Genomic DNA, 54,839 nt, shown 5'->3' with positions numbered 1-54,839 from the left:
TTCTTCTGCGCCGCCCAGGTTGTCACCGTTGCTGCGATTTCGCTTTATGGGCCGATGTCGCGCGCTATGATGAGCGATATCTGCGCTGAACCTTTCCGTCTCAAATACTTTTCTTGGCGCTATACCGCGTCAAACGTTGGCTGGGCCGTTGGCCCCCTTATCGGGGTGGCGGCGGGTGTCGCGTCGACCGCGCTTTTTCTCGCTGCAGCTGCGGTCTATTTCCTGCTCGCCTTTATTCTTCAGCTGATACATTTTCCGCCGTCAGGTCGGGCAAAGGAGCAGGCTTCCATCGGAGCAGTCACGTTCCTTGGGAATATCCAAACTGCAGTTCGCGACCGCCGCCTACGATGCTTTGTTGGAGGCAATCTTTTTCTGCTCGCAGTTTATGGGCAATGGACCGCAACACTGGCGCCGTACCTCGCAGACACTATCCCCGGGGGGACTGAGATTTTCGCCTATATGGTCTCGATAAATGGCGTCGTTGTTCTCTTTGGAAATCCATTGGCGAGACGGATCGTTGAGCGATTTGGTTCGTTCAAAACTCTCACAACAGGATGCATGCTTTTCTTCGTGAGCCAGGTTGGGTTTATGGTTTCCGGCAGCTTAACAGGGCTTTCTGCATCGATGGTAGTTTTCACGATCGGCGAAATTCTCACCGTGCCGTCAGAATACGCCTTGATCGATGCCGCTTCTAAAGCCCGAAATAGGGGGAGCTACTTCGGCGTTCAATCGTTTTCGATGGTCGGAAGCTTTATTGGCGCGGCCGTCGGAGGAGCGGTGCTCGGTGCTTCCGGCGGAGCCGCGATGTTTAGCATCTTCGCGATGTTTGCAGGAATCGGGCTAACGTTCTTCGCGGTCGGAATACGAACACCACCCCCGAACTCTCGACGGCTCTAATCCCTTCAGCTTCGATCCTGTGGAGATGATCAGCAGATGTTCTAAAAAAGACGGTTACATTCAATGCGCCGGAAAACCTGTCGCCCAAAGGCGTGCTCGGGTCCTTACCTGAAGATCGAATCCTGCAACGTCGATCAATATTGCCGTGCCTGGAACAGGCTCATCGATCTACCTTGGAAGATTATGTCCATCGGACCACGAGCGTGGGCGCACAGGTCATGATCAAAGCACATTCCGATATCCTGAGAGGCGAAGCCAACCCTTTGCCGGCACCAATGCAGCGTACTCGTCAAGTGAACGCGGCCACGCCCTGGATGATCCTGTGAATGCTAGTTTTGCCCTGCGTCACACACGGGAAACTCGGACAGAGAGAGCCAAAATAATCTGGCCTCCGACAGTGGGCGGGCGTGGCGCTGCAACGATCCTGCAACGATCCGCGATGGCGAGTGGCACCTTTGTCTCGAGCACAGCGGGTGTGAAATGCATCATGGTTGCCGCGGCCGATGGTGATTAACGGTTCGTCAGATGGAAGGACGCCGCTGCATCTCCGCACCGACGTGATGAGTGCGGGAGGGGCGTCCTACCTAGCCGCTGTTGACGATTGGTGAGCTTTGACACGCCACGCTGATGGCGTGCTTGCAGGACGTATAGCTACGTTAGCGCTCAGCACCACCTGGCCTTCGCCGGGTAGAAAGATTGTCTATGCTGGCCCGCACCTCAAGCCAAAGTCTTTACGGCTGGCCTCGTTAATAGACAATTTCACGCCTACCGTGTGGCAGTCTCTTCCGACAGCCAAAATGAGGCCACTATGTCCGCGAACTTTTCCACATCCCCTTCGGTCTTGTCCCACCGCTATCCCTCACCAAAGTGAAGACGGGATATCGTGATGAAAGCAAGGGCCGCGTCTTGACGCTAGTTCTCAGAAATTAGGAGAAAACCTTGATGAATGCTACTCCAAAGACCATGGCTGCGGTCCAACTGGTGGGGCACGGCGGGCTCGACAAACTGGTTTATCGTCGTGATGTGCTGGTTCCTACGGTCCTGCCCGGCGAGGTTCTGATCAAGGTCAGCGCCTGCGGCATGAACAACACTGACGTCTGGGTGCGTGAGGGTGCGTATGGAAAGGAAGATGATCCGGGGGCGGTGTCTACGTGGCGGAGGCACAGCAACACACTGACCTTCCCGCGGATCCAAGGTACGGACGCAGTCGGTCATGTCGTCGCGGTCGGCGCCGGCATCGATGAAGGTCGGATCGGGGAGCGCGTGATGATTGATTTCTCGATCTACAACCGCGACGACGACAGTCTTGCAGACATTGACTACATCGGCCATGGGCGTGACGGCGGCTATGCGGAGTACATGACCGTACCTGCCGAAAACGCGCATGTCGTTTTAACGAACATGAGCGATATCGAGCTTGCAACCTTTTGCTGCGCCTATCTTACCGGCGAGCGAATGCTCGAGCGCGCGCGACTGGCTTCTGGCGAATTGGTGCTGGTCACTGGCGCTTCAGGCGGCGTCGGCTCCGGGATTATTCAACTTGCCCGCGCCCGTGGCGCAATTCCAATCGCTGTAACCGCGCCTGGCAAGGAGCAGGCGATGTACGATATTGGTGCTGAGGCGGTCGTGACGCGTGGTAGAGGCGACTTGGTGGAGGCGGTCCACAGCGCCACGAAGGGGCGGGCGATCGACGTGGTCGCTGATCTTGTTGGTGGCGTAATGTTCAATGACCTGTTGAGAATCCTTCGCCCGGAAGGCCGCTACACAACAGCGGGCGCAATTGCCGGTCCCGTCGTCCAACTCGACCTCAGAACCATGTATCTCAAGCAGCTTGAGTTGCATGGATCAAGCCAGGGCAGCCGCCATGATTTCCGGCGATTGATCAAATACATCGAACAAAACAAAATTCGCCCGCTTGTTGGCGGGATCTATCCCTTGTCCGAGTTTCACAGGGCCCAAACCGATTTCATGAGCAAGAATTTCGTTGGAAAACTGGTCGTGGTGCCATAATGGCATCAAAGGATGGCAAATCTGCACTGCTCGCGGGTACTGTCCGCGGCCGTCCACCGTCTGACCAATTCCACCATCTCCTATCGTCCCGATAGAGCTCCAGAAGACTACGGTGGAGAATACGCGTTGTTGTCGATCCAGCGTCTAACTGCGGGCATGCAGGTATAAGGCTCCGCGCACCGCCGTCCAAATGACATTCCTGTCAGATCGAACGCAAAAAGCTAAGACCGTCACGAAGACGGCACAAACGGATCAGGGTTTTTGGACGAGGACTTCGGTCTGGCCGCATCGGATACAGCATCACACAACGGGGGTTCGATACGCCACGGTCCGAACGACGGAACGCGATTCCGACGGAGCCCTTGCCAATTCCGCGGCGACGTATCGCGGCATACTTTAATCAGTTAAATCCGCCTATCTGGCTCCCGCGACTGTCCGAAGCAACTCAAAAACTGCAGGCGACAGTTCAAACTGCCGAGCTGTTCCGCGACCCATTGAATTCTTTCCAAGCGTTTCAACAAGCACGCCGCGCTCAACGAGCAGGTCCATTGTCTCGACCACGCCATTGCGGGTCATGCCGGTAAATTTAATTATATTTGAAAGAGTTAGCGCTTCGCTGGCCAGGTGCATCATATACAGGATGTTCAGCAGGCCGATCTGCTTGATTCGGGACTGTGCTGTCTCGCCTTCTAGCGGTTTCTCCAAAATCTCGCGTACGGCGAATGCTGACAGCGCCTGATTTTGCCATCGGTCACTCAATTTGCTTGCCATCGATTTAACTATCCATTATTTGAACAGTATGAGCGTTGGACGAGATGATACTCCACTTCCCATCCAACGAAATAGCAATCGGAGGGTAGAGGGCATGAAGAGCCTTTTCTTTCGAACGATCATAGCAACGTTGGGATTGGGTTCACTCTATCCCAATTCCGGGCAAAGTGCGCGTGCTGATGAATGGGGTTGCCAAGTTATTCTGTGCCTATCCAATCCAGGTGGCCCAACACAATATGCCGAATGCCGCCCGCCTATCCAGAAGCTCTGGAGATGGCTCACCAAAGGACGGTCGTTCCCGACCTGCAGCGGCGTTGGATTTCAAAGCTCCCGCCCTCAGTACGAGCCCTATTACTGCCCCGACGGCTACCGCCTATCAGGAGGCTATGGCCCCAGGGGGCGAGACGGCACCTGCGTGTCAACTGTCATGCAGCCGGTGAGCGACAGCGTCTGCCGGCGGGAGCGAGATAACGCCGGCAGAAGCAATGGCTCGGTGATCTCACCGCGCTGGCGGCAATGGGACGGCCGCTACCGGTGCATGGGGTATACCGTGAGCCGGCCGTTGGTCCGTGAGAAGCCACGGTATATTGATTTGACGATAAACGGAGTCGGCAAGCAGAGGGTGTGGTTTTAGGCATGCCCATTGCATTTCTCGACCTTGCGCAAACCTGCGCACCCCTCGTCGCGCCTGAAATTCTGGCTGGAGTGGTTAGCCTCGAAAGCCGGTTCGCCCCCTTCCACATTAGGATCAACAGCGGTCATCCACTCAAAAGACAGCCGTCATCGAAGACCGAAGCAATCGAGGTCGCGACGTCTCTCATTGCCGAACGCCACGGCCTTCAACTCGGTCTCGGCGGGATCGGAGTGGCGGAATTGCAAAAGTTGAAGCTCTCGGTTTCCGACGCCTTCGACCCCTGCGTCAACCTCCAGGCCACGGCCGTGTTGCTGGACGGATACTACCGTCTCGCCATCAAGGCCGGTGCGGATTCAGCCAGGGCCGAGCAGGTGATGCTGCGGTCCTACTATGGCCGCGACGATCCTTCCGTCGGCGCGATGGTCAACTACGACGGCCACGTCCGGCAAGAAACCAAACGGCTCTTGCCGATCATGGCCAAGTTGACGATCGGGGACATGGGGGAGGGAAGGAAGGTCAGCAGTATATACGAATCTTCGGCTGTCGGCGCTGTCGCTGAGATGGTTGCCGGAAACGGTGAACCGGAAACGGCCTCGGCTGCAGCACCGCCGCGATGGGATGTCTTCAAAAGCCGCCGCCGGTCGTCCGCCCTGGTGTTTCAGAACAACCAAATGGAGCAGAGTGAATGAGTATCAGTTCCCGTATCCGCCCCGTTGCCGCACCGTCTACGATGGCAGTCGCCGTCGCTGTAATATTGGTCGAGCCGGCATTCGCGCAGGCTGCCGGTATCGAAACGATCCTGCAGAACGTGGTCGACCTGTTACAAGGCAATATCTTTCGTCTATTTGCCACCATCGCGGTGATCCTGATCGCCCTTGCCTGGATGTTTGGTTACATGGACCTGCGACGCGCAGGTTACTGGATCGTCGGCATCGGCGTGATCGCCGGCTCTTCGGAACTCGTCAGTACGATCATCGGGAGTTGATCGCATGGCGACCGGACGCCCCGCCCTTGAGGAAGACACGCTGTTTATCGCCTGCACGCGACCGGCAATGGTTGCGGGCGTGACGATGGAGGCCATGGGCATCAATGTCATGGCGACAACGGTCTTCTATCTCGCGGCGGGCTCGATCGCCTATGCACTCGTCGGCGTGGTCTTCCATTTCATCTTTCGGGCACTCGTAAAGCACGATCACAACATGTTCCGCATCCTGGTTGCCTGGATCGGGACCTGCGGCAGGAACCGTAACGGCTCCTATTGGGGCGGGGCGACTCTTTCGCCCTTGAGGCTTGTCCGCCGCTTCGACGAACGGGATCTTGGATATGTCTAGCGTCAGGACCCTCAGGTCTCGCGAACTCGGACCGGAAACCTTCATTCCCTATGTCCGACACGTCGATGAAACTACCGTCGCGCTGGACTCCCGCGCCCTCATGGTCACGGTCGCGCTCGAAGGGGTGTCTTTTGAGACCGCCGACGTCCTTGATCTCAATGCGCTGCATCGCGACATGAACACGCTCTACCGCAACATCGCCGATGAGCGGCTCGCTCTATGGACCCACCTCATTCGTCGCAGGGATAGCGATTATCCCGAGGGATCCTTTGCGACGCCATTCTCTGCTGCGCTCAACGAGAAATATCGCGAGCGCATGGTGCGGGAGGATCTTTTCCGCAACGACCTTTATCTGACCGTTCTCTGGTCTCCGGCGCGTGACCCGGCCGAAAGAGCGGCCAAGCTGCTATCCCGCCTGCGGCGCGCCCATCGCGCCACGGTCGAACTCGACGTGGACGCACTGAAGCAGTTACAGGACAAGGTCGTCGACGTCACCGCGGGATTGAAGCGCTTCAAGCCTCGTGTTCTTGCCCTTTATGAGCGCGACGGCCTGCTGTTTTCGGAGCCGAGCGAAGTCCTCCATCAGCTTGTTGGCGGCCGGCGGGAGCCTGTTCCCTTGACTGACGGCCGCATTTCCTCGGCGATCTACTCGGATCGGGTCATCATCGGTCGCGAAACCGTCGAAATCCGGCACGAGGCGGAAAGCCGCTATGCCGGCATGATGAGTTTCAAAGAATATCCAACCCGCACGAGGGCGGGAATGCTCGACGGCGTACTGACCAGCCCCTTCGAACTGATCCTGTCGCAATCCTTCTGCTTTGTCTCCAAGGCCGGCGCCCGCGTCATCATGGGCCGCAAGCAAAACCAGTTGGTCAGCAGCGGCGACAAGGCCGCCTCTCAGATCGATGAGCTCGACGACGCGATGGACGATCTGGAATCCAATCGCTTCGTGCTCGGCGAACATCACCTCACTCTCGCCGTCTTCTCACCCTCGGTGAAGGAACTGACCGACAATCTTGCCAAAGCCCGCGCCGCGCTGACCAACGGCGGCGCTGTTGTGGCACGCGAGGATCTTGGTCTCGAGGCGGCCTGGTGGGCACAGCTGCCGGGTAACTTTCGCTACCGTGCACGATCGGGCGCGATCACCTCTCGCAACTTCGCTGCGCTATCGCCATTCCATTCCTATCCGATCGGTCAGAAGGACGGTAACGAATGGGGGCCGGCGGTCGCCTTGCTCAAGACAGCATCGGGGTCGCCTTTTTACTTCAATCTCCATTATGGTGATCTGGGCAACACCTTCGTGTGCGGCCCATCCGGCGCCGGCAAGACGGTAATCGTCAACTTCCTGCTCTCGCAGCTGGAAAAACACAACCCGCATGTCGTCTTCTTCGACAAGGACCGCGGCGCGGACCTTTATGTCCGTGCCGCTGGCGGTACCTATCTCCCTCTTAGGAGCGGCACACCCACCGGCTGCGCGCCCCTCAAAGCCCTCGATCTGACTCCCGAGAATAAGATGTTCTTGACGCGCTGGGTCGGCAAGCTCGTAGGTTCCGGCACACACGAACTGACGGTATCGGAGCTGCGCGATATCGCCGACGCAGTGGATGGCCTTGCCGATCTGCCCCCGGGGCAGCGGACGATCGGCGCACTCCGGACGTTCCTAAACAACACCGATCCGGAAGGCATCGCCGCGCGACTGCGGCGATGGGAGAGGGGAGGGCCACTCGGCTGGGTCTTCGACAACGTCATCGAGGATGTCGGCCTCGGCGATCTTGGCGGCAGCGGAAAGTTCATCGGCTACGACATGACTGACTTTCTCGACAACGAGGAAATTCGCATCCCACTGATGGCCTATCTTTTCTATCGCGTCGAGCAACTGATCGACGGGCGCAGGATCATCATCGTCATCGATGAGTTCTGGAAAGCCCTCCAGGATGAAGGCTTCCGTGATCTTGCGCAAAACAAGCTGAAGACGATCCGCAAACAGAACGGCTTGATGCTGTTCGCCACGCAGAGCCCGCGCGACGCGCTCGTCTCATCAATTGGGCACACGATCATCGAGCAATGCCCGACGCAGATTTTCCTGCCGAACTCTCGTGGCAACCATGCCGACTATGTCGAGGGGTTCAAGCTGACCGAGCGCGAGTACGAATTGATCGCACGCGAACTTTCCGTCGAGAGCCGCAGGTTCGTGCTCAAGCAGGGGCACAACAGCGTTGTCGCAGAGCTGAACCTTAGCGGCTTTGACGACGAACTCGCCGTCCTTTCCGGTCGGACAGCCAATGTCGAACTTCTCGACGCGATCCGCGCTGAAGTCGGCAACGATCCTAAGGATTGGCTTCCCGTTTTCCAGGAAAGAAGGAGCGCAAGCTGATGGTTTTCTATCAACTTCATGTCGCGGCAGTCGCGGCGGCCATTGCCCTGTCTGCCGGCAGTGCGGCAGGGCAAGGGATTCCGGTCATCGACCAGACGGCAATCCTGAAGCACATCGAGACCATCGCCCAATTGAAATCCCAGCTCGATGCGTTGCGTCAGCAGATCGAACAGGCCCAACAGCTTTACGGCTCGCTCAACAAACTGACTGACATGGCGGACGTCGCGAACGTGCTCAACGATCCTGCAATCCGTCAGGCGCTTCCGTCCGACTTCGCCGCCATCGAGAGTTTGCTGAAGGGAGACAGTAGCGGCGTGTTTGAGGACACCGCCTCAAAGTTCCTGGAAAGCAACTCCGTCTATCGCACAGCCGCCGACGATTTCTATGCGAAGGAACTCGCACGCGCGCAAAACAAGAACGCTGGCCAGATGAGCCTTGGCAAGCAGATGTACGATGCCGCCACCAAGCGCATTCATGGCATCGATCAGCTGCGTGAGAAGATTTCGACAGCAGGCGACGCCAAAGAAATCGCCGATCTGCAGGCGCGGCTGCAAGCCGAACAGGCTTTCCTCCAGACCGATGTGCTGCGGATGGAAGCTTTACGGATGGTGCAACAGGCGCAAAGTCAGGTCGATGAACAACGGAAGGCGGAAGACTGGCGCCAGCGCATGGACGCGATGAAGGCGGCGCTGCAATGAGGCGAGTACCGTTCCTAGCCGCGCTGCTGATCCTTGGAGCCTGCTCCGAGAAGACAGAGCAGACCTATACCACCGACAAGCTCATTGCCGACAAGGCACTGCCATCCCGCATCATGATGGAATGCCGCAACAATCCGGCCGAGCTGCGAGAGACAACCAACTGCCAGAACGCCGAAGCGGCCGACGGCAAGCTCCGCCTGGAGAAAATGCGCGAGGCATTGGGAGGCTGAACCGATGTACCATGTGTTCGAGTTCATCGACGGGCAGTTTAAGCGCCCGTTGGAAATGTTCGTTTCCGAAGGATCTTCAAACATCGCCGAGTGGGTTACCGGCCCGCTGACGGCCGCCGTAACGCTCTACATAGTTATCTACGGATATCTAATATTGCGCGGCTCCATCCACGAGCCGGTCATGGAGTTCGCCTTCCGCGCGATCAAGCTGGCAGTCATCGTCATGCTGGTGACGAACGCTGGCGAATACCAGACTTATGTCACGAACATCTTCTTCCATGTTTTGCCACGCGAGATCGCGCAGGCGCTCAACACTGGCACGACGCCGAGCGCCAGCACGTTCGACAGCCTGCTGGATAAAGGGCAAGCATCGGCGTCCGGCATCTGGTCGCGCGCATCTTGGCCGATCGACATTGTTACAGGTGTCGCTGGCATTATGGTAATCGGCGTCAGCTTCCTCGTCGCGGGGATCGGCTATGTTGTCTCGCTCTACGCCCGGCTGGCGCTGGCCATGATACTGGCATTCGGCCCCGTCTTCATCGCGCTTGCCATGTTCCAGTCCACCCGCCGCTTCACAGAAGCGTGGATCGGACAGCTTGCGAACTTCGTCATCCTCCAAGTTCTTGTCGTGGCGGTCGGCGCGCTCTTGATTTCCTGCCTCGACTCCACCTTCACGGCGATTGATGGCTACACTGACATCCTGATGCGCCCGACCGCGCTCTGCGCCATCGGCATCGCCGCACTCTACGTCTTCTTTCAGCTCCCTAGCATCGCCTCGGCCCTCGCCGCCGGCGGGGCCTCGCTGGCCTACGGCTATACCTCAACGCGAGATGCACACGAGAGCATGCCCACACGAGGAGCCCGTTACACAGGTCGGCTGATCGGACAGGGCGCCCGAGTTGCCGCTCGCAAACTCGGCTGGAAAGGAAGGCACGGATGATTGCCTTTCTCAAGACGAACACAATGTCCGGCCGAAGGATCGGACCCGCCGTCCTTATTGCCATCCTCACCACGCTTGGTGGCTGCGCCTCGCTGACCTATCCGCTCCCGAAATGCGACGGCTATTCGCGACGGCCGTTGAACCGGTCGATGTGGGACTGGGAGGGTGATCTCAAGCGACAGCGCGAGGACTCCAGCGCTCGGTCCACGACGTCGGCCACTCCCTATGTCGAGGAAGGCAGATCAACCGCCGCGTTCGCGCAATTCAATATCGACGGCTCCTATCGCCGTTGCACGGGGTAATCGCATGGTCTCCACAAGCGGTCTTAAGAGCTATTTCGAGAAGGCTCGGCGTTTCGACCAGGACCGGATTTTGCAGATCGAGCGATCGAATCGAATCGCCTGGTCGACCGCGATCGTGTCCAGCATCGTCGCCGGCGTTGCCATCTTCGCGGTCGCGGGCCTGACTCCGCTGAAGACCGTCGAACCCTTCGTGATACGCGTCGACAATGCCACGGGGATCGTCGATGTCATCTCGGCGCTTACTTCGACAGCGGGCACATATGACGAGGCGGTAACGAAGTATTTTGCGGCAAAGTACGTTCGCGCCCGAGAAGGTTACGTCTGGAGCGAGGCGCAGGAGAATTTCCGCACGGTCGCGTTGTTATCGACCCAGGCTGAGCAAGCCCGGTTCTCTACTGCCTACCGCGGAAGCAACGCGGAATCACCGCAGAATATTTATGGTCGTGCCGCCACCGCCAGGATCAACATCGCCTCGATTTCCCTGATCAACCAGAATGTGGTGTCCGTGCGCTACATGCGCACAATCGTCCGTGGGGAGGAAACCCGCACCTCTCATTGGGTGGCGACGCTCACCTATTCCTATGCAAACGCACCAATGTCTTCGACGGACCGGCTGGTAAATCCCCTCGGCTTTGCGGTCAGTGAATACCGCGCTGACCCGGAGGCAATCAATTGATACGAAAGACAATTCTTCTCGCTTTTCTTTTCGGCGGAGCAGCCTCGTCAGCCCTTGCGCTCGACATCCCCCGTGGGGCGTCGCAGGACAGCCGTGTCCGGTTCGTAAACTATCAGCCCTACAACATCACCAGGATCGTCGGCACGCTGCGCTCCTCCGTGCAGGTCGAGTTCGCAGCCGACGAGGAGATTGCTCATGTCGCACTCGGCAACAGCGTCGCCTGGGAGGTGGCGCCGGCCGGCAATATCCTGTTCCTGAAACCGCGCGAGAACCAGCCGGTGACGAATATCTCAGTGGTGACGACGCGCCGGGATGGATCGACGCGTAGCTATCAGATGGAGCTGACGGTGCGCGACGGCTCGGTCGCGGTCGGCCAGAACACCTACTTCTATGTGAAATTCCGCTATCCTGCCGATGAGGCGGAACTCCGTCGGCGGCAGGCTGCGGCGCGCGCACTCGCCAACCAGGCGAAGCATGCTGATAATGTGCTTGCGCTTCACGAGGCGTATGGGCCACGCAACTGGCGCTATTCGGCGCAGGGAACGCAGGCACTGGAACCCCAGAGCATCTACGACAACGGTAAGATCACGACCTTCACCCTCGCGGGCAATCAGGAAATGCCGGCCGTCTATATGGAAAACTCGGACGGCTCCGAAAGCCTGGTGCCGCAATCCGTCGACGGCAATCTGGTGATGGTCCACGCGATCAGTCGCAAGTTTATCCTGCGCCGCGGCAAGGACGTGCTGTGCGTGTTCAACGAAGCCTATGATCGCGTCGGCATCAACCCGGATACGAACACAACGTCGCCCTCCGTGGAACGCATCGTCAAAGACGATGCTTCAGCGCAATAAGAGAGGGGAGGCCATGGCTCAAGAGGAGGAAATTCGAATCCCGGGCGAACGCGCCGAAACAATCACTGGCCGGCGCATCGACCAGAACCCCGTCTTAAAGCGTGGCGCGGTGGCGCTCGCCGTCGTGGCGTTCATCGGATTTGCTCTCTGGTCGGCGACTGGGAAAAAGGCGAGGGACGAGAACGCGCAGCCGGAGCGCGTCGTCATTCGCCAGAACATGCCGTTCGAAGCGGCCAAGGAGAAAATCGAGCCCAAGAAGACGGTCCCGGAGGTGAAGTTGCCAGTCCCGGTCGTGGAACCTGTCGTCGAGGAAAAAGACGAACTGCTCGATTCAGCCCGCCGGGCACCTGTAATGGCTTTCAGCCGTGGACAGAAGAATGCCACCCAGCGCCGAGAGGCCGACAGTTCCGAAACGGCCGCAAACAGCAATTTCCTGCCGCTCGATGGCAACATGATACGACAGACCCAGCAGGACAGCGATGAGCAGCGGTTCGATCGGCTGCTACTGCCGACCAAGCTCGAAGGATCACGGGCCGGCACGCTAGGCAATCGCGACTTCATCGTCGCAATGGGGACATCGATCCCCTGCGTGCTGGAAACGGCCTTGGCATCCGACCAGCCGGGATTCGCCAGTTGCGTGATCAATCGCGATATTCTTTCGGATAACGGCAGAGTCGTCCTGATGGAGAAGGGTACCCAGGTTGTTGGTGAATACCGAGGCGGGCTGCAGCGCGGGCAAAAGCGCCTCTTCGTTCTGTGGAGCCGTGCCAAAACCCCGAAAGGCGTGATTGTCACGCTCGCATCTCCTGCGACCGACGCGCTCGGCCGCGCCGGCGTCGACGGCTATGTCGACATTCACTGGTGGGAGAGGTTCGGCAGCGCTCTGCTCCTTTCCATTGTCGGTGACGCGACAAGCTATGCGAGCAGCCGATTACAGGACAGCGATGTCGATGCGCAGAACACCTCCAGCGCAGGCAAGCAGGCGGCGGCAATCGCGGTCGAGCAATCCATCAACATTCCGCCAACGCTCAACAAGAATCAGGGCGAGCTCGTCTCGATCTTCGTCGCCCGTGACCTGGATTTCTCGGGGATCTATCGCCTGCGCGTAACGGAGCCGAGGAATCGCATTCTCGACCGAGCGGTGCTGGGGGATTTCGCGCCGGACTCGAAGCTGGTAACGAAGTAGCGGCGACGATGACGGAAACACAGGATGCTGCGGTTGTTCGTGAGCTGCTGAAGCCGTTTTCGGCATTTCTGCAGGATTGCTCGCTCTATGAGGTGATCGTCAATCGGCCCGGGCAAGTAATAACGGAAGGACCCGGCGGGTGGCGGACTCATGACCTTCCGGAGCTTTCCTTCGATAAACTCATGCGCCTTGCCCGGGCCGTGGCCAGCTTCTCGCATCAATCCATTGATGAAAGGCGGCCGATCCTATCGGCAACGCTTCCTGGGGAAGAACGCATTCAGATCGTTATCCCTCCGGCAACGCTGAAAGGCACGGTAAGCATCACGATCCGCAAACCATCATCGGTCGATTTTACACTCGACGATCTGGAAGAGCGGCAGTTTTTTGCAGACACGCGGACCATTAAGACCGATGCAGCAAGCGACGACGACGAGTTACTCGCTCTCTACCGCGCCGGTCAGGTCAAAGACTTCCTGCGCCAGGCGGTGGTGTCCCGAAAGAACATCATAATTTCGGGAGCGACAGGATCGGCAAAAACGACACTTTCCAAGGCGCTTATCAAACATATTCCAGAAGATGAGCGGATCATCTCGATCGAGGACACACCGGAACTTGTCATCCCACAACCGAACCATGTACGGCTATTTTATTCGAAGGACCGGCAGGGGCTATCACAAGCGCGACCTAAGGAACTCCTTGAATCGAGCCTTCGCATGCGCCCGGACCGCATATTGCTACAGGAACTGCGCGATGGGACCGCGTTTTACTACATAAGGAACATCAACTCCGGTCATCCCGGTTCGATCACCACGGTCCATGCAGACTCGGTGTCTCTCGCGTTTGAGCAGTTGACCCTCCTAATAAAGGAATCGGATGCTGGTCGAGACATTGAGCGCTCAGAGATCCTGAACCTGCTGAGAACTTCGATCGATGTCGTTGTTCAATGCAAGCGGATAGGCGGAACGTTTCGAGCGTCTGAGGTATATTTTCGTACAGAGAAGAAATAAAACCCCGGTCTTTCGAAAGGCCTTACCTTGCACCGCCACACAGTCGTTCTTTGAACGTTTTTTGCGGATGGACCAATTTTCTGAACGTTTTTTTATCGTTCGTGCGTTCAGTTATAATGCATTGAGGAAAACATTATAACTCCCTCATTCTTCGTCAATCGATTAACCGAGAATTCGCGGCAAAAGGCGCCGTTATAATGTTCGGCGACAAAATTATAACGGAATGAGAACGAGGCTTTCCCAGCGGCCGATAGCTGGAAGGCGCTCGACTGTTCGATTCCTTTCAAGAGCTAGACGCACACGTCCAGCGGTCGGTCTGGGATTGTGCTCGAGCGGAGGTAGATAGGGGGATCGGCGTCTTCTTGGAAAGAACAAATCTCTCCAAGTGATATCGGATCAGAGGTATCCGTGGTGGCCACATGCCCACATATGTGCGAATATGGGTATCCTCAGTTCAGGAGCATGTTAGATGAGCCGATTGACGATCGACATAACGGATCAGCAACATCAAAGCCTAAAGGCGCTGGCTGCTTTGCAGGGCAAGACAATCAAGCAGTATGCACTTGAGCGCCTCTTTCCCGGTGACGAAGACGCAGAACGAGCCTGGGAGGAGTTGAAGACGTTGATAAACACGCGCGTCAATGAGGGGCTCGCCGGTAGACTGTCGACCAAAACCGTAGGTGAGATCCTCGACGAGGAGATTCCCGAGGGTCGTGCTTGACTGCCTACATTCTGACCGCGGAGGCGGAATCAGATCTACGTTCGGTAATCCGCTACACACGTGCGCAATGGGGTGCTGCCCAAGTACGCCGCTATGTCTCGGGTTTGGAGCGAGGTATCTCAATCCTTGCCGACGGCAAAGGTTCTTTCAGGGATATGAGTGCACTTTATCCGGCGTTACGAATGGCGCGATGCCAACATCACTACGTCTTTTGTCTGCCACGAGAGGATGCGCCCGCCCTCATCGTGGCGATTCTTCATGAACGAATGGATCTCATGAAGCGCTTGGTTGATCGTCTAAACGAATGATGTTGGACGGAGGGGAGATTACCTGAGCGGAAGACCGTCAAATCCTTGTTATTGCGTGGCCCAAAAAGGGGGCGCCAGTTCTGACCCTTTCAAGAGCCTGCCGCACGGCAACCAATAGTTTGACAAACTTTGCCATTGGCGGATATCGTTACCCAATCAAGGAGATTCAAATGGCGACGATGAACGTATCCCTGCCGGCCCCCATGAAAGATTGGGTTGAAGCCCAAACTAAGACCGGTCGGTATTCGAATGCGAGCGATTACGTCAGAGACTTGATCCGCAGAGATCAGGCGCGTACCGACAAGATTGCCGAGATGCAGCGGTTTGTCGATGACGGAATTAGAAGCGGTGTTGGGAGCCGTTCAGCGGACGAGCTGTTTGCTGCAGCCACCACGCGAGCCGAGATCAGCCGCGAACGCGCTTGATGCCATTCATCCTATCGGTCCAAGCGGAAGAGGATGTAATCTCAATTGCCGAAGAAGGCATTCGCATCTTCGGAGCATTGGTTGCTAAACGATATCATGATGAGCTCTTCACTTTGTTCGAGCTAATTGCCGGCAATCCACGAATGGCGCGTGAGCGCCATGAGATTTCTCCGCCTGTTAGGATCCATCCCTTCAAGGCACACCTTGTAGTTTATCGCATCAAAGAGGACGGAAGCGTCTTTGTGATCCGTATCAGGCATAGCCACGAGGATTGGGCAGCAGATTCGCTCTAGTCAATTGTTTTGTCGAGCTCATGACGTGCTGGTCATAAGTTCGAACCTCATCAAGAGCCTTAGCGGCCACGGGTTCCCTCCCTCTCGGACAACGTCGTGACTATTCCGCAGCTGCAAGAGGACCGAAGGAAACGTCGGTCGTATAGTTCTCGCGCAGGAACGCGATGAAATTGTCCTGGAACTGCCGGGTATGGGCATGGGCCAGTTCGTCGGCGCGCTCGACGTTCTTCTCCCGGATCGCCTCCAGCATCAGGTCGTGCTCGTCGGTCAGGAGATAGCCGTCGCCGGTGCGCTCCAGATATTCGAAATGCAGGTGCAGCATGCGTTGGCCCTGGTTCAGCAGCCGCTCGTAGAAGGAGGCGAGATAGGGGCCTGCCGTTAACAAAGCATATAAGGTGGGCATGACTGACAGACTTTGGCATCATCAGTCAGAAAACAATATGAATGATAGATAAACAGATCAATTATGAATAGTTGATCTGTATTTATATCTTTTTTGTTGACCGATCTTAGAATGTTTGAGATAGCTTGCCTAATCCACGGAGAACTTTTGGGTAGGTCGGATGGCACGGTCTGAGTCAGATGCCTTGCTGGAAGTCGGTCGGTTGCTAAAGGCTACCCGTAAAGGCCGGCAACTGACCCAGGAGCAGGTTGCCGACATGGCGGGCATATCGCGTCCCCGCTATCGCGAGATAGAAGCCGGAAGCAGTGCTGCGCGCACGACGACCCTGATCAACATCGCCCGTGCTCTCGGACTTGAGTTGATGCTTATACCGCAGGCGATGGTTCCGGCCGTCGACGCGCTGCTGCGACCGCATGACGATCTCGACGATCTCCCGGCATTCATGGCTCATGCAGATGGGGATGAGAATGCCTGAAGCTTCATCCGATCCGAGATCCATCTCGTCGCTCGACGTGCTGCTGAACGATATGAAGGTCGGCACGATCGTCAGGACGCCCGGCGATTTCAACGCCTTCAGCTTCGAGGACAGCTATCGCGTATCGGGCGGCTTCCCAGTGCTCAGCCTGTCTTTTCGCGCAGCCACTGGCGGCTTGCGCAAGGACCCAAAACCCGTTGCCCGCGCTTTGCCGGCGTTCTTTGCTAATCTGCTCCCTGAAGACAAGCTGCGGGAAGCAATGGAAAAACACCACGCGGGGAGTGTCCGCGCCGGAAACGATTTCGACCTGCTCGTCGCGCTCGGTTCGGATCTGCCAGGCGCCGTCCGCGTCGTGCCGAGCGACGGGACGATTGCCCGTCTCGACAATCTGCCCGCTACCAAGCCGAAAGCCCGGTTTTCGCTCGCCGGCGTTCAGATGAAGCTTTCGGTCATCAAGAATACGGGGAAGGGCGGTGGACTGACGTTGCCGATCGGCGACGAGCAGGGGGCCTACATTGCCAAGTTTCCTTCGACCTCGTTTCCCGGCGTGTCAGAAAACGAATATGCCAATCTTGCATTGGCTGAAGCGATCGGCATGGAGGTTCCGGAGCGTGAACTCGTCGAGCAATCAGAGTTCGAAGGTATCCCGAAGGAGTTCGAGACACTGTCGGACGGTAGAGTCTTGCTCGTCAAACGTTTCGATCGTGGCGCAAACGGCGAGCGGATCCATATCGAGGATTTCGCGCAGGTATTCGGCGTCTATCCTTCGCGGAAGTACGAAGGAGCTGCATATCATGATATCGCCGCAGCCTTGAACGTTGCCGTTTCGTCCGACGCTGCGCTCGAGTTCGTCCGCCGACTGGCTCTGGCTGCTATAACCGGCAATGGTGACATGCACCTGAAAAACTGGTCGCTGATCTATCGCGGAGCGGGCGACAAACCGGAGTTTGCGCCTGTTTACGACGTGCTCTCGACAATCCCTTACATCCCAGCAGATGCCATGGCTCTGTCGCTCGCCGGCGAACGCCCCTTCAAGGCGTTGAATGCGCAACGATGGAAAGCCTTCGCCAATCGCGCGCGCTTGCCGGAAGCGGCCGTGCTTAAAGCGGTGGTCGATACGGTCGAGCGCGTCAACGAAGTTTGGTGGTCGCTGCCGGAACGTAATGTCGTCCCGGCGAAGGTTCTCGAGCGTATCGATACGCATGTAAGGCTGATGACGCCCATCCTTGGCACGTGCGCCAACTGAAGTGGCGGCCAATCTCGCTGATCTACAATAAGCCCATGAGGCTTTTCGGATCGTATCGCGGGCGATCGCTAACGCCAGATGCCGGTGGTTAGAAAACCTATAAAAGGGCCAGATAGATACAAATAAGTCTGTTTGATATTGGGCTCTTCCGACCCTGTCCGAAGTGCCCGTTCAAACCCTTGAACGCCGTGTCTATTTCCGTGAGTTGTTCCGCCTTCAGCACGAGTTGGTCAAATTGCAGGATTGGGTGCAGCACAAGAAGCTCAAGGTCGTGGTACTGTTCGAGGGGCGCGATTCCGCAGGCAAATGTCGGTGAGTATTGGCACGGGCTTAGGTCGTCAGGGAGGCCGCCCGCATCAAACCGCATGCTGTGATGGACTTTGACGTCGTCAAGGCGATTGCCGATCAGAAAATCATCCGTTGTTGATTTCATACCTTTGGATCACGCCAGCCGGGCCTCGTAGAACATGGCGGCGTCGTATGGCCTCGTAACGGACTTAGGCCGCTCACGCGACTTGGTCGAGCCGACGCGAGGATTTCCGCCGGTGCTTAGCGGAAATTATTTCCGTTTTATCCGCTGATAACCACTTCGGGACGCCTCGCTCAACCTCTCGAATGCGGCTTGACAGGCCTAGCCTGCGGCATAATGATAAGATGTCAGACCAATTTGAGAAGCTGACACGGAACAGGGGATTGGCGTCATGCCGGCAGAACCAGGCGGCAGGCCGCAGATCGAGCCGTTGCCGCCCATCGACCGGGCGCGGCAGGTGACGGAGGCTTTGGCCTCCTATATTGATCGGGCGAGCCTTCAGGCAGGCGACCGCCTGCCAGCCGAGCGCGAGCTCATGGCGGCGCTGGCGGTCGGCCGCTCGACCATCCGCGAGGCGATCCGCCATTTCCAGGCGCTCGGCGTCATCGAAAGCCGCAAGGGCAGCGGCACCTATCTCCTGAAACCGGTCACCACCGCCACCGTGCACATGCCGCTCTCCTTCGATGCGGCGCACTTACGCGACGTGCTGCTCCAGACGCTGGAGGTCCGCCGCGGGCTCGAATGCGAGGCGAACATGGTGGCGGCCCGGCGGCACACGCCGGAGGATCTTGCCGTCATCGCGGCGAAGCTGAACGAGATGGAACGCGTCCACATCGCCAAGGGCAGCTCCGGTCCGGAAGACCTTGCCTTCCACCTCGCCATCTACGATGCCACGCACAACCCGCTCTTCAAGCAGCTCCTCGAACAGATGCGCGGCGCCTTCGAGCGCTTCTGGGAAAAGCCGTTTGACCGGCCGGATTTCGCCCGCCGCTCCTTCCCGTTCCACCGCACGCTCTTCAATGCGATCGCCGCCGGGGACCCCGAGACTGCGCGCATCGAAACCCTGAAAATCCTCGAAGTCGTCGAGGAAGACATCAAGGAAATGTCCCGATGATCAACGGAGCCGATCTGTTCGACTTTGCTTCCCTGACCGTCGCCCACGACGAGGCGAACGCCTTCGACGCGGTCGTGCCGCCCATCGTCCAGACCTCGCTCTTCACCTTTAGCAGCTATGACGAGATGGTCGCCGCCTATCGCGGCGAGATCGTCCGGCCGATCTATACGCGCGGCCTCAACCCGACGGTACGCGCCTTCGAGGAGATGCTGGCGAAGCTCGAAGGCGGAGAGGATGCGCTCGGCTTTGCCAGCGGCATGGCGGCGATCTCTTCCACCGTGCTCTCCTTCGTCGAGCCGGGCGACCGCATTGTCGCCGTGCGCCATTGCTACCCGGATGCCTTCCGCCTGTTCGGCACGCACCTGAAGCGCATGAAGGTAAAGGTCACCTATGTCGACGGGCGCGACGAGGAGGCCGTCGCCAAGGCCTTGCCGGGCGCAAAGCTCCTCTATCTCGAAAGCCCGACGAGCTGGGTCATGGAGACGCACGACGTCGGCGCGCTTGCCGCGCTCGCCAAGCGCCACGGCGCTGTCAGCGTCATCGACAACAGTTGGGCGAGCCCTGTCTTCCAGCGGCCGCTGACGCTCGGCGTCGATCTCGTGTTGCATTCCGCCTCGAAATATCTTGGCGGCCACAGCGACGTCGTCGCGGGCGTCGTCACCGGCTCGAAAGAACTGGTCGGCCGCATCCGCGCGGAAGCCTATCCCTATCTCGGCGGCAAGCTCTCGCCCTTCGATGCCTGGCTTCTGGTCCGGGGCCTGCGCACCCTGCCGATCCGCATGAAGGCGCATGAGGCCTCGGCGCTCGACATCGCCGGGCGCCTGCAGGCGCTCGATATCGTCGACACGGTCTTTCATCCGGCGCTCGCCAACCGCCTGCCGCCGGGGCTCACCGGCACGTCCGGCCTTTTCTCCTTCACCTTCCGCGAGGGCATCGACATCCGCGCCTTCGCCGATCACCTCACCCTTTTCAAGCTCGGCGTCTCCTGGGGGGGACACGAGAGCCTGATCGTGCCGGGCGAGGTGGTCCTGCAGCAGAAGGCCCAACCGAATTCCGCGCATGCCTTTGGCATCGATGCGCGGTCCGTGCGTCTCCATGTCGGCCTGGAGGGAACCGAGGCCCTGTGGAGGGATCTGGAAGCGGCGATGGAGGCCGCGACCGAAAACTGACGTCGAACGAACGATCAAAACGAAAAGAGGGAACGACCATGAAAAGACTTCTGACTGCGGCGCTTCTCACCACGCTGATGGCCTCGAGCGCGCTTGCCGATACCACGCTGAAGCTCGTCGAGGTGATCACCAGCCCCGAGCGCACGGAAACGCTAAAATCCGTCGTCGGCAAGTTCGAGGCGGCCAATCCCGGCACCAAGGTCGAGATCATCTCGCTGCCCTGGGGCGAGGCGTTCCAGAAATTCGCCACCATGGTCTCAGCCGGCGAGACGCCGGACGTCATGGAAATGCCCGATACCTGGCTGTCGCTCTATGCCAATAACGGCATGCTCGAAAGCCTCGAGCCCTATCTCGAAAAGTGGGAGTACACGCCGGGCCTGACGGCGCGCGCGCTTGAGCTCGGCCGCGACATCAAGAACACGGCTTATATGCTGCCCTACGGCTTCTATCTTCGCGCCATGTTCTACAACAAGAAGCTGCTGGCCGAGGCCGGCGTTTCTGAGCCGCCGAAGACGCTCGATGAATTCGCGGAAGCCTCCAAGAAGGTCTCCGCGCTGCCCGGCAAGTACGGCTATTGCCTGCGCGGTGGGCCGGGCGGCCTCAACGGCTGGGTGATGTTCGGCGCGTCCATGGCGGGCGACAATAAATTCTTCAACGATGACGGCACCTCCACCTTCAACAGCCCGGGCTGGGTCAAGGGCCTCACCTTCCTGATCGACCTCTACAAGAACGGCTATGCGCCGAAGGACAGCGTCAACTGGGGCTTCAACGAGATCGTCGCGGGCTTCTATTCCGGCACCTGCGCCTTCCTCGACCAGGACCCGGATGCGCTGATCGCCATCGCCGAGCGCATGAAGGCGGAAGACTACGGCATCATGACCATGCCGAAGGGCCCGGACGGCAAAACCTTCCCGACCATTGGCTTCGCGGGCTGGTCGATGTTCGCCTCCAGCGCCAACAAGGACCTGTCCTGGAAGCTGATCGAGACGCTCGAAGGGCCGGAAGGCAATATCGAGTGGAACAAGCGCACGGGCGCGCTGCCGGTGCACAAGTCGGCTGAGAAGGATCCGTTCTATGCGAGTGAGCAGTTCAAGGGCTGGTTTGCCGAGCTCGAGGACAAGGATGCCGTGCCGACAGTGATGCCGACGCATCTGGAGGAATTCGCCTTCTTCAAGGATTCGCTGGTGATCAAGACCTCGCAGGAGGCCCTTCTCGGCGACATCACGCCGGAAGACCTCGCCAACCAGTGGGCGGACTACCTGACCAAGGCGCAGCAGAAGTTCCTGGCGAAGCAATAGCGCCGGAGCCGCCGGACGGAGAACGAGGCTCCGTCCGGCTTCTTCCACGAAACGCCCCGCAAGCCTGACGGAAGCGAGACGATGACCTATGCTGCCCATCCCCCGGCCACAAAGCCGTTCAGAAAGAGGTTCGCCGATGCTGCGGAGCCCTATCTCTACAGCGCGCCGGCGCTGATCCTGATCGTCGCCGTGATGTTGGTGCCGCTGGTGCTCGGTATTTCCTACGCGTTCCGCGATATCCAGCTCCTCAATCCCTTTTCCGGCGGCTTCATCGGGCTCGATCATTTCCGGGCGCTGGGGCAGGACCAGGCCTTCTTCCGGGCCCTGCGCAACACGCTCTGGTGGACGGGCGCCTCGGTTTTCCTGCAATTCGTCTTCGGGCTGATCCTCGCGCTGCTGCTGGACAAGCCCTTTGCCGGACGCGGGCTGGCGCAGGCGCTCTGCTTCCTGCCATGGGCCGTACCGAGCTTCCTTGCCGGCCTCAACTGGGCCTGGCTCTTCAATCCGGTGATCGGCCCGCTGCCGCACTGGATGTATGCCTTCGGCATTCTCGACGCGCCCAACAACATCCTGTCCGATCCGCAGCTTGCCATGTGGGGGCCGATCATCGCCAATGTTTGGTGGGGCATTCCCTTTTTCGCGATCACCCTGCTTGCCGCGCTGCAGGCGATCCCGCGCGATCTCTACGAGGCCGCAAGCATCGACGGGGCCGGGCCGGTCCAGCGCTTCGTCTCGATCACGCTGCCGTTCCTCGCGCCGACCATTGCCATCACCATCCTCCTGCGCACCGTCTGGATCTCCAACTTCGCCGACCTCATCGTCGTCATGACGAATGGCGGGCCGGCGGACCGCACACAGATCGTCGCGAGCTATATCTTCACCCAAGCCTTCAAACGGCTGGATTTCGGCTATGCCTCGGCCATCGCGCTCGTCCTGCTCGTCCTGCTTCTCGTTTATTCGCTGCTGATCGTACTTCTGCGCCAGACGCTGCTCAACAAGGACTGACGCCATGCGAACCCGACAACTCGCCTTCACCGTCGCGCACCGGCTTGCAATCCTCGCCTATATCGTCTTCGCGCTCTTTCCGCTCTTCTGGCTGCTCAAGGTCTCGGTGACGCCGAACGACCTGCTCTACAGCGAGGGCGTGCGCATGTGGCCATCGCGCGCGACGCTGGAGCATTATACCTTCGTCATCGCCCACAGCGCCTTCCCGACCTTCTTCAAGAACAGCCTGATCGTCGCGGGCTCCACGGCGGTGACGGTGACGATCCTCGCCTCGCTCGCCGGCTATGCGCTGTCGCGCTTCCGCTTCCGGGCGAAATACTGGATCGTCGCGCTGATGCTGATCACGCAGATGTTCCCGCTCGTCATGCTGGTCGCACCGATCTTCAAGATGCTCTCGCCGCTCGGCCTCACCAACAGTCTGACAGGCCTCGTCATCGTCTACACCGCCTTCAACGTGCCGTTCGCGACCTTCCTCATGCAGTCCTTCTTCGACGGCATCCCGAAGGACCTGGAGGAGGCGGCGATGATCGACGGGGCGACGCAGTTCATCGCCTTCCGCCAGATCATCCTGCCGCTGACGCTGCCCGGCATCGCCGCGACCCTCGGCTTCGTCTTCACCGCCGCATGGAGCGAACTGCTCTTCGCGCTGATGCTGATCTCCGGCAACGACGCGGCAACCTTCCCGGTCGGGCTTCTTACCTTCGTCTCGAAATTCTCTGTCGATTTCGGGCAGATGATGGCGGCGGGCATTCTCGCGCTCATCCCGGCCTGCCTCTTCTTCCTGCTCATCCAGCGCTATCTCGTGCAGGGCCTGACGGCCGGTGCGGTCAAAGGCTGAAAGGACCTTCCATGGCTTCCATCGATATTGAGGGCATTCGCAAGAGCTTCGGCGCCTTTCCCGTGCTGCACGGCGTCGACCTTGCCATCAGGGACGGTGAGTTCATCGTGCTGGTCGGCCCCTCCGGCTGCGGAAAATCGACGCTGCTGCGCATGATCGCCGGCCTTGAGGAGGTCACAGCCGGCGACATCCGCATCGATGGCAAGCGCGTCAACGATCTTGCCCCGAAGGACCGCGACATCGCCATGGTGTTCCAGTCCTATGCGCTCTATCCGCATATGAGCGTTGCCGACAACATGAGCTACAGCCTGCGCCTTCGCCGCTCCACCAAGGAGAAGATCGCCAGCGCCGTCAGCGGCGCGGCCGCCAAGCTCGGGCTCGATCCGCTCCTGGAGCGCCGCCCGCGCGCCCTTTCCGGCGGCCAGCGCCAGCGCGTCGCCATGGGCCGCGCCATCGTGCGCCAGCCGAAGGCCTTTCTCTTCGATGAGCCGCTATCGAACCTCGATGCGCGCCTGCGTGAACAAATGCGCGCCGAAATCAAGAAGTTGCACGGCGATCTTCACGCCACCTCCATTTACGTGACGCATGACCAGATCGAGGCCATGACGCTCGCCGACCGCATCGTCGCCATGCATGGCGGGGTGGTCCAGCAGGTCGGCACGCCGCTCGATCTCTACGACCGGCCCGCCAACCTCTTCGTTGCCGGCTTCATCGGTTCGCCGGGCATGAATTTCTTCGAGGGGCGCTACCTCGTGTCCGGCGACCACGCGGACCTGAAGCTCGAAAACGACGTGACCCTGCCGGCGCGCAGGGTCGGCGGCATAGAATCGGGTGAACCGGCAACCCTCGGCATCCGTCCGGAGCATGTCGTCATCACGGAAGGCGGCGCGCTGGAGGGGAGGGTCGATCTCATCGAGCCGACCGGCTTCGGCATCATCATGCATGTCACGGTGCATGACGTGCCGCTCAAGGTCTTCACGCTCAACCGCGCCATGCTGAATCCCGGCGCGACCGTCCGTCTCGACCTGCCGCGCGACAAGCTGCACCTCTTCGACGGTGAGGGCAGGCGGCTGGGGTGAAGCCGGGCTGGTTTTGCAGGGAACACTCGCTGATTTACTGCGCCGAGCTTCTGGCGATTTTTTGCCGAATGGCCGGTTTTGCGACCTTTGCGATGTTTCAGAATGGGATGTCCTCGACCTCACCAACTACCTGGAACGCCGGCCGAGACAGCTTTCCGGCGGTCAGCGCCAGCGCGTGGCCATCGGCCGGGCGATCGTGCGCGAGCCGTCGACCTTTTTTTTCGACGAACCACTGTCGAACCTCGACTCGGCGCTGCGCGCCGCGCGCAGAACCCTTTCTGCCATGGGAGCCTAAGCCGATGGAGATGCACAATCGCGATCTGAAGGAAGACATTCGCGACACCAGATCGAGATCGTCGCACGAGACCGTGGCGGTGGATATGCGCAGGCCGTCGCACGAGCGTTGCCACACGCCGGTCAGGTTACCGACCGTTGGCATCTGATGGAAAACGCCAGCCACGCCTTTCTCGACGCCGTTCGTAAATCAATGCGACAGGTCCGGATGGCAATCGGCACTGCCACGGTAAATCCAAAACTGCTGATCGCCGCTGAGCGGCTGCAATACGAGGGATATCTGCGGCGCGAAGAGGCAAACGCCGTTATCCGCGGGTTCGTCAGTGAGGGTTTGTCCATCAAGGAGATCGTGCGCCGAACCGGGCATAGTCGAAAGCTGGTCCACAGCGTCGTTCGTGGTCAGCGGACTGACATCTTCCGGGTTCGGCAAACCTCTCTCGAACCGCACCTGCCTTGGCTTGAAGCGCAATGGGATGCCGGATTGCGTAATGGAGCCGAACTGTGGCGTCAGCTTCGACTGGCCGGTTTTGGCGGAGGCCTGCGTGTTGTCACCGAATGGGCAACAAGACGAAGTCGGGCAGAAAAGGCTGAGAGCGGACTTGGTCATGCTCCCGCCGCGCGAACCGTCGTTCGCCTGATGACCCTCGAGCGCAACAACCTGACCAAGGCTCAAACGATGACGGTTGCCGCCATCGAAGAGAGGCTGCCGGACCTTGTGGACGCCAGGGATGTCGTTGAGAGCTTCCATGACATGTTGCGCCGCAAGTCCTCCGGTCCGCTCTTAACGCGGAAAACTCAATATGATGCCGCAACTGAATCATTCTCGAAAATCCGCTCTTATCGCGGAAAATGCAATATGACTCGCTAGCGTAGTCGCCACCGATGCCAGCCGCCGGGGAGATGACCGCCGCCCTTTGCTCGAATTTTCTCACCATTCAGATGCTCAGTTAGGCCAGAAGTAGCATGACGATCGGCAGCGGCTTCGGGTCAAGCCCGCGGCGGCTGCAATTTCCGGCAAGGCGAGAGGCTGATCGATATGGGCGGCCATATAGTCCAGCGCCGGTCGCAGGCGCGCGTTGGGATGGGATGGAAACGCACCGAAGGTCGGTTCTGTCGGCAGGGTCGTAAGTCCACATCCGTGTGTATCGACGCCAAGTCTCCAACTTTGTATCCGCACCCCCGCCGGCTCAGTCCCGCGTGGAAACCAACAGGTTCGGTCAGTATCGGAGAGCTGACAAGTGTCAGCGGTCTTTTTGGTCTCAAGATCGAGCGCGACCTGCATTTCGAAGCCAAGCAGACGTTGTCCGCTTACGCGTCGGAAGCACACGACTGAGCCATATCAACGCCTGATGCGTGACGGGAGTGGCCTTTGCAGGCCGCTCCCGTTTAACGGGCGATACCCGCTTCCGAAAGTCGTTGCCTCTTGTTATCAGTGTGTGATAACATAGATAATATGAATTTAGAACGCGACGAAGGGCTCGATGCTCTTTTGGGTTTGGACGGAGAGACATTCTTTGTCGATGCAAGCGGGCATTACAAGGTCAAGTTCGTCGTAAAGCGCGTAAAAGCCGACGAACGTAAACCACACGGCCTGAATTACAGCCTCACGCTGCACGACAAGTCGGGCGACCGCATTGTTGGATTCGATAATGCCCATCCCGTGCCTACCCAGTCGGGGCCGGCTGGCAAGAAGCGCATCGTCAACGACCATAAGCACCGGTTCAAGACGATCCGCCCGTATGATTACAAGGACGCAGCCACCTTGCTTGGAGATTTCTGGGCACAGGTGGATTCCGTCCTGAAAGAGGAAGGAGTCACACCATGACCGCACTCAAGGTAGGTATTGCCTCTTACGAGGATTACAAGAAGCGCACGATGGCCATTGCGCGCGGCCAACTCAAGCCCGCGGCCGATGATCCCAAGGTGTGGTTCACCTCCATGGAGAGCTTTGCGAAAGTGCTTTCGGATCGCAATAGGGAGCTTCTTGCGTTGATCGCGGCCACAAAGCCTGGCTCAATGAACGAACTGGCTGAAAAGACCGGTCGGGCACCATCCAATCTATCGCGCACATTACGCACAATGGAGAGGTTCGGTCTGGTGCGTTTCGAGAAGGGGGCAGGCAAAACGCAGGCTCCCCGCGTCGACTACTCAGACATCATTCTTGATGTTCCTCTCCAGCGCGCAGCGGAAATACTGGCAATCTGAAGACCCGTTCGGCCTGCGCGCAGTATGAATATCTGGTCGCTCGCAACGCATATCCTTCGCGGAAATACGAGGGTGCCGCCTATCATGATATCGCCGCAGCCTTGAACGTTGCCGTGTCGTCCATCGCTTCTCTTGAGTTCGCCCGCCGGTTGGCTCTGGCAGCCATCACGGCAATGGCGACATGCACCTGAAGAACGGGTTGTTGATCGTAAGCGCGATTTTCAGTTCCTGCACCTGGATGAGGTTTGATTAGGCTTGTGTCCATCATGGAGGTTATGGACACAAGCGCGATGCTACCGTCGCATCATGGCGCGACCCGAGCCTTGGCGAAGTTGAAGGGTAGCAAGTCGGTAATGTCGTCCTCAGCCGGGCGCTGCGGCAGTTCGGTGAGAACGAAGCGCAGCCAGACGTATGGATCGATACCGCAGGCACGGCAGGTCAGCATGAGGCTGTAAACGACGGCGCTGGCTTTGGCACCGGCAGGCGTATCGCTGAACAGCCAGCTATTGCGTCCGGTGCAAAACGGCCTGATGTCGCGCTCACGCTCGAAGATCAACAGATCGCCTTCCCAATGGCCGAACTGGGATCGATCACCGATAAAATCAGGGCGTTGCGATATCCTGTTACCGGCTGGAAATACGCTGTTACGCGGCTTCTTCGATCCACGCGGACGGCGTTTGCGGCGTGCCTCGGGCAGGTAGCGGTAAAGGCCAAGCCCGTAAGCCTCCTTGCCATAGATGAAACGGTAAATCGTTTCTTGCAGATCCGGACCAGGCTGATCCCATCAGCCAGAAGTCGGCCGGCAATCTGCTCCGGTGACCAGTAGGCCTCCAGCTTCTCGATAATCATACGACGCAAATGCGGATGACGCCGCAGCTTTCGCAAACGCCAGTGTCGTTCCTTGGCAATGTCATCGGCAACCGTGCTGTCGTAGCCGTCGTAATCTGGCAGTTCGCGATCCCTAAACGTGTTGCGCTTGATCTCGCGATAGATGGTCGAACGATGGCGTCCGAGCTGACGGGCCATCCCGTTGACGGGAACATTTGCCGCCACCAGTTGATGTAGGCGTCGTCGGTCGGCGCGAGCAAGCTGCGTATAGCATCGGGACATGCCAAGATCTCCATAGTGAAGCCGTGTCTCATCGGCTCTCACTGCGGTCGATCCAGGCGCAATATGCAATGGACAGCCGATGGTTACTTTCGTTGCGATTGGCGAAGCATCGAGGCTAGGTCCCGTTTGGGCCGTCGTGCTTCTGTTGGGGATCTGACAGGAGCAGGACGGGGTCCGTGCTCCGCGCCGCTGCGATACGCTCGATCACGGTGAGCGTCGGATTTTTCTGTCCACGCTCAATCCCACCCATGTAGGAATAGGCAACGCCGGCTTCCGCTGCCAGTGACTCCAAGGTCATGCCGCGCTCCAGGCGGTTTCTCCGAACGTTCTCCCCAAGAATCTGTGCCATACGCATGGGGCGCATAGCGATAAGGAAACCATCGGCTTTACCAGTCACTATAGTGACTGATAGGTTGGTGAATTCGGGGGTAATCTTTCTGCTGCTTGTATCGCCATTGGACGTCTGGTTGTGGCACCTGCCAAAAGCGCGGGGGCTCGCGGTGGGCTACGATAAGCGCGCTTACTGGCGCGCGTTCGGCCCGATGCGCGTCGCAGCCGGTGGTATTCTGAGAATCTGAAGAGGAACCGAATTTGCGAGGTGATTTTGCCGGCTCCCCCATCAGTCTCCACAGTTTTGTCTGGCAGCTCCTCCACTCGCTTCCCACACTCGTTCTCGGTCTCTGCACCGTTCTCCTGCTTTCCTATGAACTGTGGCGCAGTCATGCAGCGGCGCGCGAGGGCGCAGAGCGCAACGTCTCGAACCTCATCCATGTCATGTCCGAGCAGGTGGCGCGCACATTCCAGTCCGTCGACGTCAACTTGCAGGATATTGCCGGCGAGCTGGCCGACGTCCCGGCCATGCGTGACAACGATCCGGCCTTCCGGGCGCGCCTGCACAAGAGGCTGGCGGCCATGCCCTTCGTTCGCGCGCTCTTCGTGATCGGCCGGGACGGCTTCATTGCCCACGACACGGATTTTCCGAGCACGCCGCGGGTCAGCCTCGCCGACCGAGACTATTTCAAGGCCCACGAGAATAACCCTTCGCTGGGACTACATATCGGCCGGCCGCTGAAGAGCCGGTCGCGCGGCGTCTGGTTCATCAGCCTGAGCCGGCGTATCGCGACGGCGGATGGCAGTTTCGGCGGCATCGTCGTGGCGGCGATTGAACCGCTTTATTTCGAAAGCTTCTATCGACAACTCTGGGTGGGCGGCGGAACGATCTCGCTGTTCCTGTCCCCGGGCACTCTTCTTGCCCGTTCGCCCGCAAGGGAGGAGATGATCGGTAAGTCTTTCGCCGACATGGAGCCATTCCACAGTCTGCTTGGCATGCGCGATCCTGGCGTCGCCTGGCTAACGAGCCCCATCGACGGCATATCCCGGATCGTCGGATACCAGAAGCTCGACATCGCACCGGTAATCGTGCTGGTGACGCTCAACGAGGCCGATGTCATGCAGCCATGGCGCGGACATGCCACGGTCGGCTTCATCGGCGCGAAGAGGCGGCGCGGCGACGATTGGAGGCGACCCAGCGCTTGGAAGCCGTCGGCCGCTTCGCCGGCGGCATCGCGCACGATTGCGGAAACCTGATGCGGGTCATCCGCTCCGCCACCGTCGTCTTGCGTCCGCTGGTCAATGACCGGCAGGAGGCGGTGAAGCTGCTCGATGAGGTGGATACCTCGCTCAATGCCGGGCGAGCTTTGGTCAGCCGGTTGTTGACCTACGCACGCAGTACGGAATTCCGTCCGGATGTTGCCGATCCCGATGCGCTCGTCCGGGAAATTCTGCCGATCGCGAGGCAGGCGGCGGGGCCGGGGATCGACGTCGTCGCCAAGCCATCAGGCGAGGCCTTGTCCTGCCGCCTCGACAAGGCGCAGTTTCAGGCGGCGATCGTCAATCTGGTGTTGAATGCTCGCGATGCGATGCCGTCGGGCGGCACAATCACGATCGATGTGCAGTCGGCCGAGGACATGGACCCGTCAGGTGCCTTGAGCTGGGTGGATGTCACTGTGACGGATGACGGGATCGGCATGAGCGAGGCGGCCCGCCGCCAGGCATTCGATCCGTTCTTCACGATGAAGGGGATGGGGGAAGGGCACGGCATGGGATTGAGCCAGACGCTGGAATTCGTCCGGCAGTGCGGCGGGCGCGCCGATATCGCTAGCCGTCCGGGCGCAGGCACGACCGTCCGGCTCCGCCTTCCGCGCGGGGAGGGGAGCAAGGGAACATGAGGGCCGGAGGGGCGGAGCTGGACGTGCTTGTCGCGGATGACCATCCTCTCATCAGGGCAGGTATCCGGGCGATGCTGGCCGCGCGCCCGCATTGGCGCGTCTGCGCAGAGGCCGAGAGCGGTCAGGCTGCGCTACACCTTGGCTTGGCCCTGCGACCCCACCTCGCCATCCTCGACTATTCCCTGCCCGGGATGAACGGGCTGGAGGTCGCGCGCCGGCTTTGCGGGGAGATGCCGGGGATCGGCATCGTGATCTATACCATGCACGCCGACGAGCGGATCGTACAGGTGCTTCTCGACGCGGGTGCCCGCGGTTATGTGCTGGAGACGGAGGACGATACCGCCCTGCTCGCCGCGATGGATACGGTTGCGGTGGGGGGTGTTCATATTTCGCCGGACGTGCCGCGCCAGGCTCTTTTGCAGAACGCCGTCTCCATACTGACGCCCCGCGAGATCGAGGTCGTTCGCCGCGTTGCGCTGGGCGAGACGAACAAGAGCATTGCCGCGCAACTGAATGTCAGTTTGAAGACCGTCGATACGCACCGTACGGCGGCGATGCGTAAGCTCGGTTTACACACGGCCGTAGAGTTGACGCTGTTCGCGGTCCGTAACAGGCTCATAGAGCCGTAATCTCTCCCTTCCGGATTTTCTGACGCCTGTCAGGGAATGACACTTGCCTCGGGTGTATACCCGATGGTGCTAGGTCGTATCGGATGCTACGGCGGTATTTCGGCGTTAGCGGTGGGGACGTCATGGGGCAAGTCGTGCAGGCGTCCATACCGTTCGTGCCGCTCGAACGGACCCGGAATGCATGTCGCAGAAGCAACCTAATTTTGTCTCCTCCCGCAATTATCTGGACCTCGCAGAGCGCTTTCTGGACATCGGGTTCTGGAATGCGGATTTGACGACGGGTGAAGTGCGCGGCACGGACGGGTTCTTCCGGCTGTTACGCTTGCCGCCGGGCGAGGCGTTCAACCTGCAGAAATGGACCACCCTGCTTCACGCCGAGGACCGGGAGGATTTTCGCTCCATCTGCCCGCTTGCTGCCATGGGCGTATCGATCTCCCGGGATGTCCGGCTGGTCGACCTCCAGCGCCCGCCGCGCTGGATACGGATTTCAGTCGAGGAGCCTGCATCGCCCAACCAGGTCGTCGGTCTCATCCAGGACGGCGGCGTCGAGCGGGAGGCGAAGGCCGCGCTCTACCGGGAGCGTGCGCGATTGAATGCCTTCATCGAGATGATGGGCGGTGCCTTCTGGGCGCGCGACCTGAACGGCGTTGTGGGCGACCTACGCGGCTGGGAGCAGCTCACCGGCCGCGATCAGGCTCAATCCGACGAGGAATGGCTGGAGGCGATCCATCCTGATGACCGCGGAAAGGTAGAAGCGGTGCGCGAGGCATGCAATCGTGACGGGCTTGCCCGAGAGGTCTCGTATCGCCTGCTTCATGCTGACGGTCGGTATCGCGAGGTTCTGGCGCGTACCGCGCCGGTTCGCCGGGAAAATGGCACGCCGATCGAGTGGATCGGCGTAGTCACGGAAGGAGGGCACCGCAAAGGCTTGAGCAGGCAGAATGGTGCGATGCTTCGGCCCCAGCAGTTGCGCGCTGCGCGTGCTTTTCTCGGCTGGTCGGCCGAGCAATTGGCAGTGGAAGCGGGCGTCTCTACCGCGACGATCCGGCGTTACGAGACCACCGGCGAGCACATGAAGGATGCAACGATATCGGCCATCGTCGCAGCGCTGGCGCGCTGCGGCCTGGAATTGACGGGTTCGTCTACGGAAATGGGCCTCACGCTGCGATTGAGCAACACGCCCTGACCAGCGGCCGGCAATAAGCGATTTATACAATCTTATGCAATTTTTGCGGACAATCTTAATGTTTTGGGCAAAAAGCGCGCAGTTTCTGCATGCAACGCGAGCGGGACGGTGCGTTTTGTTTCATGACCATCAAGGGATACTTGCTACTTTAGATCATCCGAATGGATGCGATCGTATCACTTCCGGCATGACGACGGATTCGGGGCTTAAACGTGATTTCTGAGCGAGCCACCGAGGTATCTCATGCAGTTAAAGCCTTTATCTCCATCCGCGTCGCCGCGGGCGCCTACCGCAATCGGCTGCGACGAGGCTGAACGAATCTGGCATCTTGCCGCACGGACGGCGGAGGCCAAGCAGATGCTGGCCGGCGTCCTTGCCAATCTCGCGCGGCTTCACGCTGTCATTGCGACGGCTGAGCCTGCCTCACTTCGCAGCGACGATGAGCGCCGCAACCGGCTTTCGTCTGTACATTCATAGCCACGAAATCCGCGCTCCGTTCTGAGAACTCACCCAATCGTTGGATTGGATCGTCTTGCCGGAAGGCCGGGGAAGCCATCTGTTGCAAAGCCATCAACCAGTCAACTGCCGAGGAGAAATCATGTTAGCCCTTTCTTTCGGCCTTGCATCTGATGCAAGCGCTATCCTTGACGCGATGCAGCGTTCGCAAGCCATCATCGAGTTCGACCTGACGGGCAAGATATTGAAGGCGAACGAGAATTTTTGTCGGGCGCTCGGTTACGCCCTTCCGGAGATCGTCGGCCAGCATCATCGACTCTTCGTCGATCCAGTGGAAGCCGCCTCCGAGGACTACCGTGCCTTCTGGGCCAAGCTGGCGCGCGGCGAGTTCGACCAGCGTCAGTACAAACGCATCGGCAAGGGCGGTAAGGAAATCTGGATTGAGGCGTCGTACAATCCGGTGTTCCGACGTGGCAAGCCCTACAAGGTCGTTAAATTCGCCACCGACATCACCGCGCAGAAGCTGAAGAATGCTGAAGATGCCGGAAAGCTGGAGGCCCTGTCGCGCGCGCAGGCCGTCATCGAGTTCACGCCGGCGGGCGATATTCTCACCGCCAACCAGAACTTCCTCTCCGCTCTCGGCTACCAGTTGTCCGACGTCGAGGGCCGGCATCATTCCATGTTCTGCGACCCCACCTATTGCCAGAGCCCGCAATACAAGCAGTTCTGGGACAGGCTCAAGGCGGGCGAGTTCGTCGCCGAGGAGTTCATGCGCATTGGCAAGGGCGGCCGCCGCATCTACATCCAGGCCTCCTACAACCCGATCTTCGACATGAACGGCAAGGTCTTCAAGGTGGTGAAATTCGCCACCGACGTGACCGGCCGCGTCGAGAACGTCGAGACGCTGGCCAGCGCGCTGACGCGGCTTGCCCAAGGTGACCTGACGCTGCACCTGCCGACGCCCTTCATTCCGACCCTCGAGCAGTTGCGGAGCGATTTCAACAGCGCGTGCGAGCGGCTGCGAGAGGCCATGAGCGCGGTCGGCGAGAACGCCCAGGCGATCGCCGCCGGTTCGAACCAGATACGCTCAGCCGCCGACGATCTGTCGAAGCGCACCGAGCAGCAGGCCGCCTCGGTCGAGGAAACGGCAGCGGCCCTCGAGGAGATCACGACCACGGTGGCCGATTCCAGCCGTCGCGCCGACGAGGCTGGAAAGCTCGTTGCGAGTACCCGCGAGAATGCGGAGAAGTCGGGCGAGGTGGTTCGCATGGCGATTGCGGCAATGGGCGAGATCGAAAGCTCCTCGCGGGAGATCTCGAACATCATCGGGGTAATCGATGACATCGCCTTCCAGACCAACCTCCTGGCGCTGAACGCCGGGGTCGAGGCGGCCCGGGCCGGGGATGCGGGCAAGGGCTTTGCCGTCGTGGCTCAGGAAGTGCGCGAACTTGCACAGCGCTCCGCCAATGCCGCCAAGGAGATCAAGGCGCTCATCAACACCTCCGGTGAACAGGTCAAGAGCGGCGTGACACTGGTCGGCCAGACCGGCGAGGCGCTGGAGCGGATCGTCCGGCAGGTGCAGGACATCAACGGCAATGTCTCTGCCATCGTCGAGGCGGCAAAGGAGCAGGCGACGGGCCTCGGCGAGATCAACCAGGCCGTCAACACGCTGGACCAGGGCACACAGCAGAACGCGGCCATGGTGGAGGAGTCGACCGCGGCCAGCCACAGCCTCGCCCGGGAGGCTGAAGCCCTCTTCAACCTGCTCGGACAGTTCCGCGTCGGCGACGCCGGCCGGCACCGCCCGGTAGAGGCACAGTCCGAGACGCATGTGGCATCGTTCCAGTCGCGCAGACTAGCGGGATAGGGCGAACGTATCGGGGGCGGCCGCCCTGAAAGTGGCACGCCCTCCCGTGCGGAACACAAGAAAAGCTGTTTTATGAAGCAACTAGCATACCGCATTTCCACTTTCCTATCTGTGTCGGCCGACAATCCGGAGTTGCTCAAGGCGCAGTATCGCGCCTTCTCCTGGCAGCTGCCGATCATGTATTGCATTCTCCTGTCCAGCACATGGGCGCTGGCGGCCACGCACATATCCTTCGCCCCGCTCTGGCTGACGATCGCCGTGCCGGCGGCCTTTACGGTGCTGTGCCTCGTGCGCATCCTCTACTGGTGGCGGCTGCGCAGCGTCGATCCGACGCCGGAGCGGGCACAGCGCGCGCTTGCGCGTACCAACCGCCTCGCCATCGTGATCGCGTCCGCCTTCACGCTCTGGTCGTTTCTGCTGTTTCCCTACGGAAACGCCTATACCCAGTCGCACGTCGCCTTCTACATGGCGATCACCGTCATCACCTGCATCTTCTGCCTGCTGCACCTGCGTTCGGCTGCGCTGATCGTGACGGTAATCGTCAACGGCGCCTTCGTCGCCTTCTTCGGCATGTCGGGCCAGCCGACCTTTCTCGCCACGGCGATCAACATCGTGCTCGTCTCCATTGGCATGCTGATTATCCTCCTGGTGAACCACCGCGATTTCACCGCCATGGTGAATGCCCAGACCGAGACCCGCCGCAAGCAGGACGAGCAGAGCCAGCTGCTGCGGATGATCGACGACATGCCGGTCGCCGTCATGACCGTCGAGCCCGGCACGCTCCGGGTCAACTACGCTAACGAGACGTCGAAGCTCCTCATCCGCAGCATTGAGCACCTGCTGCCAATCAACGCCGACGAGCTGCTCGGCACCTCGATCGACGTTTTTCATAAGCATCCGCAGCACCAGCGCAATCTTCTTGCCGATCCTCGCAACCTGCCGCACAATGCGCGCATCCGCGTGGGGCCGGAGACGCTCGATCTCAAGGTCTCGGCAGTCACCGCCAGCGACGGCGGCTATCTCGGCCCCATGCTCACATGGGCGATCGTGACAAAGGAGATGGAGGCGGAACGCCGCATCCGCCAGCTCGCCCACTACGATACGCTGACCGGCCTTGCCAACCGCGCCGCCTTTCATGAAAGGCTGGACGCCGTGCTCGCGTCGCCGGTGCGTTGCGCATCCCTGCTGTTCATCGATCTCGACGGTTTCAAGGTCGTCAACGACACCAAGGGGCACCGGGCGGGGGACGCACTTCTCAAGGAGGTGGCTGGGCGCCTGCGGCAGGCGTGTGCTGCGCTGGACGTGGTCATCGGCCGGCTCGGCGGCGACGAATTTGCTGTGCTGGTTTCAGGCGACACGCCGGACGGCGTGGAGCGGCTCGCGGCCACACTGATCGAGCTTCTGGCGGCCCCTTGCTCCCTGGACACCGGACGACAGGTCCAGATCGGAGCCTCCGTCGGCATCGCGCTCGCCCCGTTGCACGGCGCCATCGGCGAAGAGCTGCTGGCGCATGCCGACATGGCCCTCTATGCCGCCAAGGCGGCCGGCAAGGGGACGTTCCGGATGTATTCGCCGGACATGGAGGCTCGCCTTCAGGACCGGGTGCGGCTGGAGGCGAGCCTGCGCCGGGCGCTTCAGGACAAGGACAGGCTGTTCGTCTTCTACCAGCCCATCGTGGACGTGCGCAGCGGCAAGGTCACGGCGCGCGAAGCGCTGATACGCTGGCACCATCCGCGCAAGGGCTGGGTTTCGCCTGCCGAATTCATTCCCATTGCGGAGCAGAGCGGCCTGATTGACCAGCTCGGCGAATTCGTGCTCGACCATGCCTGCCGGGACGCGGCCGGATGGACGGACGGCGCCCGCGTCGCGGTCAATGTCTCGGCAGTGCAACTCGGCAAGGGCACGCTCGCGCCAATGGTGCTTGCCGCCCTCGTCGGCTCGGGTCTGCCGGCCGAACGGCTGGAGGTCGAGGTCACGGAAACCGCGTTGCTCGACGGTGAATCTGATGTGGTGGGCGACCTGCGCCGGCTGCGGGACATGGGCGTGCGTGTTGCGCTCGATGATTTCGGAACGGGCTATTCGTCACTCGCCCATCTGCGCGTCTTCCCCTTCGACAAGATCAAGATCGACGGGTCCTTCGTTAAGGATGCGGTTGAACGGTCGGACTGCGCGGCGGTCGTGCGCTGCATTGCCGATCTCGGTAAGCGTCTCGGTGTTATTACGGTGGCCGAAGGCGTGGAGACCGAGGCACATTTCGACTGCGTCAGGCAGGAAGGTTGCACTGAGGTGCAAGGCTATCTCATCGGGCGCCCTCAACCGAACAGGCATGATGCCCTGATCGTTGCCAGAATTGATAACGTTCATGTCGTGGCCAACCGAGCCTTTTGAAGAAGCGCTTCGGTCCACTCGAAGTCATCAAAGGGGTGTCCTTCAGTGCGCAACGGGGCGACGTCATCTCTATTTTTTGGAGAAGCTAACCCAAGTGCATCATGCCGGTGTTGAGGGTAGGGGATCACCCCGCTTCTTGCAAATGAGCCATAAACACCTCGGCCGGCGTCCTGTAACCGAGGCACCTTCGGGGTTGGTCATTCAGGTGTCGGGCGAGTTGGTTGAGATCACCCTGTGATACGGCTGCCAGGTCGGTATCGCCTGGCATGAAGCGGCGAATGCGCTTGTTGGCGTTTTCCACGGCACCTTTTTGCTATGGTGCGCTGGGGTCGCAGAACCAGCTGCGCGCACCGATACCATCTTCCAAAGCCCTGAAGCCGGCAAACTCCGTGCCGCGGTCACCCGATCCGCCTTAGCAACTCGCCGCCGCTTGGCGCGGCTAACGGCCTATATCACAGGCGGCTTGTCGCCGAACGTCCGAAAATATGCCGATCCGACGTCGCTGGGTGCGCAGGAAGCGAAGGGGAGGGAAGATCCGCTGTAGGCAAGGCGGTGTACGTAACAGCGTCACTGTTAAGCGGCAACGTCACCAATCAATGAGCCAGCTGGAATGTTCCATTCCTTGCTGAGCTTTCGGATCTGTTCGAGATTGATTTCCCGCTTGCCGTTCAGAAGGTCAGCGGCACGCGCTTTGGAGCCGATAACGGCTACCAGATCCGCGCGAGTGTAGTTGTTAGCAGCCATCACCGACTTGACCACCTCCACCGGACTCGCCGCCGGGATTGGGTAGTTTTTACCTTCATACTCTCCGATCAGAAGAACGAGCGCGTCAAAATGAGCCGCGTCTTCAGAGCCTTCCTGCGGTTCGTTCTCGAAATACGGCCGAACTTCCTTCAATGCGGCGTTGTACTCGTCTTCACTCTGAAGGGTTCGGAAAGCTTTCAAATTCAACATGTCGCCTTTCCTCACATCAGAGTTTTGCTACGTCAATCGCGTCATACTGGGCATGCGTCCCGACAAACAGAACGAAAATCCGTTTCGTCCGAAATGCGACCAATCCCACGATGCGGTACTTGTTGCCACCCACGTCAAAAATCACTTTGTTGCCGGCGACGATGTCGGCCGAGTTGAAGGTTTTCTTCAGCTCACTGAAATTGCTCCAGTTTGCCTTCGATGCGGTGGCATACCATTCCGTCATCGCCGCTCCAGCGGTTTCTCTCGGCGCGCCTTTCGGCAGGCTATTCCAGAAATTGACCAAAGCGGACTTAGCGATAACGTTCACGCCTGCTCCTATTTAGCGCGTTCCCAATTTGGAAACAAGCCCAAAATTCCCAACTTGGAAACTGATTTCTGTATCGAGTTCCTCAAATCGTGCAAACCCCCGCATCGTTCGTCAACCGTCAGGGCAGGAATGGCGTTCGCGACCCCGCACAGACCGAGTTCGCCAACTCCCTTCGCCTTCATGGGCGACGACATCGGATTCGCCTCGTCCATGAAGATAACCTCCTGATGCGGTAGCCGTAACCGTCGGGATGGTCGCTACGGTATTCAGCCGGCCGCCCTCGGCGATGCGCCGGACGGAGACGCGCTTTCCTGCCATAGTTAGGAGAATCCTTGAAGAAGGAAAAGTTTTGTCTTACGTTTCGTCTATCGATCAAGTTGGAGTATGACGATGAACGAAACTGCGACCCTGTCGTCGAAATTCCAGATTTCGATTCCCAAGGCTATCCGCGCAGCCCAGCATTGGGAGGCGGGCCTGACCTTTGCATTCATTCCCAAGGGAACGGGTGTCCTTCTGGTCCCCGTGCCCAAGCGGGAAGCATTGGCTGGCATCGCCAAGGGTGCATCACCCAGTGACTACCGCGACCGGATGGATCGCGTCTGATGCATCTTGTCGATACCTCTGCTTGGATCGAATGGCTGATTGGTTCACCGACCGGCGAACTCGTCGCCCGACATCTGCCCGAGCAATCCGACTGGCTGGTACCAACCATTGTGCAACTCGAACTTGCGAAGTGGCTGGTGCGTGAGGTTGGCGAGGACAAGGCGGATCAGGTGATCGCCTTCACGCAGCTTTGTCATATTGTGCCGCTCGACACCGAAATTGCACTGGCGGCGGCTGACGTTTGCCGGGCGCACAAATTGGCAACCGCCGATGCCATCGTGTTTTCCACGGCCCGCACACACAATGCCGATCTTATCACCTGTGATGCACATTTCGATGGATTGCCGGGGGTGACATTGGTCGAGAAGATCAAGCCCTGACCCTCGTCGCATCGGCCACGTTCGGCCGCCATCTGTTCGTTGAGCTTGCGCACCATCACCGCTTCGATCGCAGGCAGGCAGTCGGCGGCAATGAGCGGATCGACGCCAAGCGCCTGCGCCATGGCGAGTGCAGCACCCATGTCCCAGCCGATGATGACGCTGGTGCCCATGCCGCCGGCGATGCGCAACTGTCCGGTCAAGCGCAGGAGGAGGTCCCAGACCTGCCAACCTTCCGGAGTTTCCGGATGGTTCAGCCGCGCCGGGCAGTCCGGGCACGTGATTTGACGGCCGCGCAGAAGCTTTCGCCTCGCCGAAATGCCATTCGGCTAGGTCGGATCGACATTCATCGTAGCCAGATCATTGCAGCGAGGAGATAGACGAAGCCCTCGAAGTGAGTTGTGCGGCGGTCGTAACGTGTTGCGAAGCGACGGAAGTGTTTCATTCGGTTGAAACACCGTTCGATGCGGTTGCGGTGTTTGTAGAGGGCTTCATCGTGCGGGATGATAATCTTGCGCGTGCGGTTTGACGGGATTACCGCTTCGGCTCCCATGTCTGCGATCATCTCCCGCAAGGCATTGCTATCATAGGCTTTGTCCGCCAGAACGGCGTGGCCGCTCTGGCTCGACAGAAGAGCCGGGGCTTGCGTGATGTCCCCAACTTGACCGGCGGTTACGATCACACGCAGCGGCCGCCCCAGCGCATCTGCGAGCATGTGGATCTTGGTGGTCAGTCCGCCTCGGGAACGCCCCAACGCCTGATCCTTGGCCCCCCTTTTCCAGATGCCGCCTGCTGATGGGCACGAACGATAGTGCTGTCGATCATCAGATATTGATTGTTGCGATCTGCCGTCAGTGTTTCGAACACCCGCTCCCAAATGCCGGCATGGCACCAGCGGCTGAACCGGCGATGGGCCGTCTTCCACTTGCCATAGCGTTCCGGCAGATCGCGCCAATGCGCGCCGGAACGCAAAACCCAGAGGCAACCATTGATGAACACGCGATTATCCGAGCCCGTTCGACCGGGATCGCCAGCTTTGCCGGGCAACAAGGACGCAATCTTCAGCCATTGGCCATCATTCAGTTCATACCGCTTCGCACCCACGCAAACGCCTCCGGGGTTCAACATGGTGCTCTATGAATCAGCGATCTCGTGATTTGAGAAGCCTGAATGTCGATCCGACCTAGCACTACTTTGGCAGATTGAGGCAAGGTTGATTTGAGATTCTCCCGGCACCTTATGAGTGGAGGTGCCGATGATGGATATGAGCGCAGAACTTTCGCTGTTTTTACAGCCGTTTATTGATCGGTTCGGGCACAGGAAGCGCAGCGCAATGTGTCCGCTTTATATCGCCGGTCTGATCGGTCCCGGAGATCGCAAGAGCATTGAGCCGATGGCCGCACGCCTGGTTCCGGGACAATACGATCGTCTCCATCATTTCATTTCCGATGGCATCTGGGACGATGAACCGCTCAGTCTGGAACTGGCGCGTCAGGCGGACAGGATGGTCGGCGCAGACGGTGCATTCCTTGTGATCGATGACACAACTCTCCCGAAGAAGGGGGAGCATTCCGTCGGCGTGGCCCCGCAATATGCGTCGATGCTGGGTAAGAGAGCCAATTGCCAGACGCTTGTATCGCTGACGCTGGCGCGAGATGAGGTTCCCGTACCAGTGGCTTTGCGGCTATTTCTGCCCGAAAGCTGGACTGGGAATCCATCGCGGCTATTGAAGGCCGGCGTGCCCGAGGCGATGCGGGAGCCACGCACCAAGCCTGAGATCGCCCTGGGGGAGATTGACCGCCTGATGGCGGCGGGCCTGCGCTTCGGCGTCGTGCTTGCCGATGCCGGGTATGGCTTGTCGGCTGCATTCCGCCAAGGTTTGAGTGCTCGTGGTCTCGTCTGGGCGGTCGGCATCCCCAAGCATCAGAAGGTCTATCCTCATGATGTCGCGCTGATCTTCCCGGTTTCCGGCCATGGTCGGCCGCGCCAGCATCCAATTCCGGATGTCCTGTCGGTGGCAGTCGAAACGACCCTGGCGGCGGCGCGATGGAGGACAGTCAGTTGGCGGCGAGGCACGAAGGGCCGTCTGTCGGCGCGGTTTGCCGCAAAACGTATACGTATTGCCGATGGACCTCCACAGCGCATCCTCGACAAGGGCCAACAGCATATGCCCGGCGAAGAGGCTTGGCTGGTCGGTGAGTGGCGTTCGAACGGAGAACGGAAATACTACTTGTCCAATCTGCCTGCTGATACAGCGCTCAAGCAACTGGCCGGTGCCATCAAAGCCCGCTGGGTCTGCGAACAGGCGCACCAGCAAATGAAGGAGGAGCTCGGTCTTGACCACTTCGAAGGCCGCTCATGGAAAGGGTTACATCGTCACTGTCTGATGACGATGATCGCCTATGCCTTCCTCCAACATCACCGCCTTCAGATCGCAAGGCGGGAAAAAAAGGAAGAGGCGCCGGCAAAACGGGCCACCTGAACCGACCCTACCGACAGTTCGACGTGACGTCATAGCTGCACTGATCTTGATAGACGCGGAAATCCGATGTCCACACTGCCAAGGCCAAATCAGGCATCATTCCTTCAATCTGCCAAAGTAGTGCTAGGGCGATGAGACGTTTTTTCCCGCTTCCAGCATCAGATTCGGCGCAAGACAGCGGGTCTGGAACACCTCGAAGTAAGCGCAGTTTTCGGGTCACCTATGAATCGGCTGCGGCGTAGGCAAGTTGTGTCCACAAGCAACGTAGTGGATGTGTTTCGGCGTGGAATAAGGGCTCTGACGCGCTTTTGGTGACGTTCAGTTTGGCCCTATGACGCGGGCCTCAAGGAGATCGAGTTTTCCGCGACCAGGCGCCAGTCAAACGCGGGGAGTGTGACATTCCAACTTTGCAGAAACAGGACATTCTAACTTTGCGACTACAAATCTCCAAAACGAAGCCATTGAAATTATTGGCATATCGCACTTCAAACTCGAACCCACCCCCACATGTAAAATGTCAAAGCTGAATAGGGCTGCGATATCGCCAGCCAGTTAGAAACGCGACACTGGCTCTGCCGATCAGCCCCCGATCCGACCGGCTGGGCCGGGTTGCGAGGGAGGAGCGGGGGCGGGCGAAGGAGCACCCTTTCGGCTTTAGCTTTCTCAGTAGCAATTGTTCAGTCGCCGGCTGATACTCGCTTTCATCTGAATTGAGCGGGTAGGGATCAAAGCTGCACGATGCTTCCGGAAATCAAGTTGCAAGGTGACGTCGATGTCGCCGCACTGTCACCACTTGTTCGCGGCATGCTTCTGTCCGTTGCCTATGCTGACGGTGAGGGTGGCATAGGATTGACGGCGACCGGCGCCATGAACCGCAAGTTCGTGCATTGGGCCGCTGTAAACTTCCTCTGGCCCGACTTCACAGCCAAAGACCTCTACAGCATGAATAAGGTGCTGAACGAAAGCGACATGCCGCCGCTATGGGTGGTGCGCGATATGGCCCGTCATCTGAAGCTGCTTCGCCGGAAAAAAGATGTACTGCTGCCAACCAAACGCGGCCGCGAGTTTCTGGCGAACCCGAACGCCTTCTTCGATCTGATCGCCACGGATTACCTCTACTCGTATGTCCACGACATCGAACGAGAGGAAGAGGTCCGGGCGCGGTTGCGCTGGTGGCGCATGTTCCTTAATCTTCTCAATATCAAGGCCAGAGAAGGGTGCACGCCATTGCAGGTTGTGAAGATCCTATATCCAGACTTCGCGCCTCTGTCGGACACCGAAATGACCCTGGAAGCCTGGGAGCTGAAATCCGATCTCCAATACGGCGTCTTTCGACGCTTATGCTGGCTCGGCTTGCTCTATGAGGCACGAGAAGGGCTTACCGTCCTCCAGGACGGATCCTTCCACAAGACACCGCTTTGGTCCGCCTGCCTGCAATTGGAATCAGATTCGCAGAGCGACATCGGCGTGCACTGACGATCCTTATTCCGACGCTGGCTGCCTCAATAACGCTTGCTCTCGCCGCGCAATCACGGTCGGATCGTTCATATAATCCGTTCTCGGCTTGCGTCCCCGCTTCTGATAGCCGTTGGCGGTGCTGCCGTCGCGAATGCCGAACATATGATCGGTCTGGCCGGTGCGTCGGGGACCACTCCTGCTGCGCTGCTGCTCGCGCCCGGCCTGCAGTTCTCCGACAACCGACAGCATGTCGTCCAGCCTCTTGTTGTCGACGACCTCAGCGCGATGTACCGAACGCAACGTGTCAAAGGTTCTGTAGGGCAGGGCGAAGCTCTCGTGCATGATCTCAAGCCGCCCGTCGGGATAGTCGCAAACGATCACCTTTTGGCCGGCCAAGGACCTGGAAACGTCGGTCGGATCGAGAATGAACAGCACCTTGTCGTAGCGTAGCGTCAAAGCCTGCGACAGCGTGCGGACTTCCTTGCGGCACATGGCACTATCAAGGTTCTCGTGATCGGCCAACGGCCGGTGCATGTTCTTCGGGTTACGCGGTTGTTTGCCGAAACGCGCGTTGAAATCCGCAATGAAATCAGTCACATAGGCGTTTGCTTCCTCAATCGTGTCGATGCCGCGAAGCCGCATCTCCTTGACCAACCGATCCTGCAATGTCTGGTTGGCACGTTCCACCCGGCCCTTGGCCTGCGGGGTGTTGGCGCAGATGATGTCGATGTTCAGTTCATAGAGCGCCCGACCGAACTGTGTCAGACCACTCGTCCGGTCTGTCTCCGACGCATGGGTCGAACGAAAGACGCCGTGCTTGTCGCTGTAGAACGCCAGCGGCTTGCCCCATTGCTGCAGATAGGACTTTGTCGCATGCAGATAGTCAAACGTGTTCTCAGATCCGGCAAAGCGAAGATGCAGAAGCTTTCCGGTGGCATCGTCGATATAGACGAGCAGGGCGCATTTGGGCCCGCGGTTCTCGAACCACCAGTGATGCGATCCATCGATCTGCACCAGTTCGCCAAAGCAATCACGTCGGCCGCGTGGCTGGAAAATCCGTTTCTTGCGTTCCCGGCGAGAAACCCAGATGCCAGCCTCGGTCATCCATTGCCGCAGCGTCTCCTTGGCCACCGAGATCCGGTGCAACTCGATCAGCTTCTCGCGCGCCAGCGTCGGACCGAAATCCAGATAGCGTTCGCGGATCAGATCCAGCGCCGCATTGCGAAACTCCTCGCTGTGACGCCGATTGCTCGGACGCGATCGCTTCTTTGAAACAAGACCGGCCGGACCATCCCGGTCATAGGCCTGCAGCAGCCGATGCACCTGGCTTCGACTGAGGTCGAGCAGTTCGGCAGCCTGGACAACGCTCAGGCGCTCATCACGGATCTTCTGGATGACTTCGAGGCGATACAATTCTTTCTGCGACATGGTGATCAAACAGGACATGACGACTCCGACCGCTCATGGTCTCGACCAGGCTGAGGGTCGTCATCCTTGCTCCCAACGTTGGCATTGACCAGTCCGTCGAGAGGCGAGACTGTCGCATCTCTAACTGGCCCAACTGTCGCATTACTAAATAGCCTCTACATAAAAAAATCGCGTAATCTATCTTATGGAACTAACTTGCAACCCGCGTGGTGCTGTTCAACGGTTACTAAGATGATGTCGTTTCTTTAGAAGAGCGTCCGCTTAGGACCTGGCGAGACCAGCGCCGACGGCGCTCGACAGACATGAACACTTCAATCGGGTGCTTTGTCATAGGACTATTTCCGGTGTTTGCACTAGGTGTTTATACACGCCCTCATTGATCAGTACCCATTGGCCCATTCTTTGTGACCTATGGACATGATGCGCCAAGGCTGGCTCTCGAGCTTTCGCCAAGCATCGCAGCAATGATCGACAATGCTGTCGTAGGATTTGAAGACCCGGTTTGAGAGCTAGTGTCGCGCATGAAGCGCCAGAGGTTTTGACCGGGTTGAGTTCTGGCGACTTCGGCAGCGTCAAGCGAACCGAGGAATTGACCCCCTTGCCGAATTGAAGATCTGCCCCCCTTCATTGGTTTGCGGTTTCGTTGGTTTCAAGCGCCGCTCCGGCCTTCTGCAGAAGGCCGGAGCGGCGCTTCTCGCGAAGTCGGCAGCGGTTGCCCCCGAATGGTAATCACCGTCGAGTGGTGAAGCAAGTGGTCCAATATCGCCGTGGCGACGACAGGGTCCCCAAAGACATTTCCCCACTCGCCCACAGAGCGATTTGATGTAATCAGGATCAGGCCCTTTTCGTAGCGCCGGGACACCAGTTCGAAGAACAGGTGGGCGGCGTTGGCCTCGAAGGGAAGATAGTCCAGTTTGTCGATGATCAGTAGCTTCGGTCGCGACAGGATCGTCAACTGCTTGCCGAGCGTGGCGTCGCTGTGGGCCTTGGCCAGCATCGCCACCAGCGTCGCCGCGGTGACGAACTGCACGTCGTAATTCTGACGGATCGCCTGGCGGCCGAGGCTCACGGCCAGATGGGTCTTTCCTGTTCCGGGCGGGCCGAGGAAACAGGACCGTGTCGCCGTGCGCGATCCAGCGGCAGGTCGCCAATTCCCGAATCTGCCCCTGATCCAGCGACGGTTGCGCCTCGAAGTCAAACCCGTCCAGTTCCCGCACGAAGGGGAACTGCACCAGAGCCGCACCCTGCTCGTCGTTCAATCGCGACCTGAGACCGGAGCCTTGCCGTTGATCAGACTGGCAGGACGCGTTCGTTTACCCAAGCGCCCACAAAACAGGAAACAGGATCGCAACGATGCGGTCGTGCAATGCTCCACGAATATTAGCTATTTCGGGCATACGCGACCCTCCGGATTGCTTCGAGAGTACGGATGCCATAGGTAGTGAACCGCTTCCACCAAGGGAATTTCGTGGCCTTGTACGCAGCTCTCGTTGCGATCGTGGTGCTATTGCGAGCCGGTGTCGCAACAGCCGAGCGAGTGGTGTAAATTCGGGTTTTAGTTGCCCAGCCACGCTCCAGCGCAATATCCCACGGATATTCCATGATCTTTAGTCTGTTGACCAATTTTTCGGCGCCAGCGCGAGTAACAACGTAGCATGCGGTCGAGCCTTGCGGGCCATGAAATGCTCGGCCGAGCTCGTCACCAAGACTTGAGGCTGTGATGCGCTTAAAACCTACAAGGCGATGATTGAAGAGCTTGATAGCATGCGCTTTCGGCAATGCTTCCACAGCAGCCCCAGCTCTAAGAAGAAGATCGCTGGAAAGCTCAATGTCGTCTTCCACGATTATACCTGCGAACTCACCCGTCTCCAGGAAAACAGAAAGTGCCCTGAGGTGGCTGCGATAACAGCCGTATTCGCCAGGTAAGATCGTACGGCCGTTGTTGCGTTTGAAAGCTTGTGTGTCGCAATCAATACGATCTTGAGGAGCAACTCTCATACCATCGACGCCAGGAACACGAACAAGAGAAAGACCAAGCAACTCCGCCCGACGCGACAACACGCTCCAACGATCGACTGAGCGATCAAGATTGATTGCAAAGATGTGCACTTCCATTCCTCACCCATCTCCTTGCCAAAGAGACGCTCAAGCGGCAACACTGCTATTGGCAGGAAGCTCATACGTCGCCCACCTACCATTTCTTGGTGGGAACTCGCAAGCTACCACATCCATTGACACTACGGTTGCCGTGAGTTGACCTCCACTAAAGCTTATCGCGGTTTTTGAGATTCAGGCGTCTCGCCGTGTTTCGGCGCGGAATATTGGCTCTGACTCATATGTGTAACGGCCCGGTTAGCAAGGTTTTTCCGCGTGAATCACCGTCGGACAGTGCAGTCATATGTCCGGCTTTCAGCGCAGTCATCGACCGCGGGCCACAATGAGATCCGCGATGTTGATCGCCGAATCATTTTCTCGCGCTCAAAGGCGCATTGAGTCAGACGGTCTGATCAACATCCAGGTATCGCCCCTTGGGTTCATCACGCTTCGTACCTTGCCGCTTGATCCCAACGCACAGACGCCGGAATTCTGTTCCTACGCCGTTGCCGGCGCTTGGTATATGCCGCCCTTAACCAGGGAGCGCCCATATTGTGCGGGCCGTTTGTGCGAGCCGTCTTGTTGGCCAGCGTCACCGCTGCCACCTTGTAGGGGCGACGTGCCATTAATGACACCACCCAACCGGGCAACTTAGAACCTCTGCGAGCCTGTTTCAGGATCGACGTCGCTCCAACAATCAGTAGCGTTCGTAACTGCTTGTTGCCGCGCTTCGAGATCTTGCCGAGGCGCTCCTTCCCTCCGCTGGAGTTTGCTGTTGGTGTAATGCCGATCCAGGCAGCCAGATCCCGTCCTGTCCGAAAGGCCGCCGGATCCTGAACGGCGGCACGAACAGTTGCCGCAATAATAGGTCCTACGCCGGGGATCGTCGTCAGCCGACGAGCGGCATCATCGGCTTTCACTGCTGCGATGATCTTGCTGTCAAGCACCTCAACCCGTTCTGTCAGCCTTTCGATCTGATCGGCCATTTCAAGAAGCGCCGCCTTGGCCGAGTGCGGCAGACGTCCGTCTTGATCGTCGCGCAAAATTGCAATGAGCTTGGCAATGCTTGTCATTCCGGCCGCGGCGATAATTCCGAGCTCGGCCATATGGCCCCGCATGGCATTCGCCGTCTGGCTTCGCTGACGCACGAGTAACTCTCGGGTCTTCAAAACCATCCCAGCGGCTTGCTCTTCCGGTGACTTGACGGGCACGAAGCGCATCGTTGGACGCGTAACCGCCTCGCAGATTGCCTCCGCATCAGCCGCGTCGGTCTTGTTGCGTTTGACGTAGGGCTTAACATAGGCCGGTGGGATCAACCGCACCGTATGGCCGAATTCGCCGATTGCGTTGGCCCAGTAGTGGGCACTCCCGCATGCTTCCATTCCGACAAGGCATGGCTCAATGTGACGAAAGAATTCCAAGACCTGTGATCGCCGCAAAGCACGGCGGACAGCTATGTGCCGTCTTCAGTAATGGCGTGGATCTGAAAGACCGACTTGGCCAAATCCAGTCCGATTATGGTAATCTTCTCCATGGAACGGTTCCTTCTGTCTTGTGGCGATTGGCGTCACCACAGTAGGCATCCTCGATGCCGGTGCGAAGGGCCGTTCTTGAATTAGCCCCCGAAAGGCCCGGACATGCTCCCCCACTTAGCTAAGTGGGTAGGAGTAATGTTTAGGATTCAACTGGCGTTGTTTTCTCTGGAAAATCAGCGCCATGCGGACCCGATTTCGACCTTCCGATCTGATCCCCGCCGAATTCAACGTTGAAGCAGTGCACGATGCGGCCACCGCAGTCGATATCATAGCATCTGGCCGGTCAGAACAATGTAAATGCCCCCATTGTAGAACCGTCCCTCAGCGTATTCATAGTCGCTATCCTCGGATGCTTGCCGATCTGCCGGGTGCGGAGGCCGTCCATCGCATCACTCCAGAGCAGGGCGTTTTATCCGCGTTGATTGCCCTTGGTATCAGTTGAGAGTTGAAGCAAACGGCGCGGAAGCACGTCGGCGCCTGTGTCTTGATAAGATGGGTCAGGTTGGCAGTTGCGATCCGCGATCACGTATTTTGCGACTGCTGATGCAGGTCCTATATTCACCTTGTAGTATCTTTGCATGTAGGCATGCAGCGCCCAATCCTCTGCCGCATCGCCGCAAGCCGAAATCGTTTCGCCACATACGCTACCACCACATACGACATTCGCGATCCTGGCGGCATCCTCGATGGTCTTCCGATCCTCTCCCAGCTGGCCAAAATTCAGGCTTACCACGACGAGCGATGCAGCAACGAGGCCGTTCGATGCCATCCACAATCGGTTTTGCCAGTGCGCGCCCATCGAGCTCAGGCCCGAGAGCAAGGGGGGGGCGCAGAAAACACACAAGCCGGCGGCGAAATAGGCAAGCGATGGATTGAAGTAAAAGCTCGCCACCCGCGGGCTGAGGAGAAGCGGCAGCGATGCCGAGCCCCCCACCAGAAACAGGAACGACGTCCGTCGCAATCGGCTCTGCCGCAGGGCAGCATTCACATTCGCTTCCCGCGAACGTCGGGTGATTGCAAGCACCAGAACTGTTATCGCAAGCGGATAGGCGTTGACACGCAAGAACGCACGGAATGCTGGCCAACCGCCGCCGCCGTGTCCGCGCTCGCCCGCAAGGCTAGGTAGTAGCTGAACGGACAGATACCGTTGGATGGCCTCTCGCGGCTGGTCGAACGACCAGAGCACGAGAAAGAACAGCGCGATTGCGGCAAACAGGATCACACTGTCGAAAAGGATCACGCGGAAAGAAGGCCTACGGAACGAAAGCCAATACAGCGCGGGGGTGGCGAGGGGGAACAGGCCGACGGGACCCTTTGTCAAGAGGGCGAGCGAGGTTGCCAAGCCAGCACCAGCGATCAACGCAACTCGCGATGTAGCCGAACCTTCCCGCCGCTCGTCATAAGCCGTCACGACGAGGAGCACTGCGGCTGACGTAAATACGATCAGCAGGTTTTCCAGCATCCCATTACCGAATGCCCATTTGACCCGGCCGGCGATGAGCACCATGAGCAGGGCAAGTGGTGCGGCATGTCGCATCCCGATGTCGCCATCATGCAGCTGCATCCATATCTTAAACAAAATCAGTCCCGCGATCACGAATGTAAGCAGCGAGAAGCTTTTTTCGACGAAGATCGTATCGCCGAAGATCGCGAACCCAATGGATTCCAGCCACATCATGAGTGGCGGGTGTTCTGCGAAAACAGGGAAAAGCGTATCGGAAAAATGCGGGCTCCATGCGGAACCGACCCCTTCCGCCATGTTTCGTGCGATGCTGGCGTAGATGGTGCCGTCGAAGAAGAACGATTGTTGGACCAGCCTGGTGAGCAGCAACAAGCATACAGACGCGGCAAGCAAGGCCCAAAGCGCAGCAATGACCTTGCGGGATGGGATATTCGCTGATGCCAATGCTGGGATCGGTGCGTTCATTTCCAGATAAACCGGTTTGCGATGACGAACTTCCAGACGGTGTCGATGGCAATGCCGGCCAGCGTGGCGAGAAATACGACATGCACGACGCGCTCGTATGTCAGCGTTGCAGCGGAAACATTGGCGACGATACCGACTGCCGAGATGACCAGAAATTTCACGTAGCCCCAGAACTTTCGCCATCCGCGCAGCCGCCTGTCCTGGAAGGTGAGAAGGTTGTTAAGAAGGAAATTGCTGGTGGCGGCGACCAGCGTCGCAATTGTCTGTGCCGCAACGAATGGTGCCGACAAGGATAGTGCAGCGTAGAGCACGGCAAAATGAACGAAAACGCCCGAGCCGCCAACGAAAAGAAACGATATAAGGCTAACGGGCAGGAGGCCGCCGGTCATCTTGCTTAACAGGAAGGTGACGAACTTCCATATGACATAGGAGTCGAGCTTGGATTTCCCGTTTACCCGAACGCCGAAATCGAAGGGGACCTCGCCGTGGCGCAGCTCTTTGTTGGAATACAGAATATCCAGAAGCAACTTGAAACCCGGATCGCCAAGCCTTGGCGCCACCTCGAGAAAACTGGTGCGACGCATGAGGAAGAAGCCTGTCAGGGGATCGGAAAGCTTTCGCCCGAGAACAAAACTGCTAAGCCAATTGCCGACATTCGACAACGTCTGGCGAAGCGGCGAAAGCCCCTCGAGCGCCTTATCGGCTTCGAGGCGACGGGCCGCACTCACGATTTCTAGATCATCCCGCTCTAGCCGCTCGGCCATCTCGACCAAGACCGCCGGGTCATGCTGCCCATCGACGTCCATGACGCAGAGCAAATCCCCCCGCGCGGAAAGCATTCCCTGGATACTCGATTTTGCGAGGCCCCGTTCATTCAGTCGGATGATGGTACGGACACGATCGTCGTATACGCCATAGCAGAACGCCTCTTGCGCAGTTCCATCAGCGGAATTGTCATCGACGAACAGTATTTCCCAATCAAAGTCGGCGAGTGTCGATTTCACTCGTTCGACAAAAGGTATGACGTTTCCGGACTCGTTGTAAGTAGGCGCGATTATCGACAGGCGTTTTGACGGCACGGCGGGACCTGACAGAGTTTCTTCGAGGGGAATGGCCCCCACGCGATGTTGAAAGAGACTTTGTGTGTCGCTGTCAAGCTCGTGGTGGTACTCACGGAGATCGATACCGCGGCAGCGAGGCAGTTTGCCAATATCCTTGCTCGTATCGCTGACCTGCCGGTCTCGCGTCTGCCGGAATTGCTTCCGTGGGAGTGGAAGCGGCTACGCCAGGGTGAACATGTCGAACCAACGGTGATGCGGCGCGTTGTCGTGCCGTGGCGCATCCGGCTCAGCCGATGAGGCCTTTATACGCCGCCTCGCTGACTTCGACTCTTTTGCCTTCCCAAAGTGCGGTGAATCTGAATCTCTGGTGCAAACCGGAGGTCTGCGATGCGATCAGGGATTTCACTACGGGCGGATTTTTTTGGAGAGGGTCTGCGCCAGCTGACGCGGCAGACGAAGGATGCCGCTCAGGCGCGCCGTCTTTTGGCACTCGCCTCGATCTACGATGGAGGCTCGCGTTCCGATGCCGCGCGCCTCGGCAACGTCACGCTCCAAATTGTCCGGGACTGGGTCATGCGGTTCAACGAACACGGTCCCCAAGCCTGATCAATGGCAGGGCTCCCGGTCCACAGTGTAAGCCCACGGTGAGGGCCGCCTTGTGAGGTGAGGCTTAACATCGGAAGTCCTAGTGCAAACACTAGGGATAGTCCTATGACGAAGCATCCGATTGAAGTGATCACGTCTGTCGAGCGCCGTCGGCGCTGGTCGCGGGAAGACAAAGAGCGTCTCGTTGCAGCCTGCCTCGAGCCGGATGCGGTGATCTCGGAGATCGCCCGCGTAGCCGGCATCCATGTCAGCCAGCTCTTCCGCTGGCGCAAGGAGCTTTGCCAGGTCGATGGACCGTCGGCAGGATCGGCAAGCATGTTGGTGCCGGTAATCATGTCCGAGACCGCTCCGGCAGGCTCGCCCACTACACCGGAGCCGCCCACCCCATCCCATTCCCGACGCAAGCGCAACGATGTAACGATCGACCTTGGTCGTGGCCGACGCGTCCGCGTGGATAGCGACATCGACACCGAAGCGCTGGGCCGTATTCTCGATGTCGTGCTGGGTCGTCGATGATCCCGGTTCCGAGTGGCGTGAAGGTCTGGCTGGCGACGGGCCATACGGACATGCGCAAAGGCTTTCCCGGCCTTTCGTTGATGGTGCAGGAGACGCTGAAGCGCGATCCGATGTGCGGGCACCTGTTCGTATTCCGCGGCCGCGGTGGTGGCCTGATCAAGGTAATCTGGCACGACGGCCAGGGAGCTTGCCTGTTCACGAAGAAGCTGGAGCGTGGGCGCTTCATCTGGCCATCGGCAGCCGATGGAACGGTGGTGATCACACCGGCGCAGCTCGGTTATCTGTTGGAGGGTATCGACTGGCGGATGCCGCAAAAGACCTGGCGGCCAACGTCCGCCGGGTGAGCAAAAGCACTGGAATGGCGGGGTCGAATATGATTCCATCCGGTCATGAGCGATGCGGCCGAAGAGCTTCCGGACGACCTTGCCAGTGCGCTTGCACTGCTGGCTCAGGAACGCGCCCGGCGCGTTGCTGCCGAGGCGGAAGCAGCGACCGCCAAGGCTGAAGCTGCCAACGCAAAGGCGCTCGTCTCGCATTCCGAGGCGCTGATTGCGCGGTTGAAGCTGGAGATCGACAAGGTTCGAAGGGAGCTCTACGGCAGCCGGTCCGAGCGTAAGGCACGGCTCCTCGAACAGATGGAATTGCAGCTCGAGGAGCTTGAAGCAGACGCCGGCGAAGACGATCTGGCGGCGGAGATGGCAGCCAAAGCCTCCGCCGTCAAAGCCTTCGAGCGCAAGCGCCCATCACGGAAACCGTTTCCCGAATACCTGCCGCGTGAACGCGTCGTCATCGCCGCCCCGACGGCTTGCCCTTGCTGCGGCTCGGCTAAGCTGTCGAAGCTTGGTGAGGACATCACCGAGACCCTGGAGGTCGTTCCGCGTCAGTGGAAGGTCATCCAGACGGTCCGGGAGAAGTTCACCTGCCGCGAGTGCGAGAAGATTGCGCAGCCGCCGGCCCCCTTCCATGTGACGCCCCGCGGCTTTGCTGGGCCGAACCTGCTGGCGATGATCCTCTTCGAGAAGTTCGCTCAGCACCAGCCGCTCAATCGCCAGAGCGAACGCTATGCCCGCGAGGGCGTCGACCTCAGCTTGTCGACGCTGGCCGACCAGGTTGGTGCTTGTGCTGCGGCGTTGAAGCCCATCCATTCGCTGATCGAGGCGCATGTTCTGGCGGCCGATCGGCTACATGGCGACGACACCACCGTGCCGATCCTGGCGAAGGGAAAGACCGATACGGGCCGTATCTGGACCTATGTCCGGGATGACCGGCCGTTCGGAGGGCTATCACCGCCGGCGGCACTCTACTATGCATCGCGAGACCGGCGGCAGGAGCATCCGGAACGCCATCTGAAGGCCTTCACCGGCATTCTGCAGGCGGACGCCTATGGCGGCTACAATCCGCTGTTCAAGGTAGACCGCGATCCCGGTTCCTTGACGCAAGCACTGTGCTGGGCGCACGCGAGGCGCAAGTTCTTCGTGCTCGCCGACATTGCCGCAAACGCCAAGCGTGGAAAGAACGCCGCGCCGATCTCGCCTATGGCGCTCGAAGCTGTCAAACGGATCGACGGTCTGTTCGGTATCGAGCGGGAGATCAACGGGCTTGCCGCCGACCAGCGCCTGGAGCGCCGGCGCAAGGACAGCCAGCCACTCGTCGAAGGTGAGCGTCCGGTGAACGCATTTTCGGGTGCCGAGAGATGGAAGCTATAGGCCGCGTTTCATCTGATCAGCCATGATGCGGTCGATTATTTCAGGATCGCACTGTGTGTCGATGAGGAACTCGCGGATACCGCCGTTCCACGTCCTGATGTCGGCGAGTAGGCTTTGAAGTTCTTCGATGCCATTCTCCGTCAGACCCTTCGTGCCATCTTCACTGCCGTCGCTGACGTAAACCAGTTCGCCTTCGGAGATGTTGTCCGAGTTTGCGGTCACTTCTTCGATCAGTTCGAGGTTCTCGCCGATCATGCCGGCGACCTGGCTGAGCGTGTAGATGAACCTCGAGCGAGCCATCAGGCGGCCTCGCATCGAGCTTTTGCCTGCGTCCAGTTCCAAGGCAGCAGGTCTTCAATTCGGTCTTTGGGGTGATCCTGGATCCGGGTCAGGACATCGGTCAAATAGACCTCCGGATTATGGCCTTGCAGTTTGACCGTCTCGATGATGGTGAGGATGTTGGCGATGCGCTCACCGCCCTTGTCCGAGCCGGCAAACAGCCAGTTCTTCCTTCCAATTCCAAGCGGACGCATGGCTCGTTCAGCGATGTTGTTGTCGATTTCGACACGGCCATCGTCGATGTAGACGCTCAAGGCTGCCCATCGCGACAGGGCATATCGCATCGCCTCGGCCAGCCTCTGCTTCTGAGGCAAAGTCGAGAGTATCGCCTCGATCCAGGCCTTGAGTTCGTCCAGAACAGGCCGGGCATGGTGTTGGCGCAGGGTGCGCCGCTCGTCAGCCAACATGCCGCGGATACGGTTCTCGATATCGTAGAGAGCGTCGATACGTGACAGCGCTTCCTCAGCGATA

General features: G+C 59.2%; 53 protein-coding genes and 17 pseudogenes (2 of these 70 only partly in view). 50 read left to right on the top strand and 20 right to left on the bottom strand.

All coding sequences use genetic code 11. The annotated features are described in order from the left end of the window. Positions 1–897 carry the 3' portion of an MFS transporter gene (locus ACZ5TO_RS21440; protein ID WP_464800612.1) on the top strand. Its footprint begins 297 nt before the window's first position, so the window shows 897 of its 1,194 coding nt (coding positions 298–1,194); its start codon lies off the left edge, out of view; the stop codon is at positions 895–897. Positions 898–1,839: 942 nt separating this feature from the next. Then, positions 1,840–2,907: an alcohol dehydrogenase family protein gene (locus ACZ5TO_RS21435; protein WP_464801009.1), complete on the top strand. Its 1,068-nt coding sequence runs from the start codon at positions 1,840–1,842 to the stop codon at positions 2,905–2,907. A 414-nt stretch (positions 2,908–3,321) separates the two neighbouring features. On the opposite strand, the gene ACZ5TO_RS21430 is transcribed toward ACZ5TO_RS21435, so the two are convergent. Beyond that, positions 3,322–3,678, bottom strand: a complete 357-nt coding sequence (locus ACZ5TO_RS21430) for a transcriptional regulator (protein WP_464800611.1) — start codon at positions 3,676–3,678, stop codon at positions 3,322–3,324. A 94-nt stretch (positions 3,679–3,772) separates the two neighbouring features. Here ACZ5TO_RS21430 and ACZ5TO_RS21425 point away from each other — a divergent pair, with 94 nt between their 5' ends. The 17 genes from ACZ5TO_RS21425 to ACZ5TO_RS21345 all read left to right on the top strand — a co-directional run bounded on the left by ACZ5TO_RS21425 (position 3,773) and on the right by ACZ5TO_RS21345 (position 15,654). After that, positions 3,773–4,312, top strand: coding sequence for a hypothetical protein (locus ACZ5TO_RS21425; RefSeq protein WP_464800610.1), 540 nt, complete (start codon positions 3,773–3,775; stop codon positions 4,310–4,312). A gap of 2 nt (positions 4,313–4,314) precedes the next feature. Continuing rightward, entirely contained in the window at positions 4,315–5,001 is a 687-nt protein-coding gene (locus ACZ5TO_RS21420; protein ID WP_464800609.1) for a lysozyme family protein, read from the top strand. Continuing rightward, on the top strand, positions 4,998–5,297 hold the full coding sequence (locus tag ACZ5TO_RS21415; protein WP_464800608.1) for a TrbC/VirB2 family protein: 300 nt from the start codon (positions 4,998–5,000) through the stop codon (positions 5,295–5,297). Before ACZ5TO_RS21420 ends, ACZ5TO_RS21415 begins: the two co-directional genes overlap by 4 nt. 4 nt (positions 5,298–5,301) lie before the next feature. Beyond that, positions 5,302–5,643 (top strand): VirB3 family type IV secretion system protein, encoded by a 342-nt coding sequence (locus tag ACZ5TO_RS21410; protein WP_464800607.1) that lies wholly within the window; start codon positions 5,302–5,304, stop codon positions 5,641–5,643. Next, positions 5,636–8,017 carry a VirB4 family type IV secretion/conjugal transfer ATPase gene (locus ACZ5TO_RS21405; protein WP_464800606.1) on the top strand — a complete coding sequence of 794 codons (2,382 nt, stop codon included), beginning with the start codon at positions 5,636–5,638 and terminating at the stop codon, positions 8,015–8,017. Before ACZ5TO_RS21410 ends, ACZ5TO_RS21405 begins: the two co-directional genes overlap by 8 nt. Beyond that, positions 8,017–8,715: a P-type DNA transfer protein VirB5 gene (gene virB5 / locus ACZ5TO_RS21400; protein WP_464800605.1), complete on the top strand. Its 699-nt coding sequence runs from the start codon at positions 8,017–8,019 to the stop codon at positions 8,713–8,715. The genes ACZ5TO_RS21405 and virB5 overlap by 1 nt, the downstream gene beginning before the upstream one ends. Beyond that, the gene (locus ACZ5TO_RS21395; RefSeq protein ID WP_464800604.1) at positions 8,712–8,945 is read left to right on the top strand and encodes an EexN family lipoprotein; all 234 of its coding nucleotides are present in this window, start codon (positions 8,712–8,714) and stop codon (positions 8,943–8,945) included. Before virB5 ends, ACZ5TO_RS21395 begins: the two co-directional genes overlap by 4 nt. A 4-nt stretch (positions 8,946–8,949) precedes the next feature. Next, entirely contained in the window at positions 8,950–9,885 is a 936-nt protein-coding gene (locus ACZ5TO_RS21390; RefSeq protein ID WP_464800603.1) for a TrbL/VirB6 family protein, read from the top strand. After that, positions 9,882–10,187, top strand: coding sequence for a hypothetical protein (locus ACZ5TO_RS21385; protein ID WP_464800602.1), 306 nt, complete (start codon positions 9,882–9,884; stop codon positions 10,185–10,187). The genes ACZ5TO_RS21390 and ACZ5TO_RS21385 overlap by 4 nt, the downstream gene beginning before the upstream one ends. Before the next feature lie 4 nt (positions 10,188–10,191). Beyond that, a complete protein-coding gene (locus tag ACZ5TO_RS21380; RefSeq protein ID WP_464800601.1) occupies positions 10,192–10,863 on the top strand; it encodes a VirB8 family type IV secretion system protein in 672 nt (223 codons plus the stop codon). Further along, entirely contained in the window at positions 10,860–11,714 is an 855-nt protein-coding gene (gene virB9, locus ACZ5TO_RS21375; RefSeq protein ID WP_464800600.1) for a P-type conjugative transfer protein VirB9, read from the top strand. Before ACZ5TO_RS21380 ends, virB9 begins: the two co-directional genes overlap by 4 nt. 13 nt (positions 11,715–11,727) lie before the next feature. Next, entirely contained in the window at positions 11,728–12,900 is a 1,173-nt protein-coding gene (gene virB10 / locus ACZ5TO_RS21370; RefSeq protein WP_464800599.1) for a type IV secretion system protein VirB10, read from the top strand. Positions 12,901–12,908: 8 nt separating this feature from the next. Continuing rightward, positions 12,909–13,907 carry a P-type DNA transfer ATPase VirB11 gene (gene virB11, locus ACZ5TO_RS21365; protein WP_464800598.1) on the top strand — a complete coding sequence of 333 codons (999 nt, stop codon included), beginning with the start codon at positions 12,909–12,911 and terminating at the stop codon, positions 13,905–13,907. 469 nt (positions 13,908–14,376) lie between these two features. Next, positions 14,377–14,628, top strand: coding sequence for an antitoxin (locus tag ACZ5TO_RS21360; RefSeq protein ID WP_464800597.1), 252 nt, complete (start codon positions 14,377–14,379; stop codon positions 14,626–14,628). After that, positions 14,625–14,936: a type II toxin-antitoxin system RelE/ParE family toxin gene (locus ACZ5TO_RS21355; protein ID WP_184140532.1), complete on the top strand. Its 312-nt coding sequence runs from the start codon at positions 14,625–14,627 to the stop codon at positions 14,934–14,936. The genes ACZ5TO_RS21360 and ACZ5TO_RS21355 overlap by 4 nt, the downstream gene beginning before the upstream one ends. A gap of 170 nt (positions 14,937–15,106) precedes the next feature. Continuing rightward, entirely contained in the window at positions 15,107–15,361 is a 255-nt protein-coding gene (locus ACZ5TO_RS21350) for a type II toxin-antitoxin system ParD family antitoxin (RefSeq protein WP_464800596.1), read from the top strand. Next, positions 15,361–15,654: a type II toxin-antitoxin system RelE/ParE family toxin gene (locus ACZ5TO_RS21345; RefSeq protein ID WP_184140530.1), complete on the top strand. Its 294-nt coding sequence runs from the start codon at positions 15,361–15,363 to the stop codon at positions 15,652–15,654. Before ACZ5TO_RS21350 ends, ACZ5TO_RS21345 begins: the two co-directional genes overlap by 1 nt. A 100-nt stretch (positions 15,655–15,754) precedes the next feature. On the opposite strand, the pseudogene ACZ5TO_RS21340 reads toward ACZ5TO_RS21345, so the two are convergent. Continuing rightward, positions 15,755–16,024, bottom strand: a pseudogene (locus ACZ5TO_RS21340) (FCD domain-containing protein); the annotation flags it as partial. Positions 16,025–16,217: 193 nt separating this feature from the next. Here ACZ5TO_RS21340 and ACZ5TO_RS21335 point away from each other — a divergent pair. From ACZ5TO_RS21335 to ACZ5TO_RS21265, 15 genes and pseudogenes are all read left to right on the top strand, one after another. Next, the gene (locus ACZ5TO_RS21335) at positions 16,218–16,532 is read left to right on the top strand and encodes a helix-turn-helix domain-containing protein (RefSeq protein WP_184140528.1); all 315 of its coding nucleotides are present in this window, start codon (positions 16,218–16,220) and stop codon (positions 16,530–16,532) included. Further along, on the top strand, positions 16,525–17,778 hold the full coding sequence (locus tag ACZ5TO_RS21330; protein WP_184140527.1) for a type II toxin-antitoxin system HipA family toxin: 1,254 nt from the start codon (positions 16,525–16,527) through the stop codon (positions 17,776–17,778). Before ACZ5TO_RS21335 ends, ACZ5TO_RS21330 begins: the two co-directional genes overlap by 8 nt. Positions 17,779–17,932: 154 nt before the next feature. Beyond that, positions 17,933–18,085: pseudogene (locus ACZ5TO_RS21325) on the top strand (polyphosphate kinase 2); the annotation flags it as partial. 394 nt (positions 18,086–18,479) lie between these two features. Next, positions 18,480–19,202 (top strand): FadR/GntR family transcriptional regulator, encoded by a 723-nt coding sequence (locus ACZ5TO_RS21320; protein WP_184140526.1) that lies wholly within the window; start codon positions 18,480–18,482, stop codon positions 19,200–19,202. After that, the gene (locus ACZ5TO_RS21315) at positions 19,199–20,371 is read left to right on the top strand and encodes a PLP-dependent transferase (protein ID WP_184140525.1); all 1,173 of its coding nucleotides are present in this window, start codon (positions 19,199–19,201) and stop codon (positions 20,369–20,371) included. The genes ACZ5TO_RS21320 and ACZ5TO_RS21315 overlap by 4 nt, the downstream gene beginning before the upstream one ends. Positions 20,372–20,409: 38 nt before the next feature. After that, positions 20,410–21,669, top strand: coding sequence for an ABC transporter substrate-binding protein (locus tag ACZ5TO_RS21310; protein ID WP_184140523.1), 1,260 nt, complete (start codon positions 20,410–20,412; stop codon positions 21,667–21,669). 81 nt (positions 21,670–21,750) lie between these two features. Beyond that, positions 21,751–22,674, top strand: a complete 924-nt coding sequence (locus ACZ5TO_RS21305) for a carbohydrate ABC transporter permease (protein WP_464800595.1) — start codon at positions 21,751–21,753, stop codon at positions 22,672–22,674. A 4-nt stretch (positions 22,675–22,678) separates the two neighbouring features. Continuing rightward, a complete protein-coding gene (locus tag ACZ5TO_RS21300; RefSeq protein ID WP_184140519.1) occupies positions 22,679–23,512 on the top strand; it encodes a carbohydrate ABC transporter permease in 834 nt (277 codons plus the stop codon). An 11-nt stretch (positions 23,513–23,523) separates the two neighbouring features. Next, the gene (locus tag ACZ5TO_RS21295) at positions 23,524–24,591 is read left to right on the top strand and encodes an ABC transporter ATP-binding protein (protein WP_464800594.1); all 1,068 of its coding nucleotides are present in this window, start codon (positions 23,524–23,526) and stop codon (positions 24,589–24,591) included. Between the two features lie 109 nt (positions 24,592–24,700). Continuing rightward, positions 24,701–24,862, top strand: a pseudogene (locus ACZ5TO_RS21290) (ATP-binding cassette domain-containing protein); the annotation flags it as partial. 60 nt (positions 24,863–24,922) lie between these two features. Then, a pseudogene (locus ACZ5TO_RS21285) lies at positions 24,923–25,666 on the top strand (transposase); the annotation flags it as partial. Positions 25,667–25,921: 255 nt separating this feature from the next. Next, a complete protein-coding gene (locus ACZ5TO_RS21280; RefSeq protein ID WP_464800593.1) occupies positions 25,922–26,218 on the top strand; it encodes a DUF2958 domain-containing protein in 297 nt (98 codons plus the stop codon). 120 nt (positions 26,219–26,338) lie between these two features. Next, the gene (locus ACZ5TO_RS21275; protein WP_464800592.1) at positions 26,339–26,710 is read left to right on the top strand and encodes a toxin-antitoxin system TumE family protein; all 372 of its coding nucleotides are present in this window, start codon (positions 26,339–26,341) and stop codon (positions 26,708–26,710) included. After that, a complete protein-coding gene (locus ACZ5TO_RS21270; protein WP_184140510.1) occupies positions 26,707–27,090 on the top strand; it encodes an HVO_A0114 family putative DNA-binding protein in 384 nt (127 codons plus the stop codon). Before ACZ5TO_RS21275 ends, ACZ5TO_RS21270 begins: the two co-directional genes overlap by 4 nt. A 50-nt stretch (positions 27,091–27,140) precedes the next feature. Continuing rightward, positions 27,141–27,298: pseudogene (locus tag ACZ5TO_RS21265) on the top strand (type II toxin-antitoxin system HipA family toxin); the annotation flags it as partial. A gap of 96 nt (positions 27,299–27,394) precedes the next feature. Here the strand turns inward: ACZ5TO_RS21265 and ACZ5TO_RS21260 are convergent. From ACZ5TO_RS21260 to ACZ5TO_RS21250, 3 genes and pseudogenes are all read right to left on the bottom strand, one after another. Then, a pseudogene (locus ACZ5TO_RS21260) lies at positions 27,395–27,631 on the bottom strand (transposase domain-containing protein); the annotation flags it as partial. Next, positions 27,632–28,200 (bottom strand): annotated as a pseudogene (locus ACZ5TO_RS21255) (IS30 family transposase); the annotation flags it as partial. It abuts the pseudogene before it with no gap. Between the two features lie 115 nt (positions 28,201–28,315). Beyond that, entirely contained in the window at positions 28,316–28,549 is a 234-nt protein-coding gene (locus ACZ5TO_RS21250) for a helix-turn-helix domain-containing protein (RefSeq protein WP_464800591.1), read from the bottom strand. Between the two features lie 242 nt (positions 28,550–28,791). On the opposite strand from ACZ5TO_RS21250, the gene ACZ5TO_RS21245 reads away from it, so the two are divergent. The 7 genes and pseudogenes from ACZ5TO_RS21245 to ACZ5TO_RS21215 all read left to right on the top strand — a co-directional run. Beyond that, positions 28,792–29,787, top strand: a complete 996-nt coding sequence (locus ACZ5TO_RS21245) for a hypothetical protein (protein WP_464800590.1) — start codon at positions 28,792–28,794, stop codon at positions 29,785–29,787. Next, positions 29,733–30,428, top strand: a complete 696-nt coding sequence (locus ACZ5TO_RS21240) for a sensor histidine kinase (RefSeq protein ID WP_464800589.1) — start codon at positions 29,733–29,735, stop codon at positions 30,426–30,428. Before ACZ5TO_RS21245 ends, ACZ5TO_RS21240 begins: the two co-directional genes overlap by 55 nt. A 23-nt stretch (positions 30,429–30,451) precedes the next feature. Beyond that, entirely contained in the window at positions 30,452–31,057 is a 606-nt protein-coding gene (locus ACZ5TO_RS21235) for a response regulator (RefSeq protein WP_464800588.1), read from the top strand. A gap of 181 nt (positions 31,058–31,238) precedes the next feature. Further along, positions 31,239–32,243, top strand: coding sequence for a PAS domain-containing protein (locus tag ACZ5TO_RS21230; protein ID WP_464800587.1), 1,005 nt, complete (start codon positions 31,239–31,241; stop codon positions 32,241–32,243). Between the two features lie 598 nt (positions 32,244–32,841). Continuing rightward, positions 32,842–34,566, top strand: coding sequence for a methyl-accepting chemotaxis protein (locus ACZ5TO_RS21225; protein WP_464800586.1), 1,725 nt, complete (start codon positions 32,842–32,844; stop codon positions 34,564–34,566). Between the two features lie 72 nt (positions 34,567–34,638). Then, positions 34,639–36,954: a putative bifunctional diguanylate cyclase/phosphodiesterase gene (locus ACZ5TO_RS21220; protein WP_464800585.1), complete on the top strand. Its 2,316-nt coding sequence runs from the start codon at positions 34,639–34,641 to the stop codon at positions 36,952–36,954. Further along, a pseudogene (locus tag ACZ5TO_RS21215) lies at positions 36,951–37,028 on the top strand (histidine/lysine/arginine/ornithine ABC transporter ATP-binding protein); the annotation flags it as partial. The gene ACZ5TO_RS21220 and the pseudogene ACZ5TO_RS21215, both read left to right, overlap by 4 nt. A gap of 50 nt (positions 37,029–37,078) precedes the next feature. Here the strand turns inward: ACZ5TO_RS21215 and ACZ5TO_RS21210 are convergent. From ACZ5TO_RS21210 to ACZ5TO_RS21195, 4 genes and pseudogenes are all read right to left on the bottom strand, one after another. Further along, positions 37,079–37,354, bottom strand: a pseudogene (locus ACZ5TO_RS21210) (IS30 family transposase); the annotation flags it as partial. A 173-nt stretch (positions 37,355–37,527) separates the two neighbouring features. Next, the gene (locus ACZ5TO_RS21205; RefSeq protein WP_184140508.1) at positions 37,528–37,908 is read right to left on the bottom strand and encodes a helix-turn-helix domain-containing protein; all 381 of its coding nucleotides are present in this window, start codon (positions 37,906–37,908) and stop codon (positions 37,528–37,530) included. A 16-nt stretch (positions 37,909–37,924) separates the two neighbouring features. Beyond that, the gene (locus ACZ5TO_RS21200) at positions 37,925–38,236 is read right to left on the bottom strand and encodes a type II toxin-antitoxin system HigB family toxin (RefSeq protein ID WP_184140506.1); all 312 of its coding nucleotides are present in this window, start codon (positions 38,234–38,236) and stop codon (positions 37,925–37,927) included. 8 nt (positions 38,237–38,244) lie between these two features. After that, a pseudogene (locus ACZ5TO_RS21195) lies at positions 38,245–38,472 on the bottom strand (hypothetical protein); the annotation flags it as partial. A gap of 154 nt (positions 38,473–38,626) precedes the next feature. Between ACZ5TO_RS21195 and ACZ5TO_RS21190 the strand changes: the two are divergent. Next, on the top strand, positions 38,627–38,839 hold the full coding sequence (locus ACZ5TO_RS21190) for an AbrB/MazE/SpoVT family DNA-binding domain-containing protein (RefSeq protein ID WP_464800584.1): 213 nt from the start codon (positions 38,627–38,629) through the stop codon (positions 38,837–38,839). Beyond that, positions 38,839–39,219, top strand: a complete 381-nt coding sequence (locus ACZ5TO_RS21185; RefSeq protein ID WP_184140502.1) for a type II toxin-antitoxin system VapC family toxin — start codon at positions 38,839–38,841, stop codon at positions 39,217–39,219. The genes ACZ5TO_RS21190 and ACZ5TO_RS21185 overlap by 1 nt, the downstream gene beginning before the upstream one ends. A gap of 26 nt (positions 39,220–39,245) precedes the next feature. Here the strand turns inward: ACZ5TO_RS21185 and ACZ5TO_RS21180 are convergent. Beyond that, positions 39,246–39,389: pseudogene (locus ACZ5TO_RS21180) on the bottom strand (DUF7697 family protein); the annotation flags it as partial. Between the two features lie 173 nt (positions 39,390–39,562). Continuing rightward, positions 39,563–40,344, bottom strand: a pseudogene (locus tag ACZ5TO_RS21175) (IS5 family transposase). A gap of 127 nt (positions 40,345–40,471) precedes the next feature. Between ACZ5TO_RS21175 and ACZ5TO_RS21170 the strand changes: the two are divergent. Beyond that, complete coding sequence (locus ACZ5TO_RS21170) at positions 40,472–41,698, top strand: IS701 family transposase (protein ID WP_464800583.1); 1,227 nt, start codon at positions 40,472–40,474, stop codon at positions 41,696–41,698. 738 nt (positions 41,699–42,436) lie between these two features. Beyond that, positions 42,437–43,174 carry a hypothetical protein gene (locus ACZ5TO_RS21165; RefSeq protein WP_464800582.1) on the top strand — a complete coding sequence of 246 codons (738 nt, stop codon included), beginning with the start codon at positions 42,437–42,439 and terminating at the stop codon, positions 43,172–43,174. 6 nt (positions 43,175–43,180) lie between these two features. Here the strand turns inward: ACZ5TO_RS21165 and ACZ5TO_RS21160 are convergent, their stop codons facing one another. The 7 genes and pseudogenes from ACZ5TO_RS21160 to ACZ5TO_RS21130 form a co-directional block, all read right to left on the bottom strand. Continuing rightward, complete coding sequence (locus ACZ5TO_RS21160) at positions 43,181–44,602, bottom strand: ISNCY family transposase (RefSeq protein ID WP_464800581.1); 1,422 nt, start codon at positions 44,600–44,602, stop codon at positions 43,181–43,183. 362 nt (positions 44,603–44,964) lie between these two features. After that, positions 44,965–45,151 (bottom strand): annotated as a pseudogene (locus ACZ5TO_RS21155) (IS630 family transposase); the annotation flags it as partial. Positions 45,152–45,208: 57 nt separating this feature from the next. Then, positions 45,209–45,819, bottom strand: a pseudogene (gene istB, locus ACZ5TO_RS21150) (IS21-like element helper ATPase IstB); the annotation flags it as partial. A gap of 145 nt (positions 45,820–45,964) precedes the next feature. Further along, the gene (locus tag ACZ5TO_RS21145) at positions 45,965–46,699 is read right to left on the bottom strand and encodes a glycosyltransferase family 25 protein (protein ID WP_464800580.1); all 735 of its coding nucleotides are present in this window, start codon (positions 46,697–46,699) and stop codon (positions 45,965–45,967) included. Between the two features lie 477 nt (positions 46,700–47,176). Beyond that, positions 47,177–48,212: pseudogene (locus tag ACZ5TO_RS21140) on the bottom strand (IS110 family RNA-guided transposase). 410 nt (positions 48,213–48,622) lie between these two features. Beyond that, positions 48,623–50,140, bottom strand: a complete 1,518-nt coding sequence (locus ACZ5TO_RS21135) for an ArnT family glycosyltransferase (RefSeq protein ID WP_464800579.1) — start codon at positions 50,138–50,140, stop codon at positions 48,623–48,625. Then, on the bottom strand, positions 50,137–51,219 hold the full coding sequence (locus tag ACZ5TO_RS21130) for a glycosyltransferase (protein ID WP_464800578.1): 1,083 nt from the start codon (positions 51,217–51,219) through the stop codon (positions 50,137–50,139). Before ACZ5TO_RS21130 ends, ACZ5TO_RS21135 begins: the two co-directional genes overlap by 4 nt. 45 nt (positions 51,220–51,264) lie before the next feature. Between ACZ5TO_RS21130 and ACZ5TO_RS21125 the strand changes: the two genes are divergently transcribed. From ACZ5TO_RS21125 to tnpC (ACZ5TO_RS21105), 5 genes and pseudogenes are all read left to right on the top strand, one after another. Next, the gene (locus ACZ5TO_RS21125; protein ID WP_464801011.1) at positions 51,265–51,498 is read left to right on the top strand and encodes a hypothetical protein; all 234 of its coding nucleotides are present in this window, start codon (positions 51,265–51,267) and stop codon (positions 51,496–51,498) included. 90 nt (positions 51,499–51,588) lie between these two features. After that, a pseudogene (locus tag ACZ5TO_RS21120) lies at positions 51,589–51,798 on the top strand (helix-turn-helix domain-containing protein); the annotation flags it as partial. A 114-nt stretch (positions 51,799–51,912) separates the two neighbouring features. After that, positions 51,913–52,323: an IS66-like element accessory protein TnpA gene (gene tnpA, locus ACZ5TO_RS21115; RefSeq protein ID WP_464800577.1), complete on the top strand. Its 411-nt coding sequence runs from the start codon at positions 51,913–51,915 to the stop codon at positions 52,321–52,323. Further along, complete coding sequence (gene tnpB, locus ACZ5TO_RS21110; RefSeq protein WP_003551791.1) at positions 52,320–52,667, top strand: IS66 family insertion sequence element accessory protein TnpB; 348 nt, start codon at positions 52,320–52,322, stop codon at positions 52,665–52,667. Before tnpA ends, tnpB begins: the two co-directional genes overlap by 4 nt. Positions 52,668–52,712: 45 nt before the next feature. After that, positions 52,713–53,978, top strand: a pseudogene (gene tnpC, locus ACZ5TO_RS21105) (IS66 family transposase); the annotation flags it as partial. 45 nt (positions 53,979–54,023) lie between these two features. Here the strand turns inward: tnpC (ACZ5TO_RS21105) and ACZ5TO_RS21100 are convergent. Together ACZ5TO_RS21100 and tnpC (ACZ5TO_RS21095) are read right to left on the bottom strand one after the other, a co-directional pair. Continuing rightward, positions 54,024–54,329 carry a hypothetical protein gene (locus ACZ5TO_RS21100; RefSeq protein ID WP_464801008.1) on the bottom strand — a complete coding sequence of 102 codons (306 nt, stop codon included), beginning with the start codon at positions 54,327–54,329 and terminating at the stop codon, positions 54,024–54,026. Further along, positions 54,329–54,839: the final stretch of an IS66 family transposase gene (gene tnpC, locus ACZ5TO_RS21095; protein WP_464800576.1), read on the bottom strand. The gene runs 1,055 nt beyond the window's last position; only the last 511 of its 1,566 coding nucleotides appear in the window; its start codon lies beyond the right edge, outside the window; the stop codon is at positions 54,329–54,331. The genes ACZ5TO_RS21100 and tnpC (ACZ5TO_RS21095) overlap by 1 nt, the downstream gene beginning before the upstream one ends.

The sequence above is a fragment of the Shinella sp. Sh6 genome (assembly GCF_055392685.1).
This window is presented reverse-complemented; position numbering and strand designations above follow the sequence as displayed.

Bases quoted from the DNA above. Each gene is read 5' to 3' on its own strand.
- ACZ5TO_RS21330 (WP_184140527.1), top strand. From the start codon at position 16,525: ATGCCTGAAGCTTCATCCGATCCGAGATCCATCTCGTCGCTCGACGTG.
- ACZ5TO_RS21380 (WP_464800601.1), top strand. From the start codon at position 10,192: ATGGTCTCCACAAGCGGTCTTAAGAGCTATTTCGAGAAGGCTCGGCGT.
- tnpA (WP_464800577.1), top strand. From the start codon at position 51,913: ATGACGAAGCATCCGATTGAAGTGATCACGTCTGTCGAGCGCCGTCGG.
- ACZ5TO_RS21390 (WP_464800603.1), top strand. From the start codon at position 8,950: ATGTACCATGTGTTCGAGTTCATCGACGGGCAGTTTAAGCGCCCGTTG.
- ACZ5TO_RS21435 (WP_464801009.1), top strand. From the start codon at position 1,840: ATGAATGCTACTCCAAAGACCATGGCTGCGGTCCAACTGGTGGGGCAC.
- ACZ5TO_RS21160 (WP_464800581.1), bottom strand. From the start codon at position 44,602: ATGTCCTGTTTGATCACCATGTCGCAGAAAGAATTGTATCGCCTCGAA.
- tnpB (WP_003551791.1), top strand. From the start codon at position 52,320: ATGATCCCGGTTCCGAGTGGCGTGAAGGTCTGGCTGGCGACGGGCCAT.
- ACZ5TO_RS21145 (WP_464800580.1), bottom strand. From the start codon at position 46,699: ATGGAAGTGCACATCTTTGCAATCAATCTTGATCGCTCAGTCGATCGT.
- ACZ5TO_RS21185 (WP_184140502.1), top strand. From the start codon at position 38,839: ATGCATCTTGTCGATACCTCTGCTTGGATCGAATGGCTGATTGGTTCA.
- ACZ5TO_RS21280 (WP_464800593.1), top strand. From the start codon at position 25,922: ATGGGCGGCCATATAGTCCAGCGCCGGTCGCAGGCGCGCGTTGGGATG.
- ACZ5TO_RS21250 (WP_464800591.1), bottom strand. From the start codon at position 28,549: ATGGCACAGATTCTTGGGGAGAACGTTCGGAGAAACCGCCTGGAGCGC.
- ACZ5TO_RS21310 (WP_184140523.1), top strand. From the start codon at position 20,410: ATGAAAAGACTTCTGACTGCGGCGCTTCTCACCACGCTGATGGCCTCG.
- ACZ5TO_RS21225 (WP_464800586.1), top strand. From the start codon at position 32,842: ATGTTAGCCCTTTCTTTCGGCCTTGCATCTGATGCAAGCGCTATCCTT.
- ACZ5TO_RS21275 (WP_464800592.1), top strand. From the start codon at position 26,339: ATGAATTTAGAACGCGACGAAGGGCTCGATGCTCTTTTGGGTTTGGAC.
- ACZ5TO_RS21205 (WP_184140508.1), bottom strand. From the start codon at position 37,908: ATGTTGAATTTGAAAGCTTTCCGAACCCTTCAGAGTGAAGACGAGTAC.
- ACZ5TO_RS21170 (WP_464800583.1), top strand. From the start codon at position 40,472: ATGATGGATATGAGCGCAGAACTTTCGCTGTTTTTACAGCCGTTTATT.
- ACZ5TO_RS21295 (WP_464800594.1), top strand. From the start codon at position 23,524: ATGGCTTCCATCGATATTGAGGGCATTCGCAAGAGCTTCGGCGCCTTT.
- ACZ5TO_RS21270 (WP_184140510.1), top strand. From the start codon at position 26,707: ATGACCGCACTCAAGGTAGGTATTGCCTCTTACGAGGATTACAAGAAG.
- ACZ5TO_RS21100 (WP_464801008.1), bottom strand. From the start codon at position 54,329: ATGGCTCGCTCGAGGTTCATCTACACGCTCAGCCAGGTCGCCGGCATG.
- ACZ5TO_RS21385 (WP_464800602.1), top strand. From the start codon at position 9,882: ATGATTGCCTTTCTCAAGACGAACACAATGTCCGGCCGAAGGATCGGA.
- ACZ5TO_RS21305 (WP_464800595.1), top strand. From the start codon at position 21,751: ATGACCTATGCTGCCCATCCCCCGGCCACAAAGCCGTTCAGAAAGAGG.
- virB11 (WP_464800598.1), top strand. From the start codon at position 12,909: ATGACGGAAACACAGGATGCTGCGGTTGTTCGTGAGCTGCTGAAGCCG.
- ACZ5TO_RS21220 (WP_464800585.1), top strand. From the start codon at position 34,639: ATGAAGCAACTAGCATACCGCATTTCCACTTTCCTATCTGTGTCGGCC.
- ACZ5TO_RS21345 (WP_184140530.1), top strand. From the start codon at position 15,361: ATGCCATTCATCCTATCGGTCCAAGCGGAAGAGGATGTAATCTCAATT.
- ACZ5TO_RS21420 (WP_464800609.1), top strand. From the start codon at position 4,315: ATGCCCATTGCATTTCTCGACCTTGCGCAAACCTGCGCACCCCTCGTC.
- ACZ5TO_RS21230 (WP_464800587.1), top strand. From the start codon at position 31,239: ATGTCGCAGAAGCAACCTAATTTTGTCTCCTCCCGCAATTATCTGGAC.
- ACZ5TO_RS21415 (WP_464800608.1), top strand. From the start codon at position 4,998: ATGAGTATCAGTTCCCGTATCCGCCCCGTTGCCGCACCGTCTACGATG.
- ACZ5TO_RS21395 (WP_464800604.1), top strand. From the start codon at position 8,712: ATGAGGCGAGTACCGTTCCTAGCCGCGCTGCTGATCCTTGGAGCCTGC.
- virB10 (WP_464800599.1), top strand. From the start codon at position 11,728: ATGGCTCAAGAGGAGGAAATTCGAATCCCGGGCGAACGCGCCGAAACA.
- ACZ5TO_RS21320 (WP_184140526.1), top strand. From the start codon at position 18,480: ATGCCGGCAGAACCAGGCGGCAGGCCGCAGATCGAGCCGTTGCCGCCC.
- ACZ5TO_RS21360 (WP_464800597.1), top strand. From the start codon at position 14,377: ATGAGCCGATTGACGATCGACATAACGGATCAGCAACATCAAAGCCTA.
- ACZ5TO_RS21300 (WP_184140519.1), top strand. From the start codon at position 22,679: ATGCGAACCCGACAACTCGCCTTCACCGTCGCGCACCGGCTTGCAATC.
- ACZ5TO_RS21405 (WP_464800606.1), top strand. From the start codon at position 5,636: ATGTCTAGCGTCAGGACCCTCAGGTCTCGCGAACTCGGACCGGAAACC.
- ACZ5TO_RS21135 (WP_464800579.1), bottom strand. From the start codon at position 50,140: ATGAACGCACCGATCCCAGCATTGGCATCAGCGAATATCCCATCCCGC.
- ACZ5TO_RS21315 (WP_184140525.1), top strand. From the start codon at position 19,199: ATGATCAACGGAGCCGATCTGTTCGACTTTGCTTCCCTGACCGTCGCC.
- ACZ5TO_RS21165 (WP_464800582.1), top strand. From the start codon at position 42,437: ATGCTTCCGGAAATCAAGTTGCAAGGTGACGTCGATGTCGCCGCACTG.
- ACZ5TO_RS21410 (WP_464800607.1), top strand. From the start codon at position 5,302: ATGGCGACCGGACGCCCCGCCCTTGAGGAAGACACGCTGTTTATCGCC.
- ACZ5TO_RS21350 (WP_464800596.1), top strand. From the start codon at position 15,107: ATGGCGACGATGAACGTATCCCTGCCGGCCCCCATGAAAGATTGGGTT.
- ACZ5TO_RS21425 (WP_464800610.1), top strand. From the start codon at position 3,773: ATGAAGAGCCTTTTCTTTCGAACGATCATAGCAACGTTGGGATTGGGT.
- ACZ5TO_RS21125 (WP_464801011.1), top strand. From the start codon at position 51,265: ATGTTGAAAGAGACTTTGTGTGTCGCTGTCAAGCTCGTGGTGGTACTC.
- ACZ5TO_RS21335 (WP_184140528.1), top strand. From the start codon at position 16,218: ATGGCACGGTCTGAGTCAGATGCCTTGCTGGAAGTCGGTCGGTTGCTA.
- ACZ5TO_RS21190 (WP_464800584.1), top strand. From the start codon at position 38,627: ATGAACGAAACTGCGACCCTGTCGTCGAAATTCCAGATTTCGATTCCC.
- virB5 (WP_464800605.1), top strand. From the start codon at position 8,017: ATGGTTTTCTATCAACTTCATGTCGCGGCAGTCGCGGCGGCCATTGCC.
- ACZ5TO_RS21430 (WP_464800611.1), bottom strand. From the start codon at position 3,678: ATGGCAAGCAAATTGAGTGACCGATGGCAAAATCAGGCGCTGTCAGCA.